Source organism: Microcystis protocystis FBCC-A270, assembly GCF_050500235.1.
Taxonomy (GTDB): Bacteria; Cyanobacteriota; Cyanobacteriia; order Cyanobacteriales; family Microcystaceae; genus Microcystis; species Microcystis ichthyoblabe_A.
On record NZ_CP191407.1, the window covers coordinates 3,979,680 to 4,036,752 of the forward strand.

The following is a 57,073-nucleotide window of genomic DNA, read 5'->3' on the forward strand; positions in this document are numbered from 1 at the left end:
TCCTAAAGAATTTCGCAATATTATCCACCAATATTTTACTGAAGTTACCTCACAGGAATTTCTGGCAAATCAAAAAAAATACTGTCCAGAAATTTTTGAAGGCGATAACTATCCCAATGTCACTGAAAATCTTAATAATTTAGCAAAACTCTACCAATCTCAAGGAAGGTACGCGGAAGCTGAACCCCCTCTATTTACAAGCATTAGCAATTGCCGAGCAAGCTTTAGGGGAGAATCATCCTGCTACTGTTAAGATTCGGGAAAACTTACAAACGCTGCGACAACAGCAACATCCATCGTCTTAACTGTGATTGATGGGATTATGGGATGGACTATAATTGAATTAATCACTGATAACTGATATAGGCTATAGTTGAAGAACTTACAAAGGTAAAATTATGACCATTAAAGAACAACTAATTCATGAAATTGAAACAGTATCCGATGAGGTAATAGAAGAAGTTTTTGACTTTTTATTGTTAGCCAAAATCAAACATCATCGATCGCAAGAACAATCTAAACCTTTCGCGCGATTTATCGAAGAACTCACTGCTGATATTCCTCAAGAAGTTTTAGATACCTTACCAACCGATAGTGCAGAGCAACATGATCATTACATCTACGGTACTCCTAAACATTAACCATGAAGCAAATTTTTGCCGACACCTTTTATTGGATCGCTTTACTCAACCCCAAAGATGACTGGCATCAAATCGCACTCAACTATGCTCATAATTGTATCAATGATCAACTAATAACAACGGATGGCATTATTGATGAGATACTGAACTATGCTTCATGTAGAGGAACTATTATGAGACAGAAAGCACTCTTAATGTGTACGCAAATGCTACGGGAAAAAACAATACAAGTTATTTCCTATACACCAGAATTACGTCAATTAGGTTTTGAATTATATAAACAACGGTCAGACAAAGGTTATAGTATTACAGACTGCATATCAATGATAATTATGCAACAAATGGATATTTTTGAAGTGCTTACCCATGACAAGCACTTTACCCAAGAAGGTTTTATTATTCTTTTTTAAAAAATAGAACTACTATAAAATGGAGTCAACGACTATTAGGAAAAATCACTCTACTATTGTTCAAATTCGGAAAAGTTTACAAATGATGCGACAACAGCAATATCCATCGTCTTAACTGTGATTGATGGGATTATGGGATGGACTATAATTGATCATTGATGAAGGCTTGCTGAATACAACACAATCATAGTATTCATTCAATCATTTCAATCATAGTTTGGACTTATTATGGGATTATGGGATGGACTATAATTGATCATTGATGAAGACTTGCTGAATACAACACAATCATAGTATTCATTCAATCATTTCAATCATAGTTTGGACTTATTATGGGATTATGGGATGGACTATAATTGATCATTGATGAAGACTTGCTGAATACAACACAATCATAGTATTCATTCAATCATTTCAATCATAGTTTAGACTTATTATGGGATTATGGGATGGACTATATTGTTAATATTGTTTTGCAGTACAAAAAGGTCATAAAAAATCATGGACAAACAACTATTACTCAATAAAATTAAACAAGCAGTACAAGCGATCGAACCACAAGCGCAAATATTTCTTTATGGTTCACGGGCGCGAAACGATGCTCAACCAGACTCTGATTGGGATATATTAGTATTAGTTGATGGGATCACTAACCCTACTCGCACATCTCAAATCCGTCGTCAAATTTATGAAATCGAATGGGAAACAGAAGAAGTTATTTGTACCATTGTTCGCAGCAAAAATCAATGGGAACATCCCTTATTACAAACTACTCCTTTCTGGCAATCAGTTAACAAAGAAGCTATTATGCTATGAGTAAAAATTCCCCTCACGATCAACTAATTAGGTATCGTTTAAATCGTGCAGAGGAAGCTTATCAAGATGCTTGTTCTCTTGCTGATGGTGCAAGATGGAATAGTTGTATCAATCGTCTGTACTATAGTTGCTTTTATGCTGTTACGGCTTTACTTGCTTATGATAATCTTTCATCTCCAAAACATACAGGTGTCCGTAGTCTCTTCAACAAAAACTACATCCGTAGCGAAATTATTTCAAAAGACTTTGGTGCAATTTATAACGAATTGTTTGAATACCGTCTCGAAGCAGATTATACAGACTTTGCAGATTTTGATGAATTACAAGTTCTTCCTTTCATTGCAAAAGTGAGAGATTTTTTAAATATAATTTCAGACCTACTTCCTACTGATTAAATGACAAAAGTATTGTATGTCAATACATTAAGTAAAGAGCATCTCAATACACAAATGATTCGTAATAATTTACAAATGATGCGACAGTCACAGCCATCGTCTTAACTGTGATTGATGGGATTATGGGATGGACTATAACTGATCATTGATGAAGACTTGCTGAATACAACACAATCATAGTATTCATTCAATCAAATAACAGTTTAGACTTATTGTGGGATTACCGTAGGTGCTTCTCATCGATGCCTCTTAGATTACCAGATTTCGTCCCCCCCGAACGGTTACAATTTATCAGCGTTTTCTCCTTGTTTGTCGCCGGTGATACCGTTGATGAACTAGGCGATAGCTAACAAAATAGGTTATAGTAGCAAATACCGTCGCTGATAGTAAGCAACCAAAAAACAGGGTCAAAAGAAATTGGCCGCCAGAACTAGCTAACTTTTCGATGAAGCTTTGATTAGTTTGAAAAATGTCACCCACATTCGATCGCCCGCTTTGACCAAGAATAAACTCTCCCAATCTATAATTAAACAGGAAAATCGGCAGATCGGTCACGGGATTGCTGATATAAGTACCAGCAGCAGCGGCAATTTTGTTGGCACGAAATAGGGTAGCTAAAAAGATAGCGATGATGATTTGAAGGCCGATCCACGGGAAAAATCCCGAAAAAACTCCCAAGGCAAAACCCCTGGCAATTTCCCTAGGATGTCCTTGTAATCGCATTAAGCGAATATACCAATAGCGCAAAAATCGCAGTAAGCGATTACTTGAATATTTGCGGCTTTTTCTCGCTTTTAATGACCTTGAGCGCATATTTTCGGGATAAATGCTGACAAAATTGATCCTGACTTCAATTTTAGCAAGGAGTGATTAAGAGATGTTAAACACAGGGGATACGATCGCCGCCATCGCTACGGCGATCGTTCCGGAACAGGGTAGTATCGGTATTGTCCGTTTATCCGGTAGTCAGGCAGTGGCGATCGCTCGTCGGCTTTTCCATACCCGCAATCGTCAAAAATGGCAAAGTCATCGTCTTCTCTACGGTTATATCCGGCATCCCCAAAGTCAGGCAATTATCGATGAAGCTTTGCTGTTGCTCATGTTAGCGCCCCGCTCTTTCACCCGCGAGGATGTGGTGGAATTTCACTGTCATGGCGGCATTATTCCCGTACAACAGGTGTTACAGTTATGTCTAGAAAATGGGGCGCGTTTGGCACAAGCGGGGGAATTTAGCCTGCGTGCCTTTCTTAACGGCAGAATTGACCTAACTCAAGCCGAAAGCGTCGTCGATCTCGTTGGGGCGCGTTCTCCCCAAGCGGCACAATTTGCCCTCGCTGGGTTGCAGGGGAAACTCGCGCAACCGATCCGCCATTTGCGGGCCACCTGTCTCGATATTTTGGCTGAAATTGAGGCCCGTATTGACTTTGAAGAGGATTTACCGCCCTTGGATTGCGAGGCGGTTCTCCATAGCATAGAACAGGTTTTTTGTCAAGTAAATTTAATTTTAGCCACCGCCGAGCGCGGGGAATTGCTGCGTAGTGGTCTGAAAGTGGCGATCGTGGGGCGGCCGAATGTGGGTAAATCCAGTTTGTTAAATGCTTGGAGTCGGAGCGATCGAGCGATTGTCACCGATTTACCCGGCACTACCCGCGATATCGTCGAATCTCAGCTAGTTGTGGCGGGAATTCCCGTACAAGTCCTCGATACGGCAGGAATTCGCTCGGCCAGCGATCGAGTTGAACAAATTGGGGTGGAACGTTCCCGTCAAACGGCCCGGTCTGCTGATTTAGTTCTCTTAACCGTCTCCGCAGAGTCCGGATGGACAGAGGAAGATGAGGAAATTTATCGCTCTGTCAGCGATCGCCGATTAATTTTAGTGATTAATAAAATTGATTTAGCTCATCCCGAAACGGTAATTTATCCAGCAGAAATTGAGCGAGTTGTCAAGCTTTCCGCCGCCCAAAATCAGGGTATTGAAGAGTTAGAAAAAACTATTATTAATGCTGTCCAAAATCAAGAAATACAGGCGGCTAATTTGGATTTAGCCATTAATCAACGACAGGCGGCCGCTTTAACTAGGGCGAAAATTGCTTTGCAACAGGTCAAAAACACAATTGACCAAAATTTGCCTTTTGATTTTTGGTCGATCGATCTGCGTACTGCCATTCAAGCTTTAGGAGAAATTACCGGCGAAGAAGTGACTGAATCGGTACTTGATCGCATTTTTAGCCGTTTTTGTATTGGTAAATAAGCAATGAGGAAATCTGGTCAACTGTGTTGGGTTAACTGTAGTCTTGTTGAGGATTGTATAACTCAGATATTACTGGAAAAAAAGACTTTCCAAGCGGCCGTAATAATGGCACTTCCCAAAAGGATAATCAATGTCCAGACCTGATTTTTTTGGGTTCCTTCCACTGATTTTAGCCGATTGTCGATGCCTTCAATTTTCCCGTCTAAAACTTTAATATCCCCTTTGATATCTGCTTGTCCTATCTCAAGTTTTGTTAAGCGATTATCTAATCGATCAAACCGTTCATCAATCTTATCGAATTTCTGGCTAACTTCCTTGATACTGTCTTTAATTTCTTTAAGGACGACATCCAGGGAATAAGTAACAGTTTCGTTAGACATTGGGTCAACTCCTATACTGCATCTGGTTGGATATAATTTTATCTTAGTCTAGGCTTTAAAAAAATTTTCTTTCAGGAGCGGTTAACTGTAGTTTTGTTGAGGATTGGAGAACTCAGATATTGCCGGAAAAAAATACTTTCCAAGCGGCCGTAATAATGGCACTTCCCAAAAGGATAATCAATGTCCAGACCTGATTTTTTTGGGTTCCCTCTACCGATATTAGCCGATTGTCGATGCCTTCGATTTTCCCGTCTAAAACTTTAATATCCCCTTTGAGATCGGCTATTCCTATTTCTACTTTGGTCAAGCGCTCATCAATCTTATCGAATTTTTGACTAACTTCCTTGATACTGTCTTTAATTTCTTTAAGGACGACATCCAGGGAATAAGTGACAGTTTCGTTAGACATTGGCTAAACTCCTATACTGCATCTGGTTGGATATAATTTTATCTTAGTCTAGGCTTTAAGAAAATTTTCTTTCAGGAGCGATTAACTGTAGTCTTGTTGAGAATTAGAGAACTCAGATATTACTGGAAAAAAATACTTTCCAAGCAGCCGTAATAATGGCACTTCCCAAAAGGATAATCAATGTCCAGACCTGATTTTTTTGGGTTCCCTCTACCGATATTAGCCGATTGTCGATGCCTTCGATTTTCTCGTCTAACACTTTAATATCCCCTTTAAGATCAGTTACTCCTATTTCTAGTTTGGTTAACCGATCTTCTACCTTGTCAAATCTTTCGTTAACCCGCTTCTCAAGCGAGTCGATCTTTCCCTCAATCCTTGTGAGGACAGCTTCTAGGGAATAAGTAACAGTTTCGTTAGACATTTGGTAAACTCCTATACTGCATCTGGTTGGATATAATTTTATCTTAAGTCTAGGCTTTAAGAAAATTTTCTTTCAGGAGCGGTTAACTGTAGTCTTGTTGAGAATTAGAGAACTCAGATATTACTGGAAAAAAATACTTTCCAAGCGGCAGTAATAATGGCACTTCCCAAAAGGATAATCAATGTCCAGACCTGATTTTTTTGGGTTCCCTCTACCGATATTAGCCGATTTTCCATGCCTTCGATTTTCTCGTCTAACACTTTAATATCTCCTTTGATATCGGTTAATCCTATTTCTACTTTTGTCAAGCGCTCATCAATCTTATCGATCTTCCCCTCAATCCTTGTGAGGACAGCTTCTAGGGAATAAGTAACAGTTTCGTTAGACATTGGCTAAACTCCTGTACTGCATCTGGTTGGATATAATAATTTTATCTTAGTCTAGGCTTTTTGGCATTCCTTACCCTATAGTTAACTTCACTTCTGTCCAACCACTGAGATAGTGTTAGGTGAAAATTTCCCTACTTTCTTGTCACTGATTAGCGGTTACTGTTCATTCTCTGCGAAAAAACCCTAACCCCTAACACCGATAACCCTAACTGCCAATTTTTTCGGGAACTTCCTAACATCCCATTCATCTTAAAGCCTAGATTCCGCCTGGAAAAAGGAGGAAATCCAGAGGAGTTTCCGGCTTTTTTCCTAGCCCTCTCGGTTTTCTTTTGGTATAAATTGGGTTATGCGTGCAAAGGAGTGAGCGAGTGACGTTTAGCATCGAACCAAAAATTATCAATCCGCCCAAAAACCGTCATGATTATCAATTGTCGGAAGTAATTCGCTATCGTGCTTGGGTAGAGATCGATCGCTCGGCATTACAACAAAACGTGCGAAAAGTCAAGGACTTATTAGCCCCAAAAACGGAATTAATGGCGGTAATTAAAGCCGATGCTTACGGACACGGGGCAGTTAAGGTGGCTAACAGCGTTTTAGAAGCCGGAGCGCAGTCTTTAGCCATCGCGACTATCGGGGAAGGTATCGAACTACGCGAAGCAGGAATCGTTGCCCCAATTATGATTTTAGGGGCAGTCAATACCCTGGAAGAAGTGGCAGCCTTGGCCCATTGGCAATTGCAACCCACCCTGGTACAAATCGAACAGGTGCAAATTTTTGCCAGCGTTATGAGACGCTTAGAGCAGCGGCTGCCAGTTCATATCAAACTAGATACGGGGATGTCTCGCTTAGGTACACAATGGCACAACGGCACCAAATTCGTCGAACAGGTTTTAGAGGCTCCTAACCTGAAAATTGCCAGTATATACTCCCATTTTGCCACAGCTGACGATCCTAATCCCGAGATCATGCAGTTACAACGGCAAAGATTCCAACAAGCGATCGCCGAGTTAAGATCAAAAGGTTATCATCCCCCCTGTCTGCATTTAGCCAACTCTGCCGCTACCCTAAGCGATCGATCTCTGCACTACGATCGAGTTAGAGTCGGATTAGCTCTCTACGGTCTTTATCCTGCCGATCATCTCACCGATAAAGTCCCTTTGCAACCCGTCCTGCAAGTAAAAGCGCGCATTGCCCAAGTCAAAACCATTGCCGCTGGCTCCGGAGTGAGTTATGGTCATCAGTACATAGCGGCAAAAGACACCCGTATTGCTGTGGTCGGTATCGGTTACGCCGATGGAATTCCCCGCAATCTCTCCAATCGTTTAAAAGTATCCCTGAGAGGACGTTTAGTACCCCAAATCGGCGCGATAACCATGGATCAGTTAATGATTGACGTGAGCGAGATTCCAGAGGTAAAAACAGGGGAAATCGTCACACTTATCGGTAAAGATGGCCCGCAGTGCATCACCGCCGACGATTGGGCGCGGGATTTAGGTACGATATCCTGGGAAATTCTCTGCGGGTTTAAGCATCGTTTGCCGCGAATTACTATTAGCAATGGGTGATTATGGCGGTGATCTTAAAAAATGTCAATTGGCGGCAATTCTTGTTGTTGACTGACTGGTGAGATGTGTAATTAATTTTGCCTAGATACTTGCCTTGGTCAAGTGCGATCGCTGGGGGATGAATTCCCCAGTGCTTTAGGTTAGAATAAACAGGGTTAATCGACGGCAAATGATTAGTTTTACCCTAGAGGCAGCGATGACTACAAGCAACGATTTACCCCTACCCCCCGGCAGTTTCGGATTACCCCTATTAGGAGAAACAATCGCTTTTTTAACCGATGGGGATTTTGCCAGCAAACGTCATAATAAATATGGTCAACTTTTCCGTACTCATATTTTTGGCAGTCCCACGATAATTTTATCCGGTGCCGAAGCTAACCGGTTTCTCCTCAGCAACGAGAATAAATACTTTGCGGCAACTTGGCCTAAAAGCACCAAAACTCTCCTAGGCAGCGCATCTTTAGCGGTGCATACAGGAGATGTCCACGCTTCCCGTCGTCGCTTAATCTATCAAGCTTTTCAACCCCGGTCCCTAGCAAGTTATATCCCTACGGTAGAAACAATTACCGCTCACTATTTAGAGCGTTGGCAAACCGCAAAAACCCTGTCATGGTATCCTGAATTAAGAAACTATACCCTCGATATCGCCTGTAAATTATTTGTCGGTCTTGACCAGGGTTCTGCTACCAAATTAGGAGAAGCTTTTGATACTTTTTCTGCGGGACTATTTACCCTTCCCCTTCCCCTTCCTTGGACAGCTTTCGGCAAAGCATTACGCTGTCGAGAAGAATTACTGCAAGCGCTCGAAACTATCATTTTAGAAAGACAAAAAAATGATAACCCTGGCCAGGATGCTCTTGCTATCCTTTTACAAGCTAAAGACGAAAACGGTCAAAGTTTATCCCTAGCGGAATTAAAGGATCAAGTGCTATTATTACTCTTTGCTGGTCATGAAACTTTAACCTCTGCTATCGCCACTTTCTGCCTACAAATGGCACTGCATCCCGATATTTTTCAGCTTGTCCTTGAGGAAATAACTAATTTTGATCTATCCACTCCTTTAAGCGTTGATACCCTCAAACAGATGACCTATTTAGATCGCGTTTTAAAGGAAGTTTTACGTTTTACTCCCCCCGTGGGAGGAGGATTCCGTCGGGTAATAGAAGACTGTCAATTTAACGGTTATCATTTGCCGAAAGGATGGATAGTGCAGTATCAAATCAGCAATACCCATAAAGATAATAATATTTATTCCCATCCTGAAACCTTTGATCCCGATCGCTTTTTAGCCGAAGAAAAACCCTACGGATATATCCCCTTTGGTGCGGGATTGCGCGAATGTATCGGCAAGGAATTCGCTCGTTTAGAGATGAAAATTTTAGCCGTCCGTTTAGTACAAAAGTATGATTGGCAATTACTCCCTAATCAAGATCTCACCCTCACCACTATCCCCACTCCCCACCCCCGGGACGGTTTACAAGTCACCTTTAAACCCCGTTAACCAGTTAGGATAAAAAAACTTTAAAAACAGTTTAGCGTTTTTCTCGTAGCCGTGAAATTTATTTCACGGCCTTTATTGTCGGAAATGCTCAGATTTTGAGCAGTCGGTGGAACTGACAGAGGTTAATCGGCAGCGGGTAAAGCTTTCGATAATTCTCCATTTTGCCGATGATTTGGTCTATCAAATTCGAGAACTAGGTAACGAATTAAACGCGCTAGGGATTTTTGTAGCAAACCTTCAGCAATTTTTTGTCCCATCTGTTGGGTTTCCGGTTTAGCGATTAGTTTCGTCATCACTGGCACCATAGCCATGGCATCGAATCCTTTTGTTTCCTGTAAAATAATAAAGATGTTGCGAAGATGCTCAAAACTCTTAGCATCACCCAACAATTCTGGGGGAGTTTCTTGTACCGTTAAACCGACCTGTTGCCGGAAATTAACCGTGAGATTAAACCAAGTGCGACGGCCGAAATTATCGAGGGTATTTACTAACTCATTCACTAATTTTTCGCGGATAAATATACCCCTATCTGACAGAAGAAAATCTAATGCTTGTTCGCTGACTTTCTCGAAGTTAAAATCATTAGAATCTTTAGCATTACGCAAGAGATTTTCTAAACGATTCCAGCGAAAAGTACCGTCTTTAAACAATAAATCCCGCAGGGAATCTCGCAACTCCGTGGAAGGATCGGTTAGCAGACGTTTGGCAATATAAGGATAGGCTTTACTCAGTACCTTAAAATTAGGATCGATGCCAATCGCTATTCCCTCTAAAGTCACCATCGAGCGAATAATCAGGGCATAATAGGCAGGAACTCGAAAGGGAAACTCGTACATCATCGCCGACATTTTATCGGTGATACTTTTAAAGTTTAATTCTGCCACACTCGCCCCCAAAGCATTACCGAAAACTTCCGAAAAAGCGGGAATAATTGGCTCTAAATTGGTAGTTGGTGATAGGAAGTCTAGTTTAACATAATCCTTGGCCAGAGACTCAAAATCCCGGTTGACTAAATGCACCACCGCTTCGATTAAACCGTAGCGTTGATAGGGTTCAATATTGCTCATCATGCCGAAATCAAGATAAGCTAATTTACCATCGGGAGTCGCTAATAAATTACCCGGATGGGGATCTGCATGGAAAAATCCGTGTTCAAGTAATTGACGCAAAGAACACTGCACCCCCACATTAACTAAGTAGGTGGCATCAATACCTTGCGCTTGAATTTCTTTGATATTAGTTAATTTTGTGCCGTCCACCCACTCCATGGTTAAAACCCGTCGCCCGGTATATTTCCAGTAGATTTTGGGGATGTAAATTTCGGCAATGTGACCATAAAGTTGAGCGAATTTTTCGGCGTTTTGTCCTTCGTGCAGATAATTAATTTCTTCAAAAATACGACCAGCTAATTCGTCGGTAATTGCCACTAAATCGGAGCGAAGTCTTTTAACATTAATTTTCGCCCAACTCGCCAAACTACGCATGATATACACATCTAAAGTTATACAGCGAATCAAATCGGGACGCTGTACTTTAACGGCGACTCTCTCTCCGGTTTTTAATTTACCTTTATAAACTTGTCCTAGGGAAGCGGCCGCTATGGGATTGGGGGATAATTCTGCATAAATTTCTTCAGGAGAATAACCTAATTCTTCTTCGATAAAACGATAGGCGATTTCGTTAGGAAAAGAGGGAATTTGATCCTGGAGAGTGGTTAATTCTTCTAAATATAAAGGCGGTACTAAATCAGGACGGGTAGAGAGAGCTTGACCGATTTTAATATAGGTCGGTCCCAATTTGGTCAACATTTCCCGCAATTGTACAGCCCGTCTAATTTCATTTTTCGGCGATTTTCCCCGCAGTTTATCCCACCAGATACCGATGAGAAAAGATAAAACTGGTAGAGTAATTTCGATTAATCTCCCCACAACGTCTAGAGGTCGCCCACGGTAATAGTCGTTAATAACTTGGGGATTGTAGCGCCAACTCTCGGCCACGTTGTCATCCATGGGGCCGATATCTTCCCGATGCTCTTCGGGAATATGGACGGGCTGCACTTCAACAGTAATCGCTTCTTCGGGTTGCGTCTCTGGGGAGATCATCTGTTCGGACATAGTTCGGTGACGGGGCAGGGTGATTTGTAAACTATTGTAACAAGTATCGGCTTTCTGCCCGATCTTGTTTTTGTCTCCCTAGTTCTAGGTTCAGGTTGGCCGTCAACTTTCCCCGGATGGTTATCGGTGTTTTTGACGATTTCGAGGCTGATACTGCCCTGATTATCCTTAATTGTAGGTGTCAAAAAATAGGGCGGTAATTTGGCTGATTTCTAGGACTTTGTTCAATAATTAGAAGGGTAAGTAGTCGTGCAAAATTAATTTCTTGGTTAGGATAGGCACTCATGCAATAGGCAATAGGCAAAAGCTTTAGGCTCTACCGAAACTGTCATGCAAAACTATCAACAACTCATGCTTGTAAAGCTTGTACAATAGGGCTTTGAGTTTTTATTAGATTGATATTTATCAACTTTAGAGCATTGCTGGACAGAGAGGAAGCTTGGGGAATTTTCTACAGTGTAAGTTCGGAAGAACCAAGCTTTATCGAAATGTGTAATTAATTTTGCTTAGGTACTTAATAATGGGAATTAAATGTCAGAGTTTGTTAAAAATGTTTAATGAATGGGTATTAGAAGAATATGGACAAAGATATGATATAAATTGGCTAGACATAGATAGAAAAAGTCTCAAAAACACCCTAAAGAATCCTAACAATGAACAACAAAATTTTATCATGCTTGTCTCATTGTTTAGTCAAGAAAGTGTCACTGACCCTTTACATTGAGCTTGTCAAAATGTGTCGAAATGTGTCGAAGTGTGGATTAGTATTACACTTAAAAAGAGTCGAAAACAAAAAAGGGTCTGAAATCGACGAAGGTTAAGCTATAATTGAGGATTGCTCTTTCCAAAATAAAGTTTTTACTGGGGATGCTTGACACTGTCAGAAAAAAACAATCAGCTTAATAGCCAAGAGTAAAAATGATTATGTTATCACCGTCAAAATAATAGTCATGGACGAAAAATATCAAGAAAAATAGAAGTTTTTAAAGTGAGGAAAAATGAAAGACAAGGGTTTGAAAATCTGCGAAGAATTATTAAAGTAGAAAGAAGGGGTAGTCGCGGGGATAAAACTTATGAAGAAACAGCTTACTATATCAGCGGTCACTGAGCCTGTCGAAGTGTAGCCTAACCGAATCCGCTCAAGTATTTGCTAAAATTATTCGAGGATATTGGAAAATAGAAAATCAGTTACATTGGGTAAAAGATGTAATTTTTGAGGAAGATAAAAGCGAGATCAGTGATTTTCAAGCGGCAAGCAATTGGTCAATTCTCACAACTATAGGATTGAATCTTTTCAGAGGTTTGGGTTTTCTCTCAATCACGGAGGGACAGAAGTGGTTAGCTGAACGTTGGGAAAAATTGATAGTTTTATCGACGTAAGAAGCAGAAAAATTAGCTAAATTAACAGGATGTACTCTCAGACAACTTCAAGAGAGATAGGCTTTTAGTGCCTTGAGAACAAGTTTTATCAATTTATTCATAATAAATATTGGCAGAGGATTAAAGATTAGTTATTGTAACTAACTCTTTTGATTAGAAAAAGATAAACTTGAGAATCTTAAGTCAAATTTATTGACTCAAAATCAGCTGTACTTAATTTAAATGAATCAACCCTACCTTAATCCCCCCTTGATAAGGGGGGTGTCTGACAACTTTTAACAACTACCTACTTAACTGCTCGATTAATCTGATAACTTTAGCCTTAATTTCATCGCGAACTCGGCGAAAAGTTTCCATAGGTTGACCATCGGGATCATCAATTAACCAATCCTCGAAAATTTCCTGTAAAACCCATCCTTCCGGCAGATTGACACCGCAACCACATAGGGAGATAACGGCATCGTAATCTTCAGGATTAAAATCCCTAATTGATTTAGAAGTTTGGTCAGTAATATCGATACCAATTTCCCCCATAACTTCGATTGCTCCGGGGTGAACTTTGGCCGCTTCTAATCCAGAACTGGTGACAGCAATTTTACCCGCACCTAAAGTTTTAGCGAAACCTTCGGCGATTTGGGAACGACAGGAATTTTTTCTACAGGCAAACATGACTTTTTTCATGATTTTAACTCCTAGAAATTGATTTAATTAATAGCTTTATGGGCAATTGTGGCTATTTCTTGGGCGGCTTTTTCCTTTCTTTCACTATAGCGATCGGTCAGATAATCTACCTGATCTCGCAGGAGAATGGTAAACTTATAAAGTTCCTCCATCACATCAATAACTCGATCTCGATAGGGGGAATCTTTCATCGTGCCATCCTCGTTAAACTCCTGATAAGCTTTAGCCACCGAAGATTGATTAGGAATAGTAAACATTCGCATCCAACGACCAAGAATTCGCAGAGTATTAACCGCATTAAAAGATTGGGAACCTCCGCTTACTTGCATAACTGCTAAAGTGCGGCCTTGGGTAGGTCTAACCGCACCAATACTTAAGGGAATCCAATCAATTTGGTTTTTGATAATGCCGCTAATATTGCCGTGAAGTTCGGGAGATGACCAGACTTGACCCTCAGACCATTGACTTAATTCTCGTAATTCTTGCACCTTGGCATGAGTATCGGGAACACTGCCATAAATCGGCAATTCACGGGGATCAAAAAAGCGCACTTCTGCCCCATATTCAGTGATAATTCTGGCCGCTTCTTCTGCTAATAAACGACTGTAGGAACGTGGCCGCAAAGAGCCATATAGAAAAAGAATTCTTGGTTTGTGAGTCGATTGGATCATGGTGAATAATTATTTGTAAGGACTCAAGCAACGAGGATCGAGAAGGGTGGCTTTTTCTGGATCTCTGGGAAACCAAAAGGCGGTTTTTTTACAGAATTCTACCAACATTAACATCACAGGTACTTCAATCAATACCCCCACTACTGTCGCTAAAGCAGCCCCCGAATTCAATCCGAATAACATCACCGCAGTGGCGATCGCGACCTCAAAATGATTACTAGCACCAATTAAAGCAGCGGGAGCCGCATCTTCGTAAACTAAATTGAGTTTGAGAGCGGCCACATAACTAAGTAAAAAAATCAGATTAGTTTGAATAAACAGGGGAATAGCAATCAGGAAAATATGCAGGGGATTACTAACAATTAAATCGCCTTTGAAAGCAAAGAGGAGGATTAAGGTTAACAATAAGGCAGTGATTGCCACAGGACTGAGATAGTGAAGAAAACGCGATTCAAACCAGGCGCGTCCTTTATGTTTAAAAATCCAGTGACGGCTATAGATACCAGCAATAAGCGGTAAACCAACGTAGATTAACACAGAAAAAACAATGGTCTGCCAGGGGACTACAAAATTATTAGCTGCCAGTAACCATTTACCTAGAGGAGCGTAGAGAAAAAGCATCGCTAGGGAATTGACTGCTACCATAATTAGGGTATGACCCTGGTTACTGTAGGAAAGATAGCCCCACATCAAAACCATGGCCGTACAGGGAGCAATTCCTAGTAAAATAGCTCCAGCAGTGTAGGAACTAGCTAAACTTACCGTCTGTCCTCGGATAATCTCCGTTTGACTCAACCAAGGCAGAAACAGCCAGCCGAGAAAAAATTGAGCCAGCGCCACCATGGTAAAGGGTTTGATCAGCCAATTAACCACTAAAGTTAAAATAACTGGTTTGGGAGTACGGGCAGCCCGAAGAGCTTGAGAAAAGTCGATCTTAACCATGATCGGATACATCATGAAGAAAAGACAGATGGCGATCGGAATAGAAACGTTATAGATACTCATGGCATCTAAAGTCCGCGCTACGTCCGGAAATGACCGACCGAGGGCAATTCCCGCCAAAATACAGAAAATAACCCAAAGGGTAAGGTATTTTTCAAAAATACTAAGGCTACCGCCAGCTTTGGCGGCTTTAGGATTGATTTGATTAGTCATCGCACAAAGGTGGAAAGAGAATAATGGGAGATTGGGTAATCCACCTTTATTATTTCAAAAAAAGTTGATATGTCAAGGGTAAAAGCTAGTTATAAAGCTTTAATATTTCTAAAAATCTTGATTGGTTACTGATTTTCCTCGCAGAAACGAGCGGGGACGAGGGCAGCAAAACGACGATATTCGGATAGATATTCTTCTAGGAGAAGAAATTGAGATAGATTCAGGCTGTAGTAGATCCAACGACCCTCTTGACGACTGCGGACTAAATTAGCTTCTTTTAGCGTTTTTAGGTGAAAAGATAATTTAGATTGGGCGATATCGAGATGGTCGCGCAATTCACAGACGCATAATTCCTGATGTCGCAACAGTTGCAAAATTTGCAGCCGTAGGGGATCCGAGAGTGCCTGAAAACCAGTGTAAATTTGGGTTAACGAGTCGGGAGATGTGGTCAGAGAGTTGAACATTGAGATGGTCCCTCGGTGGGAAGGAAATAGGAAAGCGGGAAAATTCAGAATTGCAACAAAACTTTATGTATTTTTGTATCGAATCAGGAAAACCAGCGAATCATCCCCTGTATGATAGACAATGGTTTTGACCAGAGACAATGGTTTTGACCAGATTAGCCTTTTAAATCATTGTAAACAGGTTAGGAGACATCATGGAATTATTTGCGGCTCTCAATTTAGAACCCATTTTTCAACTCACCTTCGTGGCGCTAATCATGTTAGCTGGCCCCTTTGTCATTTTCCTACTAGCTTTTCGTGGTGGCGACCTATAAAAATCGCCTCCCACCCATTGTTATTCGTGCTTTTTTTGACTTCTCTCCTCTTTAGGGAGAGATTTTTTGTCTAAAAGTCAGGAGTCAGTTATCAGTTATCAGTTATCAGATGTGAGTTTTCAGTTATCATACTAAATCTGGTTATTAAAAACTGATTATTTATTCCCCCTCGTGCATGAGTGCCTCTCCTTATATGTAGCCTATACTGTATAAATCAGTTTTATATTGGTAGCCAGGATGTGGGAAAAAGGCAAAGAAACGGTACAGACAATGAAGTTTATTCACTGGAAAAAGCAGCAGTTATTGATGATTTTTGTCCTAGCGCTGGCAATTTCAGTCGCGTGGGGGACAATTTTGCCTGTTTTTACTCAAAAGCTTCCTGCACCTAATCCCTGTAACCAACTTAGGGGAGATATTCAAAATCGGGCAAAACAAGATGCAAAAGCTGACCAGTGGAATTTTTTCAATACTGATAAAAAGAAAAAGACAATTGGTGATATTTTAAATTTGTATAAAGAGGTAAATTCTCAAGCTTCTTGTTTTCCACAGGATGAATTATGGGATATCTATGAACAACAATATGATAGTAATAAATATCCTGCCTGGATACCTGTGATTGTTATTCTTGTTTTGGGTGGTATTTTGGGGACTGTTATTAGTGATACCTTAAAAAAATGGCTCAATCAGTCTTTAGAAGCGATTAGTAAATGGATTTATAAAACCTTTGCTGGAACACCCTTATTTGAAAATATTGCTCTTAAAAAGTATCGACAAGCATTAATTGATAAATATCAAAAACTTAATATACCTTTTCGTCCTCATCGTCCCCTAGAAATGCGGGAGATTTATGTTTCTTTAAAAGCTTTTAAAGCGAGCGATCGCTCTTTGATTGAAGCAGAAAATGCGGTGCAAAAATACCGCCGCTTAGTGGTTAAAGGTGCGCCTGGTTCGGGGAAGTCGATGTTATTAAAATATCTAGCACTTTCCTATTCAGAAGGACGATTCAAAAATTTATCGGATCGTCCCGTGCCAATTTTACTAGAATTGAACCGCCTCAATGAGGCTAATTTGACAGTAGAAAAGTTAGAACAACATTTAGTAGAAGCTTGCGATCGCCATAATTTTCCTAAAGCTAATCGTTTCATCTCTCAAGGTTTAAAAGACGGACGTTTGCTGCTGCTTTTAGATGGGTTAGATGAGGTTAGTAGTGGCGTTCGCTCTTCTGTTGTTCGGTGTCTTAAGGACTTTTTAGAATTAGAAAATTATAAAAAATGTCGAGTAATTATTACCTGTCGGACGGCTGTTTATCATGATGAGTTTGTCGATAATACCGAGGAAACTTTAGAGATTGACGAATTTAGTGACCAACAAATGCGCCGCTTTTTGCAAGCGTGGAAGTCGGAAATGCCGCCAGAGAAATCAGTAGAACAATTGATTCAAAACTTGCGAGCTAAACCGAAAATTATGGCACTGGCGCGGAATCCCCTACTGTTAACAATCATCGCTTATCTTTATACTGATACTCCCTTCGTTTTACCTCATTCGCGAGCCGAATTTTACACTAAAGCTACTGATGTTTTATTAGAATTGCGCGATCAAGAAAGAAATATTGATAATCAATATAGGGGTGTCAACAAGCGGCGAGTTCTGCAACATTTAGCACTCTATGCTCAGAATAGCACTAATCGACAACAGCAAGATCGCCGCAGTCTTCTTGATTCTGAAGTATGGGAACAAGTTAAACAAGTCTTACCTTCATTAAATCTAGAGCCTAAAGATGCTAATTCTATCGTTGATGAAATCGTCAAACGCAGTGGATTATTGCTTCGCATTGATGGCGGACAGCGTTATTATTTTCCTCATCTCACTCTACAAGAATATTTCGTAGCAGCAGCTTTAACAAACAGACAAGATGAATTAATTCAAAAATGGCAAAATGCTCCTAGCGACTGGCTAGAAATTGTTAAGTTATGGTGTGGATTGCCAAACAACAGTAGTACGGATTTAATTGCGGCGGTATATCAACAAGATACACTGACAGCATTTGAATGTTTAGCAGATGCTCAAGAAGTAACACCAGAAGTTGCTCAGGAGATTATAGATTATTTTAAGACACAATTGAAAACTGATGAATCAATTTGTAGTGCTTTCGGCTCAGTCGCGGCTGATTTTCGTCCTAGAGGGAAAGCATTATTTGATTTTTTAGTTGCTAGTTTAGATAATTCAGCCAGCCAAAAAGCAGCGGCTCAAGCCTTATCCGCCACTAATTTGCCTCAAGCAGTAGAAAAATTAGTTATTTACTATGATCCCAATCAACCCCATTTTATAGAAGTGCGAGAAGCGTTGATCAGAATGGGAGGTTTAGCAGTTAATCAACTAGAATCTTTAGCTCGAAAAGGCTCTATAGAAGCAATGGATGATCTAGTTAAAATTGCCATACCAGAAGCGGCTGAGGCACTTGAAAGATTGCAGGAAGATCCGAACTTAAGCGGAAAAGTAAGTTTTCGACTTGCAGCACTGTTGAAGGAGTTAGAAGATAGTCAAGCTGAACGCGATCGCACTCTATCATAAAGGAAAACTAATGCTATTCAGATTCATTCGCCGACTAAAAAATCGAGCCGTCAAACAAAAGCTCCAGCCACAAGAGGTAATCGAAACGGACTTAAATTGGATTTGGCAACCTTTTGAAAATTCAAGCAATTTTCAGTTCTCTGCTACTGTCAAGAAAGTTGCTGCTGCAATTATTGAAAGCTCTGCTGATGATATTCCCACAATCACTCTTGAAGTCGATCCTCGGTTAGTCATTCCTTTATGTGCGATTCAGTTACAAGATGAAATTAATCTGACTCAGTTGAGTTCTTTTAAAAATGAATTGGAATCGGTTTCACTTGAAAATTTAGACAATAAAATAGAGTTTGTTGATCGAGTTTTAAGTAAAATCACTCCAAACCAGCGTTGGTTATATTTATTTAATAGTCTGACACCTGAATTAAAATTTGCCTTACTGTTTCGCTTAATCAACTACCGCCGCCCCACAAGAAACGACTGGCGCAATCTTTTTAAAAAAATAGAATATGAGTTTAAAAAAGGCCGAGAATATCTAATTGTTTTAACTGTTGTCTTCTTGCTTTCTCTTGCATCTGTATTTGAAATATTCGCTATCATGTACAGTCAGCCAAAAAGTTGGGTTAATGGCTTGATGGCAATCACAATTGTTGTTGTCTTGTCTTTTTTAATAGTTTTATGGCAAAAATTTAAGGCCAAAGAAGAAAAATCAGAGCTATCAGAGCCAACTTTATTGATGCAATTGAGCTTACTGGGACCCTGGACGTTTTGCCGAGAATGGTATCGACTACTCAGAAAAAACCTAGTTTGGGAAGGAATAACAGCTTTGTATGAGGCTGTGGTTGGGGCTGGGGCTGTGGCTTGGGTTGTGGCTCGGAATGGGGGTTGGGCTTTGACTTTGGCTGGGGTTGGGGCTGTGGCTGTGGCTTGGGCTGTGACTGTGACTGTGACTGTGGCTGTGGCTTGGGCTGTGACTGTGACTGGGGCTGTGGCTGGGGTTGTGGCTGTGGCTTGGGCTGTGACTGTGACTGTGGCTGTGGCTGTGGCTGCGGCTGGGGCTGGGGATGTGGGTGTGCCTGTGGGTGTGCCTGTGGCTGCGGCTGTGAGTGTGCCTGTGATTGTGGCTGTGACTGGGGATGTGGCTGTGGCTGTGGCTTGCGCTGTGGCTGGGGCTGGGGTTGCGGCTATTGGCTTTGGTTTGGGAATTTGGTATCGGGCTAAAGAAAAAACAGATTGGCTATGGGTGCGATTCTTGTCGATATTAGCTTTTCCCTGGTTTTGTTGGTTTCCCATTGTATTTGGGTTTACCTCTTTTGCTCTGTATCATCGCCTATCTTGGGAATGGCAATCAATATCCCTATTTTGGCTAGTTATCTTCGGATTTTGTGCTGTCCTTTGGGTGCGAGGTAAAAAATTAGAAGAAAAAGCCCGCAACCCCCTCAGAGGCATTTTAGATGGGCAGTAATAGTCGCCCAAACAGTAATAAACTTGACGATGTTATAGAAATTCTTCTACTGTTGAGATACAGTGAACAGTAAACAATGAAATGACAACTGATAAGGGACTTGCGCTTTGATAATGTACCTTTTGGGCGAACGCAGTTCGCCCCTACATTGTGGGCAAAATCCGTTACTGTAGGGGCGCAAAGCTTGCGCCCTCCGATCGATTGGGATATTATTCCCACGCAAGTCCCTAAGCTGTTCGTAATTTAAATTGCTTGTTGAGACGAGGCAAAAGGCAAGAGGCAAAAGGCAACAGTAAAGGGATTGGGGGAGGTTCGGCTAATCTAAGAATAAGCGGTTTAAATGCGTCTTAGCTTAACTGTTTACTGATTACTGTTTACTGAAAAGCCCCCATTGCCACTTCCCCACTTCCCCACTTCCCCACTTCCCAATTCATAATTTATAATTCATAATTCACAATTCCCACTCCCCCTCTCCTAACAATCGACTGCTAAGATCGAACAGAGCGATCGATCTCTCGCTCCCACGACACCTGATAAAACTATCTATGATCATTAAAAATAACCCCTATTATCGGGCTGTAATCGGCTTTTGGGTCGCTTTCCTTGTGTTTTGGGGTTTTGGGAGTTTCTCACCCCTTCTTGCCCAAGCGAAAGAGGAACCAGCCGATGTACAATCGATTACCCCCTACCTTAAGCAATTTCAACAAAAAATTACCGAATTTCGCCTCGATAACGGACTAAAATTTATTATCCTAGAAAATCGCGATGCCCCGGTTATTTCCTTTGTCACCTACGCGGATGTGGGAGGTGCCGATGAACCAGACGGTAAAACAGGAGTTGCCCACTTTTTGGAACATTTAGCCTTTAAAGGCACAAAAACCATCGGTACTAGCGATTATCTTAGCGAGAAAAAAGTCCTCGATCGCCTTGAAGCTATAGACAAAGAACTGCAAGCGGCCAAAAAAGCAGGTAAAAGCGCAGAAGTGGCTAAATTAACGGAAGAATTTCAAAAAACTAAGGCAGAGTCCGAGAAATTCGTCCAACGCAACGAATACGGGCAAATTGTCGAAACTCAGGGGGGAGTCGGTTTAAATGCCACCACTTCCAGCGATGCAACTAGCTATTTTTACAGCTTCCCGTCGAATAAATTGGAATTGTGGATGTCTTTGGAATCGGAACGATTTTTAGAACCGGTGTTCCAACGGGAATTTTACAAAGAAAAAGACGTAATTCTAGAAGAAAGACGGATGCGGACGGATAATAGCCCCTTGGGTCTATTAATCGAAGCTTTTCTCGATCAAGCTTATACTGTCCATCCCTACAAACGTCCCGTTATCGGCTACGATCGAGATATTCGCAATCTGGAACCCTCAGATATCCAAAACTTTTTCGATAAATTTTATCCTGCCAGTAATTTAACCATAGCTATCGCCGGGGATGTGGACCCAGAACAGGTCAAACAGTTAGCTAAAGTTTATTTTGGTCGTTTTCCCGCTAAACCGAAACCCCCACAGGTGACGGTAGTGGAACCGAACCAAACCAAAACCAAGGAAATTACCCTAAAATTAGCCTCGCAGCCTTGGTATTTAGAAGGATACCATCGTCCCGCCCTCAATCATCCCGATCATGCGGTTTACGAGGTTATTGCCACTTTAATGAGTGAAGGAAGAACTTCGCGACTGTATAAAGCTTTAGTGGAGGACAAACAACTTGCCCTCGCTGCCCAGGGATTTAACGGCTTTCCGGGGGATAAATACCCGAATTTGCTGTTATTCTATGCTCTCAGCGCTCCTAATGTCAGCCTGGAGGAAGTAGCGCAGGGTTTAAATTTGGAGTTGGAAAGATTGAAAAATGAACCGGTTTCGGAACAGGAATTAGAACGGGTTAAAAATCAACTACGGGCAGCCCTATTAAGAGGTCTTGATTCTAACATGGGCATGGCGCGATCCTTGATTGAATACGAGGTAAAAACCGGCGATTGGCGTAATTTATTCGCCCAATTAGATGCTTATAATGCTGTCACGGCAGCTGATATTCAACGGGTGGCTAAAGAGACTTTTACCCCGGAAAATCGCACTATTGGCCGAATTTTACCGAAATAGAGAGATGGGGAGATAGGCGATTTTTCAGTGAGCGGTATTAAGTGAGCATGATTAAATGGCAGTTTTCTCCTGTCTTTTCACTGATTACTGTTTACCGATCCTTGAAAAAACCTACCTTCTCTCCTCCCCAGTGCAGTCTTAACAAGTAATTTAGATACCAGTTCATCACCCACTGCAGGATCGCAGAATCCAACCCAGTAAGACTCCAATACCACCAAAGCGGACAATTTGCCAAAAAACTTCCCCCAGCAGTCCGCGACGGATTCCTTCCCAGAATAGGCGCTTTAATTCCCCTTCTTTAAGCAAATTGCTTTCTAAAATTACCTCTAATTCTTGAATCTGTTCGCGAATTTGTACTAATTCCTTTTCTAGTTCAGGTAGGGGATTTTCGCGCCATTGGGGTTCTATTTGGCTAAATTGTGCTTCTAGGTCTTTTTTTTGCTGTTCTGCTTCACTGATCTGTCGATAACGGTCTTTTAGTGATGCGATCGCCGCTTCGACTTCTTCAATCGCTTCGGTAAATTCTGCCGATTCATCGTTAGGGTAGGGGTTTTCTTCTAAGGACATGGACTCGATCCGATTGCCTGCGTCTAAACTATAGTTATAGACGATTTTACGGTTTTACGAAACCTTTTGATTATGATTCCATCCCCTGTCTCTTCCTCCTCTCAGACTGTTGATGATCTATCTACCCTGGAATTGGCGCGGATTTTGGCGGAACGTTTGGCGATCGCACCAATTGACTGGCATCGTCTGAAGGCCAATCGTAATGCTCGGGCTGCTGAACAATTGGGGACGGCTTTGGTGTTTTTATTAGATAATCAGCCAGAAGAAGCACTTCCTCGGCTACAACAGGCTACAGGCTGGCTTGATCGCTCGATTTCTGCTCCTCCCTGTCCTTCTCACGGTCATGGTCATTAATTCAACCAGCGTTCCTGTTTAATTTGTTTAGAAAGTTTCAGTTGGGTTCCTGTTTGATTCCAGTGAACTTGGTCGAAGATTTGATATAACATACACAGTCCTCGGCCATTTTCCGCTTCTTCAGGGGGAAAATTGGGGCAATCGCAACTACAGCCATGATGGTGACAACCTGGCGTAAATCCACCACCTTCGTCGGTAATTACCCAAGAATACTCGTCTTTACTGCTAGAAAATTGAACAACGACGGTTTTGCTGGGATCGAGATGATTACCGTGTTTAGCGGCATTAACTAAAGCTTCCTGCAATCCTAATCTAATTTCTGGTTCTAATTCTTCGGGAATACTAGCGGTCAATAAATCTAAAATCGGACAAAGATACAAGGTGGAAGCGAAACTCATGGTGTTCCAGCTTCGTTTGCTTGTTGGCAGTGAAATAGCAATCACGCGCTTTACCTCTAGCTTTTATTCAATGACTGTTCTCTTGCAGAAAGATTAAGGTCTCTTAACCGTCGATCTAGATGATTGCCATACCTAATGAGTCATATTTTGTCCCTTTTCTGTCTCTGAGATTGATTAGATATTTTTATGATTGATCTACACACCAATCGAAAATCAAGGCAGCTTTGAGCGAGTAGTTAATCAAAAAAGTAGTTAACTGGAACGGGGCTTAATATGCTATTATCCTTAACCGTTGACTTTTCAGCTATAAACGGCTAAAGGGTCGGGTTTTTCCCCTTATTTCATCATACCATATTTGTGTTTTTTTGTCTAAGAAAAGCAGCGCATTCGACGTGGGGAGTTTGGGGAAAGAAATCGGCGGTTTGCACTTCTAGCAGTTGATAATCGCCTGTTTGACAGAGATATTGCAAGTCTCTGGCTAAAGTTGCACTTTGACAACTGATATAAACAATGCGTTGACTTTGCAGCTGTAACAGGCTATCAAGGACAGAGCGATCGCAACCTTTGCGGGGCGGATCGAGTAGAATAATGTCGGGTTTAACTGTCAGTTGCGGTAAAGTTTTTTCTACAGCCCCTAAAATAAAGGTTGTGTTGGTAATATTATTTAATTGGGCGTTAATCTTGGCTCGATCGAGGGAAAAGCTATAGGATTCTAGTCCAATCACCTCTTTAACCCGTTTAGCGAGGGGTAAAGTAAAAGTACCGATACCACAGTAAGCATCAATAAGAATTTCTTCACCTTTAAGCTCTAATTTCTGGCAAATAAGCGCCAATAAAGCTTCAGCAGCCTCTGTATTAATCTGAAAAAAGGTATCGGCAGCCAATTGATAGGTTAATCCGGCGAACTTTTCGTTAATATAGTCCCTTCCGGCGATAGTTGTGGTCTGAGTGCCAAAAATAGCATTACCTCGATCGGGGTTATAATTCAGGGTTACACCGACTAAATTGCCGTATTTTGCCAGCCATTGCCGCGCTTGGGTCTCAATTCCCTGTAAATTATTATCGGTACTAATCAGGGTTAATAAAATTTCTCCCGTGTGGCGGCCAATTCTTAGGGATAAATGGCGTAATTGTCCTTGATGGGTCTTTTCATCGTAAATTGACCAGCCTTGCTCCTGAATATCCTGTTTTATCTCTGCTAGAAACGGATTTAAAGCCTGATCTTGAATTGGACATTGATTGAGATTAATCAGATGATGGCTGCCGCGACGATAATAACCCGCTTGCACATTGCCGGTGGGGGAAAATCCGAGAGGATAGGTAGCTTTATTGCGATAAGCGAGGGGAGAAGTACCGGTGAGGGGAGGATAAACCAAAGGATCGGTAAAACCGCCAATTCTGGTTAATACCTCTTGTACTTGCTCTTTTTTGACCTGCAGCTGAAATTGATCCTCGATGTGTTGCCATTGACAGCCACCACATTTATCGGCGACGATGCAGCGAGGCCGGATACGATGGGGAGATGCTTGTAGAATAGTTTGTAGTTTGCCGATCGCATGACTTTTTTTGATATAGGTGATGCGAGTTTGAATGCGATCGCCAATAACCGTATCTGGCACAAAAATCACCTGTCCTCGGTATTTTCCCACACCTTCGCCCGTATGGTTGAGGTCGGTAATCTCGATCTCGATTAAATCACCTTGTTGCATAGTTAGGGAAACCAGTTTTCATCTAGGGTTTCTTCTCAGTAAAAATAACCCAACTCTATTCTACAATCAAAAATTAATTTTTCTAAAATCCTAGATCAGCTTTGGCAATTTTGGCCGCCGCTAAAACTTCCTCGTCGGGTAATTCTCGCCAGTCGGTCGCACCTATTTCAGTATAGAATTTTTGATCGTAGGCGCGAGTACGAATTACTACCGGCATAGGGACCGCATGACCTAAAACTAAAGCTTGTTGTTTTGAGTCTAATTTTGCTAAAACTGATCGCAAACTTCCCCCTCCAGAAACCCCAGTAAATATGGCTTCGATGTCCTTTTCATCGTTTAATAAACAGGTGATTCTCGTCCCTACCTGAGACATAACTTCGTTATCAATTCCTGAAGGTCTTTGATCGACAATTAAGAGAGTAACAAAGTATTTTCGCATCTCCCTGGCGATGGTTCCAAAGATAGTTTGATGTACCACAGCAGAATCGAGAAATCGATGAGCTTCTTCAATGGTAATCACTAACTGTTGCGGCCGATCAACGGGGTTTTTAGTTTGTAAAAAATATTCAGCTTTTTTAACATAATTAGCATGAATCCGACGGGTGATCATATTGGTGGCTAACATATAGGAAAGCATATTACTTTGGGAGCCAAATTCAATGACAACGTGCTTACCCGCATCTAAAGCTTGTAAAACCTGATCGATATAATTGTGAGGACAAACACTTCTTAAATATTTCAAACTATCTAGACGCATTAATTTTCTCTGGAGGGACATGATTGATCCCGCATGGCCTTGTTTTTCCGTACAGAAGATTTTAATATCCTCGTTACTCATATTTAATAACTGAGTAATCCAAGATTCTCCATACTCGTTATAGAGAATATTGGCATTATCTAAACTAGCTTCCGAGATACCTAATTCCCGACCGATTAAACGAATATCTTCGATTTCAATCTGATTATAACTTAAGAATAATTCCTGCGCTCCTCGTACTCCCCGGCGTTTGGTAGAATCGGGATCGAGGGTATAAATTTCCACCTGTCCGGGGAATAATTGACATAATCCTTTCACCGTAGAAACCTCCTTCCCCTCTTTCATCGCTTCCCAACCGTATTCCGAGTGCATATCAAACATGAGGTTAACCCCTGCTTGTTTGCGAATAATGCCCGAAATTAGTAATCTGGTTAAAAAGGATTTTCCCGTCCCGGATTTGCCAAAAACACCGTTACTACGTTCCACAAAGCGATCGAGATTAATACATATTGGCACGTCCATGTCAAGGGGTTGACCAATAGCAAAATTCTTTCTGGTGGGATCATCTTCCCAACCGAAAACCATGCGAAAATCCTGCTCACAAGCTTCATAAACTTGGCTAAAATGCGCGGGAATAGTTTTAACTGGCAGTAATTCTAAATCGGCGCTAGTTTGGGGTTGAAAAGAGCCTAAGGAAGTGTCGGAAACTGCCGGGGAATTACCTCCAGTCGGAGTAAACATGAGCATAGGCGATAGTTCAATAGTACCATAAGTACCGCTACCCGCTAAAACATCGCGCATAAAACTATCATCGGGATGGGGAGGATTCGCGATAATCCGGGGACTAGAGTTACCCAGGGAGACATCGGTGAGGAGACAGAAAAAACGCGAGCGAGTGCCTTGCACAACCAAAAACTTACCGACGCGCATATCCTCCACGGAAATATCCGGATAAAGACGGATTTCTAAACCTTCACTCAGGGAACCTTGAATAACCGATCCGAGGGGCTGTTCACTCATGCTAACCTTGATTTGTGGCGATCTATCTCCCTATTCTGTCACTTTTCCGTTAATCGGTGCAAACTCGATCGGGGACAGTCATCAGTGATCAGTAAACAGTAATCAGTGAACTTAAAACTCAAAACTAATAACTGATAACTGATAAAGGGGTTTAAGAAAAAAAATCGGGTTGATCAACGGGAAGCAAGGAAATAGCCAAGGGAGAAGAGAATGCCACTAAAAAAGTGAAGATTAACCGCTATAAACTTGCAGTTACTGACTAGCTGAGGTTGATCGTGATTTTGGTTAACGTGGTGGACTAATTGCCAAGCGAAAGGGAGACTAAGGAAGATTAAAAGGGTGAGAGGGGGATAAACTTGCAGCAGCACAAAAACCACCGTTAAAACGTAAACGAGAACCGTCACTACGGTTAAAACTCTAGAACCTTTTAAAGTACCTAAACGAGCAATGGGTGATTTTTTACCCGCTTTGAGATCATCGGCAACTTGATGGAAATGGGAACAAAAAAGGATGATAGAAGTGGTAATCCCGATAATAATTGAAGCTGCTAGACTAGAGACAGAAAAAGCACCTGCTTGGGAATAGTAGGCAGCAGCAATCGCCAAGGGTCCAAAAGTAAAGAAACAGATAATTTCCCCTAATCCTTGATAACCGAGACGGAAGGGAGGTCCTTGATAGGTATAGCCCAAAAAACAACAGAGGGCGATTAATTCTAGGATAATCCAATCGCCTCGCCAATAACTAATGGCAAAAATGCCAGCAATACCGACTAATAGAAAAAGATTACTGAGCCAGAAAATTAAAGATTTATTGCCAGTTAAATTAACGATCGAATGAGCTTTATTAACATCGATCCCAGTATCGGCATCAAAAACATCATTACTGAGATTTAACCAAGCGAGAATTAAAATAGCTGAGAGGATAAAAGTGGCAAAAATCGGCAGGGAAAATTGACCTGTTTCCTGATAAGCGATCGCTGTTCCCAAAATAATCGGTATAATCGCCACACTATACATTGGTGGTTTCAGGGCTGCTAACCAGAGTTTTTTGGGTGAGGGAGTGGTGATAGTATCGGTGGTCATAGCTGAATAATAATCAGGAAAACTCGATCGCTCTAGGGATAAAAAACGAGGGTTTAAGGTAGAATTATAGCTTTTTGTGCCTCCACTAGAAAAGCGGCATTTCCTATTTGTGATGATAAACAGAAGTTATTAAAAATGGTAGGAGTGCAGGGGATGCGCCCAAAATTTCCTATAGGGTGTTATTCTCTAGACGGTAAACTGAAAATTCCTATAACTTTCCTAGCCACCGATGAGAGCGACCGCTAAAGATGATATTCTTTATATTCACCATGAGGATGTGCCAGTTTATAAAAAAGGCGGTTCGGTGGTGAGAAATAGTTATTTTTGGGCGCTAAAATCGATCGCCTGTGGAGCGCGTCGGGGACAGGATTGGGAGTTCGATGCACAGGTGTGGGTGGCGCTGGTGCGGATGTTGCTCTGTTTTGCCAATTCTGGCTATTTGGGGGATGGTGAGACAATTTTAGAGTTTACTGTCGATTGTCCCATTCCCGAACCTTTACGGGGGATATCTACTTACTTATAGCCTCGCTGAGATAGTTAGCGGTGGATTCCACTAGGGGAATAGTATTTTCGTATAACATTCGCGTCGGTCCGATAATGCCGACACTACCGACGGGAGTATCTCCCTGTTTATAAAAAGCGGAGATAAGAGTACAAGGGCGCATGGATTCCAGAGGATTTTCGGAACCAATGGTGATTTTGACTTTTTTAGCTGATTTTTCTAGTTCTGGTCTTTGTAAAATCAGGGGTAAAAGGCGATCCTGTTCTGCTTCCAATAGATGCAGTAACATTTGTACTTGTTGCCATTGGGCGAATTCTGGCTGTCGAATGACTTCAGCGACACCATGGACGATAATCTCTGGGATGGCAGTGGATTGGAGACTAGCGCTGATTTCTTGGCTTAATTGTCGGAGAAAATGGGTATAACGGGTAAATTCTCGCTCGATTTGCTGCCAATCGAGGTTAATTAAATCTGCCAAGCAATAACCTTTTAATTTTTCCCCGAGAAAATTAGAGAGGATTTGTAATTCTTCTGCTAATCCATCCTCCTTGTCCGTTGCCATAGACTCAGGAATCTCTATCATAACCGAGCGTGTTTGTAAACTATCTGTAACAATAATTAACATGATCTGCCAGTTCGAGACAGGGATTAATTGCAGATGACGCAGGGTATTGGTGAGGGTGTGGGGAAGAGTAACGATAGCGATATAACCGCTTAAACCGGCTAAAAGTTGGGTGGCCCGTTGCAGCAGACTTTCGAGACTCCAAGCGGGAGATTTAGCATTTTGATGCAGATAATAGCCGATTTTTTCGCCGATACGGTCATCGGGAGTCATCAACTCATCGACGTAGAGACGATAACCCCAATCGGAGGGAATGCGTCCGGAGGAAGTGTGGGGTTGATAGAGTAAACCTTCTTTTTCCAGTTTACCCAGAGCATTGCGAATCGTGGCGGAACTAACAGTAAACTTGTACTCATCGAGTAGAGTTTTCGAGCCAACCGGTTCGGCCGTGGCGATATAATGTTGGATTGTCGCCTTTAAGATATGTTGATAGCGATCGCTGAGATGGGTTCTAGCGGACATAGGGGAATAATCTTAAGATAAAGATTTATAACATTTTTTTAGACAGTATAACGCTTAATCAGTTATCAGTTATCAGTAATCCATGGTGAGAAAGGGGATAGTTTGCCTCTCTCTTTTCCCGATGGTGGCCATGAAAATTAGTAACGGGGAATATTAGGGTCGACGAGGAGGGAATAAGCATCGATGCCACCGTTAATATTCTTAACATTAGTAAAACCCTGACTTTGTAGCCATTGGCACATTTGCAGGGATCTCATGCCATGGTGACAGATAACGAGGGTTTCTGCTTGGGGGTTGAATTGGCTGGCAATAGTGGGCGACCATTCTTGGTATTGACTCAAGGGTAAAATGGTAAAATTGGCTACAGATGCCATGGCAACTTCCTCTGGTTCGCGCACATCAATAAGTTGTAAATTAGGATCATGATCGGCTAAACGGAGAGCGAGTTCATGGACGCTAATTTCGGTAATGCTCATAGATTTGGTTTTAAGAATCGGTTATCTTTCCTTTAGAGTAGCAAATCGGGGGACCCTGAGCGGTTAGGGACTTGCGTAGGAATAATATCCCAGCCAAGTGGGGGGATTTGGTCAGTGCCAGAGCGGGGGGGGGTGATATGATGGGGAAAGGGCAGGTATTGAAGAGATTGATGCTTTTTAGTACGCCGATTAATCGACCAGCTGAATTTTGATGAATATTGAACAAGCCGTTATCGAAAACTTGCGAAAACTTCCTTTAGAAAAACAACAAGAAGTCTTAAACTTCAGCCAATTTCTAACTCAGATAACTTCGCCAAAAATTGAAGAGATGACCTCCCAAGAAAAAGCAGAAGATTGGCTAAAATTTCTGGAAAGTCAACCCAAGGATACCCCCGGATTACCCGATGAAGCATTAGGGCGTGAAACTATCTATGACTAATGGCTAAATATCTATTTGATACTAATATTTTACTGAGGCTGAGTGACCGAATTTCCGCTAATTATGCCTTGTACTGCATTCTCCCCATCTCCCCATCTCCCCACTTCCCCACTTCCCCACTTCCCCACTCCCTAGCTTATGATTCCCCTACAATTAACCCTAAAAAATTTTCTCAGTTATCGCGAGGCAGTGCTAGATTTTCGCGGATTACATACTGCCTGTATTTGTGGTGCCAATGGTGCGGGAAAATCCTCTTTACTCGAAGCAATTACTTGGGCAATTTGGGGAGAAAGTCGCGTCTCGATTGGTGATGATGTGATTCATGCGGGCAGCGATTATGCGCGGGTAGATTTCGAGTTTAGTTATGGGGGAGAAATCTATAAAATTATCCGTAGTCGTCACCGGGGAGGGAAAGCTTCTGGTTTAGATTTTCAGGTGATTAATGATCAGAGTTTTCGTCCTTTATCGGGTAAAAGTATTAAAGATACTCAAGCACAGATTAATACTTATCTGAAAATAGACCATAAAACTTTCATTAATTCTGCTTATTTACGACAGGGACAAGCGGACGAGTTTATGAAACAGCCTCCCAGTGGTCGTAAACAGATTTTAGCAGAATTATTACAACTCGATCGCTATGAAATTTTAGCGAATAAAGCCAAGGATATATCGAAACAATTTGATGGACAATCCCTCCAGATCGAGCAGCAAGTAGAAACTATCAAACTCCGTCTTCAGGAGAAAAATTCTTATCAGGAACACCTGCAAGAGTTAAGCACCCAAATTAACCAAATTAATCAAGAACAAGAGGTAAATAATCGGCGTTTACAGCAACTGCAAGGGGAAGAAAATCAGCGTCAGAATTGGGAAAAACAGCTGCAGTGGCAACGAGAACAGGAGCGAGCTTTATTAGCAGAAATCGAGAGATTAGACCGGGAAAAAGTTAGTCTAGACAATCAATTAAATCAAATAAGGACTATTCTTCATCGCAAAAATGACATTATTACTGCACACGAGCGCCTAATCAATTTAGACCAGAAAGAGGCAAGTTTGTCAAGTCAATTGCAAGCTTGGCAACAGGCCCAGTATGATAAACAACAATTAGAACAGAAATTACAGCAAAAAATTAACGAATTTACCCTTCCCATCCAACAAACGAGCGCTCGTTTAGAAGAATTGCGAAGACAGGAACAAGAAACTCAAAAAATTATCGAGCAAGCGGGGGATATTCAAGCAGGATTAGAGAAATTAAATTATCATCGTCAACGTCTTCAGGAATTGGATAGATTAGCTTTAAAATATGCTCCTTTAAATAGCCGAAAAGCTGATCTAAATATGCAGTTGGAACGGGAAAAAGCCAGGATTAATGCTCGTCGGGAACAACTGCAAAGAAATCGGCAACAATTAGAGACAGAAATCGCTCGTATTCCGCTTCTAAGAGAGGAAGCTCTCAATTTAGCCAAGCGAATTAAGGAACTAGATAAAAAACAAACCTATTGTGAACGAGTGGAAGAAAAGGAAACTGTTAAACAAGTGGATAAAAAAAGTTTATTGGATCAACAGAAAAGATATGAAGAACAACTTTTAGAGTTAACTGATAAATTGGAAAAATTAAATATTCCTGATTCGGTTTGTCCTCTGTGTGAACAGAATTTAGACAGTCATCACCGTCATCAGGTAATCAGAAAAACCCATCAACATCAAGAACAAATTCAAGAGCAAATTTGGTCCCTACAGGAACAGATGGCAGACTGCGATCGAGATTTAAAACGTTTACGCGAGGAATTAGCCCAAATTAAACAAGAATTGCCAGCAAGATCGAATCTACAACAAAAATATGTGCAGTTGGAAGTCAAGTTAGAAACTATTGAAGAAAAGGAAATAGAACTAGAGAAAACCGAGGAGATACTTGTGGAGTTAGAAGCACTTTTACGCAGTGGCAATTATGCCCTAGAATTACAGCAAGAATTGCAAATTGTCAATCAAGAAATCGCCTTATTAAATTATGATGAACAAAGTCATGCTTTAGTCAGAGGAGAAGAAAAAAGATGGCGTTGGGCAGAAATTCAAGAATCAGAACTTAAGCAAGCAAACCGTCGTTTATCTAATATCAAGGCTGAGAAACCTAATTTAATTAACCAATTAGCTAAACTAGAACAAGAGAAGCAAGAACTAGGTCAAAATTCCCCACTTAAACAGGAAATTGAACGCTTAGAAAAGCTTATTCAAAACTTAAATTATGATCGCAGTGAACATCAGAATATTCAAAATCTGATTCGACAATTACAGGGGGTAAGATTACAGTATCAAGACTGGCAACAAGCGGAAAAAATTTATCCAGAAATAGCCGCTAAAATCGCTGACATTGAGCAAAGATTACAGCTGCGAAATGAGGATCGCCAGAAGCTGAATCAGGAGTTAGCAAATATTATTCAAAAGATTGGTACTTTGACCGACTATCGCCAAGAAATAGCCGCATTATCGACTAATATTCAACAGCGGAGACAGATAATTGATGGATTGCTCTCCCAAAAAGGTCGGGTTGAGGAGAAGTTACATCAACTGGAAACTTTAGGTAAACAACTGACAGAAAAAGAGAGCGATTTAGCTAAAGTTAAAAAACAATATAGAGTTCATAAAGAGTTAGCCCTAGCTTTCGGCAAAAATGGTTTACAAACTCTAATGATTGAGAATGTTTTACCAGAGTTAGAAGCACAAACTAATCATATCTTAGCTCGCTTAACTGGTAATCAATTTCATGTGCAGTTTTTAACCCAAAAAAGCGGTAAAGGTACGAAGAAACAGCGAGAAAAGTTAATCGATACTTTAGACATTATTATTGGTGATACCCGGGGATCCCGTCCCTACGAAACCTATTCAGGAGGGGAAGCTTTTCGGATTAATTTCTCGATTCGATTAGCTTTAGCGAGATTATTGGCACAAAGAGCCGGAACAGCTCTACAAATGCTCATTGTTGACGAAGGATTCGGAACTCAGGATGCGGAAGGATGCGATCGCTTAATCGCGGCAATTAACGCTATATCCGCCGATTTTGCCTGTATTTTGACTGTAACTCATATGCCCCAATTTAAAGAAGCTTTTCAACATCGCATCGAAGTCCGCAAAACCGAACAGGGTTCCCAATTGATGTTATTATCCTAGGAAAAATATTGATGTAAATATGGAAAAAATTACGGTAACAGTAAAACTATTTGCTATTTATCAAGAAGTCTATCAAACTTCACAATTAAACCTCGAATTTCCTGCCCACACTTCCCTTACAGAAGTGTTAAACTATATTATAGCCCCCTATCCTCAATTAGAAAGATGGCGCAATGTTACTCGTTTTGGAGTTAATCTTCAGTTTGTTTCGGGAGAGAAAGTCCTCGAAAATGGCGATGAGATAGTTCTAATTCCCCCCGTTAGTGGTGGCTAAATGGGGTTTGCTGAAAAAGTACGGGCGAAGCATTCGGATAGAAAATCTACGGTTTCACCGATAGGTTATTGTCCGAATGCTTCGCCCCTACAGGACGCGGGCTGATGAAGACGCAAGGTTTTGAAGCACGATTCTCTCAAAATCTTGCACCTGTTTCGCGAGAAAAGCCACAAAACCCTTACCTTGCCTACATTTCACATTTGTTCAGCAAGCCCTAAATGGAGATAGGGAAAATCACAAAAACTGCCACCTTTTTCCCTTTTTACTTTTTCCTTGATATCCCGTGTCTAACTGGCAAATTCCCCCATCGGTAACTCTTCCCCAAGAGTTTTTAAAAATAGTCCAAGACTACACCCCAGAGTCGGATGGCAGCGTCGTGGCACAAATATTATGGCATCGCGGTGTCCGGGATGGGGCGACTCTGCGGACGTTTCTGGATGAGAAAGCTTATCAGTCAAAAACTCCCTTTGATTTTGGGCAAGAAATGAACTTCGCCGTCAAAAGACTGGAAAAAGCCCTAAATAAAGGCGAAAAAGTGACTATTTGGGGTGATTTCGATGCCGATGGTGTCACCGCTACCAGTGTCCTCTGGGAAGGATTGGGGCAGTTTTTTCCACCCTATCAACAGTTAGATTATTACATACCCGATCGCCAAAAAGAATCCCACGGCCTCAATTGTCCAGGTATCGAGAAACTAGCGCATCAAGGAACCCGTTTAATCGTCACCTGTGACACGGGAAGCACGAATATCGCTGAAATTGACTATGCAAACGGTTTAGGCATCGATATTATCATCACCGATCATCATACCCTACCCGACGAGCGCCCCGAGGTGATTGCCCTGATTAATCCCCGCTACTTTGTGGAAACCCATCCTTTCTATCATCTTTCTGGGGTTGCTGTTGCTTATAAATTAGTGGAAGCGATGTATTTAACCCTAGCAGATATTCCCAGAAAACCCCTAGAAAATTTACTTGATTTAGTTGCGATTGGTTTAATTGCCGATTTAGTCAAATTGACGGGAGAATGTCGTTATTTAGCTCAAAAAGGTATGCAAAAACTGCAAAATACTCAGCGTTTAGGAGTTAAAAAATTACTCGAGTTATGTAACAAAACCGGAGATAGACCGATGGATATATCCTTCGGTATTGGACCGCGAATTAATGCCGTCAGTCGCATTTATGGCGATGCTAAATTTTGTGTGGAATTACTCACCAGTGAAGATGAAAAACGTTGTCACGAATTAGCTGAACAAGCGGAATTAGCCAACATTCGTCGCCAAGAAATCCAACGGGATATTATTAAACAAGTTCAGAAAAAACTAGAGAGAATTGATCTTTCCACCACTAATGTAATTATTTTAGATGATCCCCAATGGCTGGCGGGAATTTTAGGATTAGTTGCGGGACAAATTGCCCAAGAATACCAGCGACCAACAATTTTATTAAGTACCAGTGAACCACCTTTTGCTAAGGGTTCCGCTCGGTCAATTCGTGAGATCGATCTCTATCAATTAGTATCCTCTCAATCCCATCTTTTACATCGTTTTGGTGGTCATCCTTTGGCCGCTGGTTTAAGTTTAACCATAGAAAATTTACCCCTATTTATTGAGGGAATTAATCAACAGTTGCGACGCACAGGAATTGATTTAACTTCCCTTTCTTCTCAGATAGAAGTGGATGCAGTGGTGACGGTTTCCCAATTGGGAAAAAGTCTATTTCGAGAATTAAAATTACTGGAACCCTGTGGGATGGGTAATCCGACACCGAAGCTATTAATTCAAAATTGTTATTTTCACAATCTTTGGCATAAAAATCTTGAGGATTTCAAAGGCAAAAAAATCGCTTATCCCCGGACAACTTTTGATCTCTGGGATAGTTCAATCGAGCAGGGATTCCCCGGTATGTGGTGGGGTCATCAGAGAGACGAAATTGCTGCCGATACCCATTATGATGCCGTAGTTGAATTAGATTTTAATACCTCCAAAAATCGCTATGAAGTGCGATTAATTGCTCTGCAACCCTATCAACAAGAATTCCTAAGCTATGGCAATAAAAAAGATTTTTTAATCGACAATCGTAATCGAGAAATTAATCAAGAAGTTAACCAATTAAATCCCCTTTTTCTCCGGGAATGTCCCCGGGATTGGACAAAACTTTCTAGGGAATATCAACAGGCAATTTTACGCGATAAAAAGTTAGTTCTTGCCTATGCTAGTCCTTTAAAAAAATCCGCTCACACCTCATGGATAAACCTTGTGGGGATTGGGAAATATTTAGCTAGAACTAAAACCAGTATTTCCCGTCAACAATTACAAAACCGTTTAAACCTCAGTTATTATACCCTAGAATTAGGATTAGTTTCCCTAGCAGAAAATGGCTTTAAAGTCAAGGAAAATCAAGAAAATTTATCCTTTGAATTAGTCAATCATGAGGCAAAAATTAATAAGATTGAGCAATTTCTGGAAGCGGTGGCCTTAGAAAACTTTCTCCAGCAATACTTTGCTACTGTTCCCCTAGAAATTCTGCAAACAATTCTTAATCATGAAGACTCGATCGATTTCTAATTATAACTCTTATTTACTGATAACTGATAACTGATAACTGATAACTGATGATTACTGATTACTGATAACTCCTTGACCGAAGAATTTCGGGGGTTTTGCTAGGGTATAAACTTCCGTATTTTGTGCGATTGCTTGACGAATATAGAGAGGAGTTTGTAACATTCCTAGTAAAGTCATGCCATCAATTAAACGTAATCCTCCCGTAGTTGTATCGGTGATTAATTCATCCACCACATCGGGATCGGGACGAGTATTTAAAGGATGATTAGCACAAAGAGTAAAACCCCAAGGAGAACCATAACTAGGAGTGGGAGCGCAATAGGAATGAACGTAGGGAAAAACTGCTTTTAAAGTATTCACCAAACGCGCATGATACATCACTGAAGGAGGAGAAACCGGGCCAGATTGGACAACAACAATGCCATTTTCGGCCAAAACTCTTTGTAGTTTTTCAAAGTATTCTTTCGTGAATAGGGGGAAAGAAGGACCCTCTCCGATGGGATCAACCAGATCAGAAATAATAATATCCCATTGATCGTTAGTAGTGTCTAAAACTTCTAAAGCATCGGCCACAACTAACTCAAAACGAGGATCATCAAAAGTGCCTTGGTGCATTTCGGGAAGATGTTCCTTACAAGCTGCCACCACATCCCCATCGATATCGATCATCATCACTTTTTCGATTGTTTTCCAACGCAATAACTCCCGGGTTGTCGCACCTTCACCACCTCCCAGAATTAAAGCAGTTTTTGGTTCTTGGTGGGCAATCATTGCCGGTTGCACTAATGCTTCATGATAAATAAATTCATCCCCCGTACAAGATTGCCATTTCCCATCCAGTACCAAGGCTTTTCCATAGGCCCCCGACTCTACAATATACATCTCCTGAAAAGCGGTTTTTTTGTAGGCTAAAATCCGCGAAACCCCATGACTATAAATGTCCCAGGGGGTAATATATTCGTTAACCCATAGATCCGCTTTTAGTTCACTTCCTGCCATAACTAATCCTCCTTGGGGTGAAAAAGGCACGATCTATCATTATACAACAATTGACAAAATTCGATCGATAACCTGAAATTATCTCCCAGTCATCCCGAAGCTGCCGATAATCGATCGCTGAAAAACGTTAAGCTAGAAAAGATTAAGTAAGTAGTTATAATTAAATTGAAGATAGATTTTGCCTCTGATCCCCCCTGCCCCCCTTGATAAGGGGGGTGCCGATCCCCCCTTGATCCCCCGTTGATAAGGGGGGTATTTGATAATTTTTAACGCCTACCTACTTAGCGAACAGTAAACTTCTAGCCACTAACCTATGACCAAAAACGAGACTACCGAGAAAAAGATTTTTCTCCTAGATTTTGAAAAACCCCTCTACGAATTAGAATCCCGCATCGAACAGATTAAAGAATTAGCCCAAGAAAATAGCGTAGATGTCTCGGAACAAATTAGTCAACTAGACGAACGAGCTAATCAATTACGTCGTGAAATTTTTAGCAATCTCACCCCTTCCCAACGGCTACAATTAGCCCGTCATCCCCGGCGCCCCAGCACCCTAGATTATATTCAGGCCATCACCGATGAATGGTTCGAGTTGCACGGGGATCGCGGTGGTTACGACGATCCCGCTCTTGTGGGTGGTGTTGCCCGTTTTAACGGTCGTCCCGTGGTGATTATCGGGCATCAAAAAGGCCGGGATACTAAGGATAATGTGGCTAGAAATTTCGGCATGGCTGCCCCCGGTGGTTATCGTAAAGCCATGCGTTTAATGGAACACGCTCATCAGTTTAATCAGCCAATTTTAACCTTTATTGACACCCCCGGCGCCTGGGCGGGGGTAGAAGCGGAAAAATTAGGTCAAGGAGAAGCGATCGCCTATAATCTTCGGGAGATGTTCCGTTTAGATGTGCCGATCATTTGTACTGTTATTGGCGAAGGTGGTTCGGGCGGTGCTTTGGGGATCGGTGTCGGTGATCGCCTGTTAATGTTAGAGCATTCTGTCTATACCGTGGCGACTCCCGAAGCTTGTGCAGCCATTCTCTGGAAAGATGCCAAAAAATCTGATAAAGCGGCAGTGGCCCTCAAAATTACCTCAAAAGATTTAAAAGAGTTAAATATTATCGATCAGATCGTTCCTGAACCCTCCAGAGGGGCTCATGCTGATCCGATTAAAGCGGCAGCCAATTTAAAAGCCGCTATTAGTGAAAATTTAGAGACTTTATCTTTGTTAACTCCCCAACAACGACGCGAATCTCGTTATCAAAAATTCCGCAATTTAGGCGTATTTTTAGAAGCTACCGCTTAATCAGTGAGCAGTGATCAGTTATCAGTTATCAGTTATCAGTTATCAGTTATCAGATGTGAGTTTTCAGTGATTAGTTTGTTTTGTAGATTTGGAAGATTTCAGCTTCAGCTTAAGGGTTGCACCGACAAAGCTATAATATTGATGGCAGGTTCAAAGACACACCAAATGAAACGGGACGAGGTGCTGGCAATTCTAGAGGCACACCGAGAACAGTTACAAAAACTAGGGGTGAAATCTTTGTCTTTATTTGGTTCAGTGGCCAGGGATGAAGCTGATGCCGATAGTGATGTAGATTTGTTAGTAGAATTCGATCGACAAGGTGGTTTTTTTCAACTTCTGCAAGTACAGTATTATTTAGAAGATATTCTGGGATGCTCTGTGGATTTAGGAACTCAGGATGCCTTAAGAGAACATTTACGAGAACCTGTGCTTGAGGAGCTGATCAATGCCTTCTAGAGATTGGCGACTTCGCCTTCAAGACATTTTAGAATCTATCAGTGAAATTGAACAGCGAACAAAGGCAATGACGTTTGAGGAATTTGCCAAGAATCAAACAAATATCAAAGCGGTTCTCTATGATTTTATTATTATCGGAGAAGCAACTAGAAATGTACCGAAGGAAATTCAGTCTCGCTATCCTCTTATTCCTTGGCGTTTAATGGCAGGAATGAGAAATGTTGCAACTCACGAATATTTTCAAGTTAATTTAAGTAGAATTTGGGCAACAATTCGAGAAGATTTGCCGACCTTAGTACCACAACTACAAGAAGTATTAGCAAGGGAAACAGACCCGGAATAGTTGCGGGGCATTTGTCATATTTATCGGGCAATTTAGCCTACTTTTGTGGTTTCTTTTTCGCTGGATTGGGAGGGTTTTAGTTTGCCCTTGATGGTTGAAGCTGCAGGGAGAGTAGCGAGGGTAAGGAGGACTTGAGTCCTACGCCCCCTCATAACAACTAATATGTAGTAATGTCGGGGCGCAATTGACACCATGATGTCGAGAGAGTCGATTAACTAGCGCTAACTTCAGCAGGATAAACGCTAACTTGACGGCGACTTTTATCCTTGTATTCAAATTTGACCACACCATCAATTAAAGCGAATAAAGTATCATCGCCACCACGACCAACATTTTTACCCGGGTGAACTTTAGTACCCCGTTGACGGATGAGAATACTTCCCGCTTTTACCACTTGACCACCGTAGCGCTTAACGCCTAGTCTCTGGGAACGAGAATCGCGTCCGTTGCGGGTACTGCCCGTACCTTTCTTATGAGCCATAATTTCTCTCCAAATGCTTTTTTGATTCTAAAAGTTATTCTTCTTCGTCGCCACTATCTTCTACAACTTCAGCGACGGAGGTGGCAGCAGTGGCGACTAGGGTTTTACCGTTATAATTGATTGAATCAATCATAAAACGGGTAATTTCTTGACGATGACCGCGTTTTTTACGGGTTTTCTTTTTCGGGCGCATTTTATAGACAATAACTTTTTTGCCCCGACGATGTTGCATGACAGTCCCTTCGACGCTGGCCCCTTCGATAAAGGGCTGACCGATGCTAATATCATCCTCATCATGGATTAATAGCACTTTGTCGATGGTATGGGTACTTTGTTCATCAACGGGAAGAAGTTCGATATCGTAATAGCGACCAGGTTCCACCCGAATCTGTTTGCCACCGGTCTCAATAATTGCGTAACTCATGAATTTTCTGCGCTCGTTTTGCCGTACAGGTAGCTGAAAAAAATTCCAGCTTTTGTGCTAATGTCTTCACCTGATCCGAGCAGGAATTGACACGATTTACTATTGTCTAATATCTAGGGGGCAGTTGTCAAGCCTTTAGCCCACCGATTCGCTATATACTAAAAATAATCTTACGAAAAGCTCAATTAAACCGTTATGGAACAGTGGGAAAGCAGAGGACACCTGTTAACCGAACAAATTAACCCAAACAGCCTAAATTTAGACCAATTAAACCCGCTCGAATTGGTGGATCTCTTCAATCGCGAGGATGCCCAAACCCTAAAAGCGATCGCCATAGCCCGGCAAGAATTGGCCCTAGCAATCTCCCTGACCAGTCAAGCTCTGGCTAAGGGTGGTAGGCTCTTTTACATTGGGGCGGGAACCAGTGGCCGGCTGGGGGTTTTGGACGCGGCCGAATGTCCCCCCACCTTCTGCACTCCCCCGGAATTGGTACAGGGAATTATTGCCGGTGGAGCGGCAGCGCTGGTGCGTAGTTCCGAAGATTTGGAGGATAAAGCGGAAGATGGGGCGGCGATTATTGCCCAGCGAGAAATTCACGAATTAGACGTGGTAGTGGGGATTACCGCCGGGGGGACAACCCCCTACGTTCACGGGGCTTTACAGGCGGCAAAACAGCGAGGTGCGACGACGATTGCCATTAGTTGTGTCCCCGCCGAACAGGTGGAGATCGCCGTGGATGTGGATATCCGCTTATTGACCGGACCAGAACTTTTGGCTGGCTCCACCCGCCTGAAAGCGGGAACGGTGACGAAAATGGCTTTAAATATCCTTTCCACAGGGACAATGGTAATGTTAGGCAAGGTTTACGGCAACCAGATGGTCGATGTGGCTGTTACTAATCATAAACTCCATGACCGCGCCCTACGGATTATCTGCCACCTTAGCGATATTAGTCGTGAGGAAGCGGCAATTTTACTGGAAAAAAGTGGCCGCCGGGTTAAACTGGCTTTGTTAATGCAGAAAACGGGACTTTCGGCGGCGGCAGGACAAGAATTGTTACAAAAGCATCGAGGGCAATTACGGGCTGCCCTGCAAGCTTATAATCAAATTGATTGATAAAAACCTATTGATTTTGACTTTCCTATGGTTAATATTTCTTCGGAAATTGCTGCGGTCGCTGTTATTTTCCTCGTCGCTGGTGCTATCTTGACTTGGAGTTTTTATCGAGCTAAACCCTACGGCCAACTGGGAATTTTACCTTGGTTACAATCCTTGGTACTAATAGCTCCTTGGTTAATTTTTTTCGGGCTATTTGCGGCGGGAATTGCTCTCAATCTAGCGGTAATTCTCTTTTTACTGGTTGCTTCCACAATTATCTATATTTATTTAGGCAACCGGTTACGCTTACTGAAAACCAATCAGATAATTGAACCAAAAGTTAACCCAGCAGTTAGCCAGTCCGTTACTCCCCTAGAAACCCCGGCAGCGGTGACAGTAATTGTGCCGGATGTGATGCCAATTTCCGAACAGGATATAAAAGTTATTCAGAGTATTTTTGGGATAGATACTTTTTTTGCCACCGAAACTATCTCTTTTCAGGAAGGGGCAATTTTTAAAGGCAATTTACGGGGAGAACCGGATATAGTTCACTCGCGCTTAACCCAGAAATTAAGTAATCATTTTGGTGATAAATATCGTTTATTTCTGGTGGAAGGAACCGAGGAAAAACCGGTGGTAATTATCCTTCCCAAAACTAATGATCCTAGTCCTGCAACTCTTGCTCAAAAAAATCTCTCTTTAGTTTTGTTAGTCGCTACCATTGTCACCAGCTTAGAAGCGGCGGGAATTTTATTAGGTTTTGATTTGTTTAGTAATTGGCAGAGATATCGAGAAGCAATTCCCCTCAGTTTGGGTTTATGGTCGGTATTAATTGCCCACGAAATTGGTCATCTAATTATCGCTAAACGCCATAATGTTCGTCTCAGTTTACCCTATTTTCTTCCCACTTGGCAGATTGGTTCTTTTGGGGCGATTACTCGTTTTGAATCTTTATTACCTAACCGCAGTGTCCTATTTGATATAGCTTTTGCTGGTCCTGCTTTGGGAGGTTTGGTTTCTTTAATCTTGTTAATTGTTGGACTGACTTTATCTAATTCTGCCAGCCTTTTTCAAATCCCTAGTACCTTTTTCCAAAGTTCAATTTTAGTGAGTTTTTTAGCGCGGATAGTTTTAGGTGACGAGTTACAAAATGCCGTTATCTCCGTGCATCCTTTAACTGTTATTGGTTGGTTAGGATTGGTGATTACTGCCCTTAATTTACTGCCCGCCGGACAGTTAGATGGTGGCAGAATTGTTCAGGCTATTTATGGTCGCAAAATTGCCCGCCGTACCACTGTGGCCACTTTGGTTATTTTGGGCATTATTTCCTTAGTTAATTCTAGCAATCCCATTCCTCTCTATTGGACAATTTTAGTCGCTTTTTTACAAAGAGAGTTGGAAAGACCTAGTTTAAACGAGTTGACCGAACCCGATGACACCCGCGCTGGTTGGGGTTTATTACTGCTCTTTTTAATGTTAGCGACTCTGATTCCTTTAAGCCCTAGTTTAGCGGGACGTTTAGGCATCGGTGGCTAAATACTTCCCCGAAATTCTTGCCATTGATTGCCGTCAAAAAAAAGCTTGACAAAAACTCAAGTCTTGACTTATTATTTTATTATAATGGGAATCCGCGTCCGCCTATAGACCCCTGATTTTTCCGTAAGATATAGCCCCCAGCATTTAGCCCTGGAGATTTGACTTTTGGAGTTGCTCAAAATGTCTAACGAAACTGTCACTTATTCCCTAGAAGCTGTCCTGACAAGAATTGAGGGGAAAATCGACTCTCTGGAAAAACGCCTTGACGAGAAAATCGACTCTCTGGAAAAACGTATTGACGAGAAAATCGACTCTCTGGAAAAACGTATTGATGAGAGATTTGACAAGATAGAAGACCGGTTAACTAAAGTAGAAATAGGACAGGCCGAACTCAAGGGAGAAATCAAAGCTTTGGATGAACGAGTAAGTACAAAAATCGAGGGATTAACTGCAAGGGTTGCCTATCAGGAATTCACCAATCGAGGGATTCTGATAGCATTGGTAGTCGCTATTTTAGGAGGTGCCGCTAAACTTTTTGGTTTTTTCCCTAATCCTTAGAAGTTGCCGGTAGCCGCACCTAGTAGATAGGCTCTTCCCAAAAATTTTTCCCTCATTACCCCGATCATCCGTTAGAATAGATTCAGAATTTAAGGATAAAACCTCATCTATGAATCCCGTTGTTTTGGTGCATGGTTTTCTGGACACTACGGCTGTTTTTAAACCGATGAGCGAGTATTTAAACTATCATGGTTGGCAGGTGCATAGTTTTAATCTAATTCCCAATCATGGTTACGAAAAGTTAGAAGTTTTAGCCGGTCAGGTGGACAATTATATCGAGAAAAACTTTGCTAAAGAGCAGAAAGTAGATCTGATTGGGTTTAGTATGGGAGGATTAATTACCCGCTACTACCTGCAAAGATTAGGAGGGGTGGCAAGAGTGCAACGTTACCTAAATATTTCTGCCCCGAATCGAGGCACTTTAACCGCATATAGTTTACCCTTAGATGGGATTAGACAAATGCAGCCAGGGAGTCAATTTCTAGAGGATTTAAATAAAGATTGTCAACAAATTTTAAATAAAATTAAAACCACAATTATCTGGACTCCCTACGATTTAATGATATTTCCTGCCCATAGTTCCCGTTTATCGGTGGGGAAAGAAATTTCGATTCCCGTATTGCTTCATGCTTGGATGGTCAAAGATAGCAAAGTTTTAACAACAATTAAAGAGACCTTATTAGAATAGAAATACTGGTTGTCTCCAATACCGGAACAAGGTCAAAATATTACCAATAAAAACGTTAATTATCATCAAAAAAGCTTGACTTAAGGTTATAATTGTGTTAGGCGATCAAATTCCCGAAGGTGTCACCATGTCCACTCAAGAACCCACCCTAACCGATGTTCTCAACGAACTGAAAAGCTTCCAAACAGCAGTAAATCAACGTTTTGAGGCGATAGATCTACGTTTTGAGGAAATAGACCAACGTTTTGATGCTATGGGACAACGCTTTCAGGAAATAGACCAAAGATTAGACAAGCTCGACTATAAATTTGACACCTACGAAAAAGCCTCCGAGAAAGTGCTGAGATTGGCCACGACAATTATTATCGCAGCCGCCACCGTAGCGGTTTTACCCTCGGCTTTTCAGGCAATCGGTCCCCTATTAACCCAAATCATCGCCGCCGGCAATAACTAACTTGTGATCGAGACTTGACGATTGCATGGTATGATAAAGGTTTTGGAACTATTGTTTTAGGTCAAGATCATGGCGAAACGAATGCAGGTTATCCTCAATCAAAAAGTCAGCAAATTAGGTGAAAATGGCGATGTGGTGGAAGTGGCACCCGGTTATGCGCGCAATTACCTTATCCCCCAAGGTGTGGCCGTTTTAGCCACCAAAGGCGCGATTAAACAGGCAGAATTTAGGAAAGAAAAAGAGCGTCAACGTCTCCTCGCCGAAAAACAAGAAGCGGAAACCAGAAAAACTGCGATCGAAAAACTCAGTCCCTACACCATCCCTAAACAGGTGGGTGAAAACGAGGCGATTTTCGGTACTGTCACCAGTCAAGATGTGGCTACGGTTATTCTAGAAAATGCCAAATTAGAAATTGATCGCCGTGGTATTACCGTTCCCGATATCGGTCAATTGGGAGTCTATAAAGTACAAGTCAAACTCCATCCCGAAGTTAGTGCCGATATCGAAATTAAAGTAATTGCACAATAAAAATTGTCGGGGCATAGTTATCAGTAATCAGTGAAAATTTATCAGAGCGATTAACTAGCTGATCGCTGATAGCTAATAGCCATTAAAATATCAAAAATTATGACTCATTCTACGGATATAAAAACCCTAGCACGCTGGATGGCGGCCGATTTTAGTAATCAAGAACAAGCTTTTGCTAATCCGCCTTTTTTTGCCCATATTCGCGTGTGTATGCGTCCTTTACCCGATGAATTACTGAAGGGAACCAGTTTATTTTTAGAGCAGGCCTACGATTTTATGCTCAATACTCCCTATCGTTTACGAGTATTTAAATTATCGGTAGTCGATGACCATATTGAACTAGAAAACTTTAAAGTTAAAGAGGAAGCTAACTTTTTTGGTGCTTCTAGAGAACCCCAGCGTCTCAAAAATCTCAGCTTAGAATTATTAGAACCGATGCCGGGTTGTGATATGAATGTAACTTGGACAGGTAAGAGTTTTAAAGGGGTGGTGAAACCGGGGAAACAATGTTTAGTCTTTCGCAAAGATAAAATGACTTATTTGGATAATAGTTTTGAAATTAGTGAACAGGGATTAATTAGCGTTGATCGCGGTTTAGATCCCGAAACCGATCAATTAGTCTGGGGTTCGATCGCCGGTTCCTTTGAGTTTGTGCGTCGCAGTAGTTTTGCTGAGGAAGTGTGAGAAAAATTCTCGGTTTTTAGCTATGAAAATCGCCACATGGAATGTCAACTCGATTCGCAGCCGACAAGATCAGGTAATTAATTGGTTACAACTCAATCCCGTTGAGGTTTTATGCTTGCAAGAAACCAAGGTAATTGATCGAGATTTTCCCAGAGAAGCTTTTGAATCTTTGGGTTATCATCTCTATATTTCTGGACAAAAAGCCTATAATGGTGTAGCGATTTTTAGCCAGAAACCCCTGGACGATATCACTGTGGGATTTAGTCCGATTATCGGCGAAAATTTAACGGGAGAACTAGACGAACAAAAACGTTTAATTACTGGAGTAATCGGCGATATTCGGATTATTAATCTCTACGTTCCTAATGGTTCTTCCCTAGATAGTGATAAATATATTTATAAGCTTAAATGGTTAGAAACTCTTAGGAAATATCTAGATAAAATTATTAATTCTCAACCCCAGGAATTATGTATCTGCGGTGATTTTAATATTGCCTTAGAAGATAAAGATATTTATGATCCCAAAGGCAAAGAAAATCATATTATGTCTTCAGCTAAAGAAAGAGAAGCTTTAGAAAAGGTCTTAGAAATTGGTTTACAAGATGCCTTTAGAAAATTCACCTCAGCAGCAGGACATTATAGTTGGTGGGATTATCGCAGCGGTGGTTTTGCTCGTAACCGAGGTTGGCGAATCGATCATCTTTATTTAACTCCTCAGCTATACGAAAAAGCCGTTAATTGTCTGATCGATCGAGAACCCAGAAAACAAGAAAAACCTAGCGATCATACCCCCGTTATTCTCGAAATATAAGGCAAAAATAGCTAACTTCAAGGAGGGTTTTTTCGGCTGGTGACAGTAAGCAATCAAACCACAGAGAAGATTAACGCAAAAATTAACAGGACTGCGGTGGTGGGAATGTTCAATCCCAGAGATGTTCTTGAGTTGGTCAATAATAGTCTCGACAATAGAACGCTTACGGGATAAAAGCTGGTCATGAAGGCGGATTAAGCGATTTTTCAGGTTCCGTTTGGGTTTAGCAAAAAACTCAATATCCGTCGTCGACAGGACAGAAAAGAGCTTCTCGACTAGACATAGATGGGTTGGGGGTGCTGAGTTTATATATTTTTCAGCTTACTAGCCCCCGCCTTTTCTTTCCACCCTTATCCCGAACTGACGTTAATATAAATTGGGTTAGGGATAGGCCGAAACGCTGCTGCTATCCCAGCCAGTCAACCTGATTTTTTGGTGGAATTGATGGCAAAATCTTCTTAGCCTCAACTAACTTTAATCAAGCCCAACAATTTCTCCCTTACCGGCAATCACTTCGCCGATTTGGTAGGCATTAATCCCAGAGGATTGTAGTTGATTAATAGTCAATTGCGCCAGATCTGATGGGACAATGATCACAAAACCGATACCCATATTAAAAGTATTAAACATGGCTTCGGGATTAACCGAACCCATCTGGGCTAACCAGTGAAAAATTGGCAAAACTGGCCAACTTTCGCGGTAAATCCGCACAGACTGCCCTTTACCCAAGCAGCGGGGCAAATTTTCCGGGATGCCACCCCCAGTAATGTGGGCCATGGCGTGAATATCTAACCCAGAGCGTAGCAGTTCTAGCACAGGTTTAACATAAAGTCTAGTGGGAGTTAACAAAACTTCACCTAAGCTAGAGCCGGCTAAAATTGCGGGGCAATCTTGCCAATTTAAGCCCTGGGTGTCGATAATCTTACGAACAAGACTAAAACCGTTACTGTGAACCCCACTACTGCCTAAACCGATAGCCACATCGCCGATTTGCACCTTACTGCCGTCGAGTAATTGACTTTTTTCGACAATACCGACGCAAAAACCCGCCAAATCGTACTCTCCCGCCGAATAAAACCCCGGCATCTCCGCCGTTTCCCCTCCCAAAAGAGTACAACCACTATCACGACAGGCACTAGCGATTCCCGATACCACCGCCGCTAACTGTGACGCTTCCAGTTTACCAGTGGCGAGATAATCCAAGAAAAATAAAGGTTCGGCCCCGGAGGTTAGGACATCGTTGACGCACATGGCCACCAGGTCAATTCCCACCGTATCATGGCAATTGAGACTATGGGCAATTTTCAGCTTGGTTCCCACACCATCAGTTCCCGATACTAACACCGGTTGCTGATAACCAGAAGGTAACTGAAAATAGCCGCCAAAACCGCCTAAACCGCCGATAACTTCGGGACGGAAGGTACTTTCCACATTTTGGCGAATTTTCTCGACGAAAGCGCGTCCCGCTTCCACATCCACGCCTGCTTCTTTATAATCCATGCCCAATTGACCGATTGTATCTCTCAAATTTTACCCGGATTTCAGTCCTATGGGAATTATGAGTTATAAATTATGAATTATGGTTCTTCGGTTTGTCTTATGCAACGGACAGGGTTATAAGGAATGAAACTCTTACAGAGAAAGGCATTTGGCAATTTAGGCATTAGGCAATAAGCAAAGGAGAATAAATAATCAGTTTTTAATAACCAGATTTAGTAAGTAGTCGTGCAAAATTAATTTCCTAGTGAAGATAGGCAAGAGGCAAGAGGCAAGAGCGGGGTTAGATATGTGTAATTAATTTTGCTTAGGTACTTAGCAGGATTTCCTAGGGATTTTTACTGATCAGAGAAAGGTTAGAACTGGTCGTAAAGTGAAAGAGATAACTATTTTGGTTATCGTCATTTCAGATAAGTCTGATACAATCTAGACTGGTTGAATCCTTATGAACTCTGGCATTGATATTCTCAATCTGAATTGAAATGACTATATCTAGATCACCGACGGTCAAAATTCCCTTGACTGAATCGGGGATGCGCGGAGATTGTAACAAAAATTATCGATTTCTTGACAAAAAACACCGATCATGCTATCAACTGAACCTAAAATCAGCAATTCCGGACAAAAATATTTAGCCTATCAAGATTGTCTATCCCCGAATCAAACCCTGTTACCCCTGACAGCCAAGGTTAATAACCGCGATTGTCTAGAAATCGGTGGTTGCGATGTGACCACCCTAGTGGAACGTTTCGGTTCACCCTTGTATATTATCGATGAAGTCACCCTCCGCACTGCCTGTGGTCAATACCTGCAAGGTTTCCAGACACATTATCCCGGAGAATCTAGGGTAATTTATGCCTCGAAAGCGTGGAATTGCCTGGCCGTATCGGCCGTGGTCGCTAGTGAAGGATTAGGTTTTGATGTGGTGTCGGCCGGAGAAATTCACACGGTGTTAACCGCTTTAGACCAGATCAATAAAACCGCTGTGCCAATATACTTTCATGGTAATAACAAATCGATCGCCGAATTAGAATACGCGATCGAGCATAACTGCATTATTATCGTTGATAACTGGCTAGAGTTAGAAAATCTGGTTAAATTAGGCGAAAATCGTCCTGATACCCCTATTCCGGTTCTATTGCGGTTAACCCCCGGTATCGAGTGCCACACCCACGAATACATTCGCACGGGTCACTTAGACAGTAAATTTGGTTTTGACCCCCATCAAATCGAAGCAGTATTTGACTATGTTTTAGCTCATCCGCAGCTGAATTGTCTGGGTTTACACGCTCACATCGGTTCCCAGATTTTTGAACGTCAACCCCACCAAGACTTAGCCTCTGTCTTGGCAGATTGGTTTAAATTAGGTTTAGAACGGGGTTTACCCCTAGAGCAATTAAACGTCGGTGGTGGTTTAGGGATTCGCTACCTTGAAAGTGATGACCCCCCAAGTATCGAGGAATGGGTACAAGCGGTGTCCTTAGCAGTGGCCAAAGCTTGTCAGGAAAGAGGTATCGCTTATCCGCTGCTTATTGCCGAACCGGGACGCTCTCTGATTGCCACCGCTTGCGTAACAGCCTATACAGTGGGTAATCGCAAAGAAATCCCCGAAATTCGCACCTATATCGCCGTCGATGGCGGAATGTCCGATAATCCCCGACCGATTACCTATCAATCGGTTTACCGGGCCGTGGTCGCCAATAAAATGAGTCAAGAATGTCAGGAAGTGGTGACAATAGCTGGAAAACATTGTGAATCTGGCGATATTCTAATTAAGGATATTGCGCTACCGAAAACCAACCCAGGGGATATTTTAGTGGTTTTAGCCACGGGGGCCTATAACTACAGTATGGCTTCTAATTACAACCGCTTACCCCGTCCAGCGGCGGTAATTGTCCAAAATGGAGAAGCTAATCTGATCCTTGAACGGGAAAATCTGGCGGATCTGCTGCGTCAAGACCGCTTACCCAATCGACTCTCCTTAATATAAACCTCATCGCTATTGTCCCCCCATGTCGGGTTTTTTTCTGGACCCTCGCCGGTTATTGTCCTGGATTCTCAGCCATGGTCTGTCATTCCTAGACTTTGGGTTAGTTCTCCTCCTTACCTATATGCTGCTGCTAATTATCGGCGAGCGGCGTACCTTTTGGATGGTGCGAGGACTAATCTACTTAATGCTGGCCTCGGTGATTAGCGATGCTCTAGGATTGCGCTTGCTGGGGTTAGTCCTAGAAAAATTGATTTTGGGGGCAGCTGTGGCGATCGCTGTGATTTTTCAGTCGGAATTCCGCCGTTTTTTAGAATTATTGGGCAAAGGTCAAGTGTGGGAGTTATTTCAGAAAAGTTCCCCCACTCCCAAGACCGATAATGTCATTGATGAGTTAGTGGACGCGGTGAAGGATCTATCTCAAAATCGCACCGGTGCGCTGATGGTATTAGAAACCAGTGGCAATCTCGACACCAAGGTGTTTGTCAATCCGGGGGTGATGCTAAATGGCCAAGTATCTAAGGAATTAATTCAAACTATTTTTCAAACTAAAACTTTACTGCACGATGGAGCCGTATTTATTCGGGGCGATCGAGTGGTGGCCGCTGGTGTTATTCTACCCCTATCGGAGCGCAGTACCTCTAGGCAATTAGGCACCCGTCATCGGGCAGCCATGGGCATTACCGAAAGGCTAGATAATTGTATCTGTATTGTGGTTTCTGAGGAAACCGGCTCGATTTCCCTCGCGTCCGGAGGTAATTTGGATCGGCCTTTAACCAGTAGTAAACTAAAAGAGCTGCTCGAAGCGAAGTTTTCTCCGTCGGGAGAGGGGGAAGTGGTCGCACCGAGTTGGGGACGTTTAGGGCGTACAATTGGCTTAAAAGGCCGTCTAATCTTAGAAAAATTCTCCCGTTCGCCTAGCGCAACCCCCAAAGATAGAAAATGACTGTTAAACCGAGCTTGTCACCAGAATTACCTACGGATTTAGATAAAAACCGTTTGCCTCAGCACGTCGCAGTGATTATGGATGGGAACGGTCGTTGGGCGAAAAGTCGTGGTTTGCCACGGACTATAGGCCATCAACGGGGAGTAGATGCACTCAGAGACTTGCTGCGCTGTTGTGGTGAGTGGGGGATTCCCGCTTTAACCGCTTACGCTTTTTCTACGGAAAATTGGGGTCGTCCCCTTGAGGAAGTAGAATTTTTAATGACTCTATTCGAGCGGGTTTTGCAGCGGGAATTGCAAGAAATGATGCAGAAAAATGTCAAAATTCGCTTTATTGGTAATTTATCAGCCTTGCCAGAGTCTTTAAGACGGGAAATTGCTAAATCTCAAGCAGAAACTAGCAAAAATTCCGGTATTCAATTTACGGTGGCTGCTAATTATGGTGGCCGAGAGGAGATCGTGCAAGCTTGTCAGGCGATCGCTCGTCAGGTGCAACAGGGTTTAGTCTCCCCAGAAGCGATCGATGAATCTCTCTTTGCACAGTATCTTTATACTGCCGGGATTCCTAACCCAGACCTGTTAATTCGCAGTAGTGGGGAAATGCGAATTAGTAATTTTTTACTCTGGCAAATGGCCTACGCGGAAATCTACGTTACTGACACCCTCTGGCCCGATTTCGATCGAGTGCAATTTCACCACGCTTTAAAAGATTATCAGGGTCGTCATCGTCGTTTTGGCAAATTATAAGGGCTACAGCCCAAATTTAGCGAAATAGCCCCTGTGGGGCAGTTAAAGGACAATTTTTGATTTTTCACTTTTTATCTTAAACTTCCTGGGGCAACGGTTAAACCGCGACGGGGGCCGTTTGTGATCCTCTCCATTTCCCCAATACGGTAATCCGTAAATCGGCCAGAGCTAGACTTTTTCCCCGGCTAAAATAAAATAGGATGGAAAATAACTATCGACGATAAGCAGTTTTAAGATTATGGGATTCTTTGACTCAGAAGTGGTTCAACAGGAAGCTAGACAGCTATTTGAGGATTACCAGTCCCTCACACAACTGGGCAGCGAGTACGGGAAATTCGATCGAGAGGGTAAAATCATCTTTATCGATAGGATGGAGGAGTTAATGGAACGCTACAAGATATTTATGAAGCGTTTCGAGTTATCTGAAGATTTTTCCGCCCAAATGACCGTAGAACAGCTAAAAACCCAATTAGGTCAATTTGGCATGACTCCGCAAATGATGTTCGACCAAATGCAGCAAACCCTTGAGCGGATGAAGGCAGAAATTCGCTAAAATTGCCGATATTTATCGGGTATTGGCTGTCTTTTGCCCGATAATGCTCTCTCCAGTTTACTGCTGAGAAATTTGGGGTTTCTGCGGTTTGCGGTTTTTTGAGAACGATGATCTAATAATTTTAAGTAGGTTAGCTGGTCACTAACCCCGCACTAAAAGCGACGGGGCTTGCCTAGACCAATTTAGGCGACGCAAGTAGAGACTACCGCATCGAGACACAATCTGGCCTAGACCTCCGAATACTTCCCTAGTTCGGATTCTCTCTAAGCTTTATTGGTAAAGCGTTGTTAGACAAGACATCTTGATTGTGTTGCGGGAAGGGACTTTAACTTTACTCTTAAGGATTATCTCCATGGCAAGAGTTCCTGTTATCTCAAAAGACGGAAAGCCGTTAATGCCCACCAAACCCAGTCGGGACAGACGGTGGATTAAGGAAGGAAAAGCTATCGGCAAATTCAACGACTTAGATATTTTCTATGTCCAGCTAACCACTGAATCCTCTAACAATAAAACCCAACCGATTGCTATTGGTATTGACCCGGGTAAATTATTTTCGGGAATTGGTGTTCAATCCTCTCTTTTTACTCTTTGGAAGGCTCACTTAGAACTTCCTTTTAAACGAGTCAAAGAGCGCATAGACAATAGACGGTTAATGCGAAGAGGACGTAGAGTAAGACGGATTAACCGCCAACTTTCTTTTAATCTAAGAGCGCATCGACAAAAACGATTCTCAAATAGAAAACAAGGAAAATTAGCTCCCTCAATCAGAGCTAATCGTCAACTTGAACTTCGAGTCGTTTCTGAACTAACCAAAATCTATCCAATTACTGACATTTACTTTGAGTACATCAAAGCCTATATTGATCTAACTTCTGGTAGAAAAGGAGCTAAGTCTGGAAAAGGTTTCTCGTCGGTTATGGTCGGACAGAAATGGGCTATTGAGCAACTGTCTCGATTGGCAACAGTCCATACTCGCTTTGGTTGGCAAACCTCTAATCTTAGAAAATATTTGCGACTAGAAAAGTCTAAAAATAAAGCAGAACAATCACCCGAAAGTCATGCTAACGATGGCATTGCTCTTGCCTGTTTTCAATTTTTAGATTATTTGCCATTTCACAATTCTAATGGACATGGATATGATTGGAAGGGTTATGTTAAAGTAACAAACGCTCCCTTTGCTGTCATCAAACGTCCTCCTGTTAGTCGTCGTCAACTTCACCTGATGGTTTTTTCTAAGGGTGGTAAACGACGTAAATATGGTGGCTCTACCACAAGACATGGGTTCCGTAAAGGAGATTTAGTTTCTTCTCCCAAAGGAATTGGTTATGTTAGTGGAGATACCGAAAAACAGTTATCTGTAAGCGATGCCAATGGTCAACGATTGGGACAGATGGCTGTTAGCAAGATTCAGTTAATTAGTCGTTCTAACGGTTTAATTGTTTCTCACTAACTTGTATAAAGCCGCCCTCCGTTATCGCTAAAGGGCGGGGTTTCAGACCCAATTTTTCGATGAACTCCAGGCCAGATTCACAGGAAAATATTGAGCCACCTCAGTATAGTGAAAAAACTAACCGTATTCAGGCAATCAGTCAACTGATTAAGGCGATCACCCCGTTAATTTGGGCTATAGTTGTTCTAGTGGTTATCGTGCCTCTTTTAGGGAAAATTTGGCTAGGAACTGCCAGCAATGAACCGTTAAAAACTAAGGTTGCTACCGAAACTAACCTAGAGATTCCCATCACTATACCCCAAAAATCTAACAGTAAAATCGATCGAGAAATTAGCCAAGCTTTACAGACAGCGAGAGCCAATTCTCAAAACTTCGCCCTAGGAGAAATTGAGGGATGGGTGGAGGAGTTGATGACACGAGTAGATCAGGGTTTTTTGCCTTGGTATTTTAACTATTTCAATCAAAAACAATTTGAGGGTAAGGCCTTTTTAAGCGGATTATACTCCTCGATCGCTCACTGGGTCAATACAGATAATCCACCCTCGGAACAGGTGGTGGCAGAAAATTTGACCAAAACTATTCAAACCGAGTTTACTAAACGGGTAATTCGTCCCCAAGAAGCACAATTACGTCTAGAGAGAATTACTAGGGATGCTGTTAATTTATATGTCAATAATTTAAGCAATGAATTAGAGAATATTCAGGCCAGTTATCAAATTCCCCAAGGTAAATGGGATCGTTATCTTAGCGATATAGCCATAACAATTCAAGATACCGAGGGCAATATTTCTAACACATCAATTAAACTTTTAGTCGGTGGTGCCACTGCTTTGGGAGTTAAATCTCTCATCCCAGTGGTGAAAGTGGGCAGCACAGTTTATTTGTCCCTAGCGGGAAAAACCGGGGCGAAAATTGCCACTAAAACGGGTGGAGCAGTAGCGAGTAGTTTTGGCGCAGAATTAATCGATCCAATCGTGGGAATTGGTTTGATAGTTTGGGATTTATGGGACTATCAGCACACGGTAAACATTGAAAAACCGATTCTGCGGGATGCCATTTTTAATTATTTACAAGAAGTCAAATATGATCTAGTCAATAATCATCAAGGTAGCGTCCTTTCATCCATTTATCAAATTGAAACCAGTGTCAATAAATCCCTAGGCAGAACCTAAATAAAATCATCTAAGTAGGTAGGCGTTAAAAATTATCATATATCCCCCTTATCAAGGGGGGATTAAGGGGGGATCGAACCTAAAATCCATTTTTAATTTAATTATAACCAGCTACTTAATTCTAACTGCGCCACCGTAAAATTTGTGCTTTAATGGGGTTGACAAAATCCCGTTTTTCTGCTTGAGATTTTTCGTATTCCTGCTTGAGGCGATAATACCATTTGGCCTGGGTATCGGCATCATCAATTAACATCAAAGCTGGATGATAACTAAGTCCTTCCTGTTGTTTAATCACCACATCGCGATCCTGTTTGAGGAATTGTAGAGTTAAATAACGCAAAAGAGGGGTTAAAAATGCCAACCAAGGAATCGTATAGTATAAACTTTGATGGACTTCGCAGTGATTTTCATCGATGGGAGTAATTGCCGTAAAAGCACAGGCCAAATAGCGATCGCCTCGTAGTATTTCTGTACGCACCGAGGGCAATTCAAAAACGATTTCAATCGATACCTTATTACCCAAAATTTTATAGGGTTTCGCACTTACAGGCATATCATAGGGAGCAAGACGAAAACCGAGGGGAACAGGTTCGTATTGTTTTTCCTTGACCCGAAATTTGCGCGGACCGCTGCGCCACCACCAAGAAGTATGAACGTAGGGACCGTGGGCCGGATCCATCAATCCCACCACTGCATGGTCAATATTGCAGTCAAAAGTGATAGTTTCGGCTATTTTGGGGGTAAGTTTGCCAAAATCGGCAATAGTCGGCACAGGAGGCAGATTTTCTCGATTAATTTCTCTTTTTGAGTCTGCCGGAATAAACACCCAGATATGACCTTGTATTTCACGACAGGGATAACTGGTGACACAAATTCTGCTAATATCAAGGCGATCGTGTTCCGTTAATGAGGGGATCTCAGAACAAACGCCATCGCTAGTGTTAAATTTCCAGCCATGATAGCAACAGTACACCCCATCCCCTTCAATCCAGCCATGGTGCAGCGGAATGCCACGATGGGGGCAAATATCCCGCAATGCGAACACTTCTCCATCCTCTCTCCTACCGACAACAATCGGTTCACCTAGCATTTTTTTGGCCATTAGCTGACCGGGTTTAAGTTTATTTGCCGGTGTGGCCACATACCAAAAGTCGCGCAGTAAGCTAGTCATAGGGTTTCTCTGGAGAGCTTCGATCGTTCATCCTATCATTAGAAATGAAGATTATGAGACTGGAAGCATAACTTTGCAGTAATTAGGAGGATGAGATTGCAGTAGGCAAGGCTGAAACCTGACAGGGGGACAAGAAAGCTGAAATCCATATATCGTAAACTTTTCATGATTTTAGCTCGAAAAAGTTCGCCGCACCATCTCTCACTTATTAATAATGATTCCTAGTAAGCTCGCTCCTATCCCTAATTCTTTCGTTAGCTTTTTGCCTAGAATCGCTCGATCTATTTCTAGCGAGAGAAGCCAGAAGCCTTTGTTGGCAAATTTTCTAGCTCGCTTGTCCCCCTGTCAGGGCTGAAACCCCTATTCTCTCGTTGACGAAACTCTACTCCTCATCAATGGAAACATAACGCTTCAGTGAGTCCAGAAAATTTGATGACCTTTCCTGCTGGAATTTTACAAAAGTTTACTTAAAATGATTCAGTTCTGTCTAATTATAGCGTTGCCTGTTCGCAAGAGGTACATTATCGATATTGAAAAGCTTAATCAGCAAAGGTTTAACTGTGCCACACAGGTATGATAAACGCTATATAATCTGTTTGATTAATCTAAACTTTTCGTTTTCCTTAGATTTTCCTCTAATTTATCTAAACGTGGGATAATCCATTGATTTTTCCAGTATTTAATCAGTTGATTACGATCTAAAATCTTC

Annotated in this window: 58 protein-coding genes and 3 pseudogenes (2 of these 61 only partly in view); 36 read left to right on the plus strand and 25 right to left on the minus strand. The window is 41.9% G+C overall.

Annotated features, from left to right (window positions below; all coding sequences use genetic code 11):
• The 5 genes from ACQY1X_RS19375 to ACQY1X_RS19395 all read left to right on the plus strand — a co-directional run.
• Positions 1-253, plus strand: partial view of a tetratricopeptide repeat protein gene (locus ACQY1X_RS19375; RefSeq protein ID WP_430015023.1) — the 3' portion only. The gene continues 8 nt to the left of window position 1, outside the view; the window shows 253 of its 261 coding nt (coding positions 9-261); its start codon lies off the left edge, out of view; it ends in the stop codon at positions 251-253.
• A gap of 145 nt (positions 254-398) precedes the next feature.
• Entirely contained in the window at positions 399-641 is a 243-nt protein-coding gene (locus ACQY1X_RS19380; RefSeq protein ID WP_002735297.1) for a hypothetical protein, read from the plus strand.
• 2 nt (positions 642-643) lie between these two features.
• Complete coding sequence (locus ACQY1X_RS19385; protein ID WP_008197333.1) at positions 644-1,051, plus strand: type II toxin-antitoxin system VapC family toxin; 408 nt, start codon at positions 644-646, stop codon at positions 1,049-1,051.
• 501 nt (positions 1,052-1,552) lie between these two features.
• The gene (locus tag ACQY1X_RS19390; protein WP_002737075.1) at positions 1,553-1,867 is read left to right on the plus strand and encodes a nucleotidyltransferase domain-containing protein; all 315 of its coding nucleotides are present in this window, start codon (positions 1,553-1,555) and stop codon (positions 1,865-1,867) included.
• On the plus strand, positions 1,864-2,262 hold the full coding sequence (locus tag ACQY1X_RS19395; protein WP_002750396.1) for a HEPN domain-containing protein: 399 nt from the start codon (positions 1,864-1,866) through the stop codon (positions 2,260-2,262). The genes ACQY1X_RS19390 and ACQY1X_RS19395 overlap by 4 nt, the downstream gene beginning before the upstream one ends.
• A gap of 291 nt (positions 2,263-2,553) precedes the next feature.
• Here ACQY1X_RS19395 and ACQY1X_RS19400 read toward each other — a convergent pair whose 3' ends face one another.
• Positions 2,554-3,075, minus strand: a complete 522-nt coding sequence (locus tag ACQY1X_RS19400; RefSeq protein ID WP_123230562.1) for a DUF2062 domain-containing protein — start codon at positions 3,073-3,075, stop codon at positions 2,554-2,556.
• Positions 3,076-3,139: 64 nt separating this feature from the next.
• On the opposite strand from ACQY1X_RS19400, the gene mnmE reads away from it, so the two are divergent.
• A complete protein-coding gene (gene mnmE, locus ACQY1X_RS19405; protein ID WP_430013372.1) occupies positions 3,140-4,513 on the plus strand; it encodes a tRNA uridine-5-carboxymethylaminomethyl(34) synthesis GTPase MnmE in 1,374 nt (457 codons plus the stop codon).
• Between the two features lie 62 nt (positions 4,514-4,575).
• Here the strand turns inward: mnmE and ACQY1X_RS19410 are convergent, their stop codons facing one another.
• The 4 genes from ACQY1X_RS19410 to ACQY1X_RS19425 all read right to left on the minus strand — a co-directional run bounded on the left by ACQY1X_RS19410 (position 4,576) and on the right by ACQY1X_RS19425 (position 6,112).
• The gene (locus ACQY1X_RS19410; RefSeq protein WP_104396203.1) at positions 4,576-4,893 is read right to left on the minus strand and encodes a polyhydroxyalkanoate biosynthesis repressor PhaR; all 318 of its coding nucleotides are present in this window, start codon (positions 4,891-4,893) and stop codon (positions 4,576-4,578) included.
• 112 nt (positions 4,894-5,005) lie between these two features.
• On the minus strand, positions 5,006-5,302 hold the full coding sequence (locus ACQY1X_RS19415; protein ID WP_287743092.1) for a polyhydroxyalkanoate biosynthesis repressor PhaR: 297 nt from the start codon (positions 5,300-5,302) through the stop codon (positions 5,006-5,008).
• Positions 5,303-5,414: 112 nt separating this feature from the next.
• Positions 5,415-5,723 carry a DUF4164 family protein gene (locus tag ACQY1X_RS19420; RefSeq protein WP_002760170.1) on the minus strand — a complete coding sequence of 103 codons (309 nt, stop codon included), beginning with the start codon at positions 5,721-5,723 and terminating at the stop codon, positions 5,415-5,417.
• Between the two features lie 113 nt (positions 5,724-5,836).
• Entirely contained in the window at positions 5,837-6,112 is a 276-nt protein-coding gene (locus tag ACQY1X_RS19425) for a polyhydroxyalkanoate biosynthesis repressor PhaR (protein WP_430013373.1), read from the minus strand.
• A 368-nt stretch (positions 6,113-6,480) separates the two neighbouring features.
• On the opposite strand from ACQY1X_RS19425, the gene alr reads away from it, so the two are divergent.
• A complete protein-coding gene (alr, locus tag ACQY1X_RS19430; RefSeq protein ID WP_430015024.1) occupies positions 6,481-7,677 on the plus strand; it encodes an alanine racemase in 1,197 nt (398 codons plus the stop codon).
• Positions 7,678-7,873: 196 nt separating this feature from the next.
• The gene (locus ACQY1X_RS19435; protein WP_430015748.1) at positions 7,874-9,178 is read left to right on the plus strand and encodes a cytochrome P450; all 1,305 of its coding nucleotides are present in this window, start codon (positions 7,874-7,876) and stop codon (positions 9,176-9,178) included.
• Between the two features lie 122 nt (positions 9,179-9,300).
• Here ACQY1X_RS19435 and ACQY1X_RS19440 read toward each other — a convergent pair whose 3' ends face one another.
• Entirely contained in the window at positions 9,301-11,292 is a 1,992-nt protein-coding gene (locus ACQY1X_RS19440) for an ABC1 kinase family protein (RefSeq protein WP_430013375.1), read from the minus strand.
• A 505-nt stretch (positions 11,293-11,797) separates the two neighbouring features.
• Between ACQY1X_RS19440 and ACQY1X_RS19445 the strand changes: the two are divergent.
• A pseudogene (locus tag ACQY1X_RS19445) lies at positions 11,798-12,672 on the plus strand (ISAs1 family transposase); the annotation flags it as partial.
• Between the two features lie 282 nt (positions 12,673-12,954).
• On the opposite strand, the gene arsC reads toward ACQY1X_RS19445, so the two are convergent.
• The 4 genes from arsC to ACQY1X_RS19465 all read right to left on the minus strand — a co-directional run bounded on the left by arsC (position 12,955) and on the right by ACQY1X_RS19465 (position 15,643).
• Complete coding sequence (gene arsC, locus ACQY1X_RS19450) at positions 12,955-13,353, minus strand: arsenate reductase, glutathione/glutaredoxin type (RefSeq protein WP_069475695.1); 399 nt, start codon at positions 13,351-13,353, stop codon at positions 12,955-12,957.
• 23 nt (positions 13,354-13,376) lie between these two features.
• Complete coding sequence (gene arsH / locus ACQY1X_RS19455) at positions 13,377-14,024, minus strand: arsenical resistance protein ArsH (RefSeq protein WP_002750383.1); 648 nt, start codon at positions 14,022-14,024, stop codon at positions 13,377-13,379.
• A 9-nt stretch (positions 14,025-14,033) separates the two neighbouring features.
• Positions 14,034-15,179: an ACR3 family arsenite efflux transporter gene (gene arsB, locus ACQY1X_RS19460; protein WP_103112036.1), complete on the minus strand. Its 1,146-nt coding sequence runs from the start codon at positions 15,177-15,179 to the stop codon at positions 14,034-14,036.
• A 125-nt stretch (positions 15,180-15,304) separates the two neighbouring features.
• On the minus strand, positions 15,305-15,643 hold the full coding sequence (locus ACQY1X_RS19465) for an ArsR/SmtB family transcription factor (RefSeq protein ID WP_002737698.1): 339 nt from the start codon (positions 15,641-15,643) through the stop codon (positions 15,305-15,307).
• A gap of 194 nt (positions 15,644-15,837) precedes the next feature.
• Here ACQY1X_RS19465 and psb30 point away from each other — a divergent pair, with 194 nt between their 5' ends.
• From psb30 to ACQY1X_RS19485, 4 genes are all read left to right on the plus strand, one after another.
• Positions 15,838-15,957, plus strand: a complete 120-nt coding sequence (gene psb30, locus ACQY1X_RS19470; protein WP_002736367.1) for a photosystem II reaction center protein Ycf12/Psb30 — start codon at positions 15,838-15,840, stop codon at positions 15,955-15,957.
• Positions 15,958-16,194: 237 nt separating this feature from the next.
• Positions 16,195-18,528: an NACHT domain-containing protein gene (locus ACQY1X_RS19475; protein WP_430015025.1), complete on the plus strand. Its 2,334-nt coding sequence runs from the start codon at positions 16,195-16,197 to the stop codon at positions 18,526-18,528.
• Between the two features lie 10 nt (positions 18,529-18,538).
• Positions 18,539-19,987: a hypothetical protein gene (locus ACQY1X_RS19480; protein ID WP_430015026.1), complete on the plus strand. Its 1,449-nt coding sequence runs from the start codon at positions 18,539-18,541 to the stop codon at positions 19,985-19,987.
• A 545-nt stretch (positions 19,988-20,532) separates the two neighbouring features.
• Positions 20,533-22,089 carry a M16 family metallopeptidase gene (locus ACQY1X_RS19485; protein WP_190537706.1) on the plus strand — a complete coding sequence of 519 codons (1,557 nt, stop codon included), beginning with the start codon at positions 20,533-20,535 and terminating at the stop codon, positions 22,087-22,089.
• A gap of 165 nt (positions 22,090-22,254) precedes the next feature.
• On the opposite strand, the gene ACQY1X_RS19490 is transcribed toward ACQY1X_RS19485, so the two are convergent.
• The gene (locus ACQY1X_RS19490; protein ID WP_430015027.1) at positions 22,255-22,656 is read right to left on the minus strand and encodes a DUF2203 domain-containing protein; all 402 of its coding nucleotides are present in this window, start codon (positions 22,654-22,656) and stop codon (positions 22,255-22,257) included.
• Between the two features lie 72 nt (positions 22,657-22,728).
• Between ACQY1X_RS19490 and ACQY1X_RS19495 the strand changes: the two genes are divergently transcribed.
• Positions 22,729-23,010 (plus strand): DUF6439 family protein, encoded by a 282-nt coding sequence (locus ACQY1X_RS19495; RefSeq protein ID WP_002735085.1) that lies wholly within the window; start codon positions 22,729-22,731, stop codon positions 23,008-23,010.
• Here the strand turns inward: ACQY1X_RS19495 and ACQY1X_RS19500 are convergent.
• From ACQY1X_RS19500 to menA, 4 genes are all read right to left on the minus strand, one after another.
• Positions 23,007-23,408, minus strand: coding sequence for an ATP-binding protein (locus ACQY1X_RS19500; protein ID WP_002735716.1), 402 nt, complete (start codon positions 23,406-23,408; stop codon positions 23,007-23,009). The two genes, ACQY1X_RS19495 and ACQY1X_RS19500, sit on opposite strands and share 4 nt — an antisense overlap.
• A 344-nt stretch (positions 23,409-23,752) precedes the next feature.
• Positions 23,753-25,117 carry a 23S rRNA (uracil(1939)-C(5))-methyltransferase RlmD gene (rlmD, locus tag ACQY1X_RS19505; RefSeq protein WP_002737565.1) on the minus strand — a complete coding sequence of 455 codons (1,365 nt, stop codon included), beginning with the start codon at positions 25,115-25,117 and terminating at the stop codon, positions 23,753-23,755.
• A gap of 82 nt (positions 25,118-25,199) precedes the next feature.
• Positions 25,200-26,894: a helicase HerA domain-containing protein gene (locus ACQY1X_RS19510; protein WP_002750369.1), complete on the minus strand. Its 1,695-nt coding sequence runs from the start codon at positions 26,892-26,894 to the stop codon at positions 25,200-25,202.
• A gap of 173 nt (positions 26,895-27,067) precedes the next feature.
• Positions 27,068-27,976 (minus strand): 2-carboxy-1,4-naphthoquinone phytyltransferase, encoded by a 909-nt coding sequence (menA, locus tag ACQY1X_RS19515; protein ID WP_430015028.1) that lies wholly within the window; start codon positions 27,974-27,976, stop codon positions 27,068-27,070.
• 229 nt (positions 27,977-28,205) lie between these two features.
• Here menA and ACQY1X_RS19520 point away from each other — a divergent pair, with 229 nt between their 5' ends.
• Positions 28,206-28,499, plus strand: a complete 294-nt coding sequence (locus ACQY1X_RS19520) for a hypothetical protein (protein ID WP_430013382.1) — start codon at positions 28,206-28,208, stop codon at positions 28,497-28,499.
• On the opposite strand, the gene hrcA is transcribed toward ACQY1X_RS19520, so the two are convergent.
• Together hrcA and ACQY1X_RS19530 are read right to left on the minus strand one after the other, a co-directional pair.
• Positions 28,486-29,562, minus strand: coding sequence for a heat-inducible transcriptional repressor HrcA (gene hrcA, locus ACQY1X_RS19525; protein WP_430015029.1), 1,077 nt, complete (start codon positions 29,560-29,562; stop codon positions 28,486-28,488). The two genes, ACQY1X_RS19520 and hrcA, sit on opposite strands and share 14 nt — an antisense overlap.
• 137 nt (positions 29,563-29,699) lie before the next feature.
• Positions 29,700-30,038, minus strand: coding sequence for a rhodanese-like domain-containing protein (locus ACQY1X_RS19530; protein ID WP_190722022.1), 339 nt, complete (start codon positions 30,036-30,038; stop codon positions 29,700-29,702).
• A gap of 211 nt (positions 30,039-30,249) precedes the next feature.
• Between ACQY1X_RS19530 and ACQY1X_RS19535 the strand changes: the two genes are divergently transcribed.
• The 4 genes from ACQY1X_RS19535 to recJ all read left to right on the plus strand — a co-directional run bounded on the left by ACQY1X_RS19535 (position 30,250) and on the right by recJ (position 36,479).
• Positions 30,250-30,477: a hypothetical protein gene (locus tag ACQY1X_RS19535; protein WP_004163204.1), complete on the plus strand. Its 228-nt coding sequence runs from the start codon at positions 30,250-30,252 to the stop codon at positions 30,475-30,477.
• 138 nt (positions 30,478-30,615) lie between these two features.
• Positions 30,616-33,639, plus strand: coding sequence for an exonuclease subunit SbcC (gene sbcC / locus ACQY1X_RS19540; RefSeq protein WP_430015030.1), 3,024 nt, complete (start codon positions 30,616-30,618; stop codon positions 33,637-33,639).
• A 19-nt stretch (positions 33,640-33,658) separates the two neighbouring features.
• On the plus strand, positions 33,659-33,913 hold the full coding sequence (locus tag ACQY1X_RS19545) for a MoaD/ThiS family protein (protein ID WP_016516797.1): 255 nt from the start codon (positions 33,659-33,661) through the stop codon (positions 33,911-33,913).
• A gap of 283 nt (positions 33,914-34,196) precedes the next feature.
• Positions 34,197-36,479, plus strand: coding sequence for a single-stranded-DNA-specific exonuclease RecJ (gene recJ / locus ACQY1X_RS19550; protein WP_430013387.1), 2,283 nt, complete (start codon positions 34,197-34,199; stop codon positions 36,477-36,479).
• A gap of 51 nt (positions 36,480-36,530) precedes the next feature.
• Here recJ and ACQY1X_RS19555 read toward each other — a convergent pair whose 3' ends face one another.
• Complete coding sequence (locus ACQY1X_RS19555; RefSeq protein WP_002790803.1) at positions 36,531-37,478, minus strand: fused MFS/spermidine synthase; 948 nt, start codon at positions 37,476-37,478, stop codon at positions 36,531-36,533.
• A 313-nt stretch (positions 37,479-37,791) separates the two neighbouring features.
• Between ACQY1X_RS19555 and accA the strand changes: the two genes are divergently transcribed.
• From accA to ACQY1X_RS19570, 3 genes are all read left to right on the plus strand, one after another.
• Positions 37,792-38,781 (plus strand): acetyl-CoA carboxylase carboxyl transferase subunit alpha, encoded by a 990-nt coding sequence (gene accA, locus ACQY1X_RS19560; RefSeq protein WP_002737858.1) that lies wholly within the window; start codon positions 37,792-37,794, stop codon positions 38,779-38,781.
• Between the two features lie 165 nt (positions 38,782-38,946).
• Positions 38,947-39,237, plus strand: coding sequence for a nucleotidyltransferase family protein (locus ACQY1X_RS19565; protein ID WP_016516799.1), 291 nt, complete (start codon positions 38,947-38,949; stop codon positions 39,235-39,237).
• Positions 39,227-39,580 (plus strand): HepT-like ribonuclease domain-containing protein, encoded by a 354-nt coding sequence (locus tag ACQY1X_RS19570; RefSeq protein ID WP_002744095.1) that lies wholly within the window; start codon positions 39,227-39,229, stop codon positions 39,578-39,580. The genes ACQY1X_RS19565 and ACQY1X_RS19570 overlap by 11 nt, the downstream gene beginning before the upstream one ends.
• A gap of 32 nt (positions 39,581-39,612) precedes the next feature.
• Here ACQY1X_RS19570 and ACQY1X_RS19575 read toward each other — a convergent pair.
• The 3 genes and pseudogenes from ACQY1X_RS19575 to rplU form a co-directional block, all read right to left on the minus strand.
• Positions 39,613-39,705 (minus strand): annotated as a pseudogene (locus tag ACQY1X_RS19575) (PEP-CTERM sorting domain-containing protein); the annotation flags it as partial.
• Between the two features lie 86 nt (positions 39,706-39,791).
• Positions 39,792-40,061: a 50S ribosomal protein L27 gene (gene rpmA / locus ACQY1X_RS19580; protein WP_002738127.1), complete on the minus strand. Its 270-nt coding sequence runs from the start codon at positions 40,059-40,061 to the stop codon at positions 39,792-39,794.
• Positions 40,062-40,095: 34 nt separating this feature from the next.
• The gene (gene rplU / locus ACQY1X_RS19585; RefSeq protein ID WP_430015031.1) at positions 40,096-40,485 is read right to left on the minus strand and encodes a 50S ribosomal protein L21; all 390 of its coding nucleotides are present in this window, start codon (positions 40,483-40,485) and stop codon (positions 40,096-40,098) included.
• 195 nt (positions 40,486-40,680) lie between these two features.
• On the opposite strand from rplU, the gene murQ reads away from it, so the two are divergent.
• The 8 genes from murQ to xth all read left to right on the plus strand — a co-directional run bounded on the left by murQ (position 40,681) and on the right by xth (position 46,842).
• Positions 40,681-41,601 (plus strand): N-acetylmuramic acid 6-phosphate etherase, encoded by a 921-nt coding sequence (murQ, locus tag ACQY1X_RS19590; protein WP_002736540.1) that lies wholly within the window; start codon positions 40,681-40,683, stop codon positions 41,599-41,601.
• Between the two features lie 27 nt (positions 41,602-41,628).
• Entirely contained in the window at positions 41,629-43,119 is a 1,491-nt protein-coding gene (locus ACQY1X_RS19595; protein WP_430015032.1) for a site-2 protease family protein, read from the plus strand.
• Positions 43,120-43,299: 180 nt separating this feature from the next.
• Positions 43,300-43,677, plus strand: a complete 378-nt coding sequence (locus ACQY1X_RS19600) for a DUF4164 domain-containing protein (protein ID WP_002744089.1) — start codon at positions 43,300-43,302, stop codon at positions 43,675-43,677.
• Positions 43,678-43,786: 109 nt separating this feature from the next.
• Complete coding sequence (locus ACQY1X_RS19605; RefSeq protein ID WP_002750357.1) at positions 43,787-44,365, plus strand: esterase/lipase family protein; 579 nt, start codon at positions 43,787-43,789, stop codon at positions 44,363-44,365.
• A gap of 94 nt (positions 44,366-44,459) precedes the next feature.
• Positions 44,460-44,819: a hypothetical protein gene (locus ACQY1X_RS19610; RefSeq protein ID WP_002737039.1), complete on the plus strand. Its 360-nt coding sequence runs from the start codon at positions 44,460-44,462 to the stop codon at positions 44,817-44,819.
• Positions 44,820-44,888: 69 nt separating this feature from the next.
• Positions 44,889-45,347 carry a 50S ribosomal protein L9 gene (gene rplI, locus ACQY1X_RS19615; RefSeq protein ID WP_002737358.1) on the plus strand — a complete coding sequence of 153 codons (459 nt, stop codon included), beginning with the start codon at positions 44,889-44,891 and terminating at the stop codon, positions 45,345-45,347.
• A gap of 99 nt (positions 45,348-45,446) precedes the next feature.
• Positions 45,447-46,031, plus strand: coding sequence for a chromophore lyase CpcT/CpeT (locus ACQY1X_RS19620; protein WP_430015033.1), 585 nt, complete (start codon positions 45,447-45,449; stop codon positions 46,029-46,031).
• Between the two features lie 22 nt (positions 46,032-46,053).
• A complete protein-coding gene (xth, locus tag ACQY1X_RS19625; RefSeq protein WP_002744083.1) occupies positions 46,054-46,842 on the plus strand; it encodes an exodeoxyribonuclease III in 789 nt (262 codons plus the stop codon).
• An 18-nt stretch (positions 46,843-46,860) separates the two neighbouring features.
• Here the strand turns inward: xth and ACQY1X_RS19630 are convergent.
• A pseudogene (locus ACQY1X_RS19630) lies at positions 46,861-47,073 on the minus strand (transposase); the annotation flags it as partial.
• 243 nt (positions 47,074-47,316) lie between these two features.
• A complete protein-coding gene (gene purM / locus ACQY1X_RS19635; protein ID WP_069475095.1) occupies positions 47,317-48,342 on the minus strand; it encodes a phosphoribosylformylglycinamidine cyclo-ligase in 1,026 nt (341 codons plus the stop codon).
• A gap of 583 nt (positions 48,343-48,925) precedes the next feature.
• On the opposite strand from purM, the gene lysA reads away from it, so the two are divergent.
• The 6 genes from lysA (at position 48,926) to ACQY1X_RS19665 (ending at position 55,193) form a co-directional block, all read left to right on the plus strand.
• Entirely contained in the window at positions 48,926-50,329 is a 1,404-nt protein-coding gene (gene lysA / locus ACQY1X_RS19640; protein ID WP_123230298.1) for a diaminopimelate decarboxylase, read from the plus strand.
• A gap of 22 nt (positions 50,330-50,351) precedes the next feature.
• Positions 50,352-51,272 carry a diadenylate cyclase CdaA gene (gene cdaA, locus ACQY1X_RS19645; RefSeq protein WP_002790821.1) on the plus strand — a complete coding sequence of 307 codons (921 nt, stop codon included), beginning with the start codon at positions 50,352-50,354 and terminating at the stop codon, positions 51,270-51,272.
• A complete protein-coding gene (uppS, locus tag ACQY1X_RS19650; RefSeq protein ID WP_430013390.1) occupies positions 51,269-52,018 on the plus strand; it encodes a polyprenyl diphosphate synthase in 750 nt (249 codons plus the stop codon). Before cdaA ends, uppS begins: the two co-directional genes overlap by 4 nt.
• A gap of 238 nt (positions 52,019-52,256) precedes the next feature.
• Positions 52,257-52,571: a DUF1825 family protein gene (locus ACQY1X_RS19655; protein WP_002738222.1), complete on the plus strand. Its 315-nt coding sequence runs from the start codon at positions 52,257-52,259 to the stop codon at positions 52,569-52,571.
• Positions 52,572-52,923: 352 nt separating this feature from the next.
• Complete coding sequence (locus ACQY1X_RS19660; protein WP_430013391.1) at positions 52,924-54,021, plus strand: RRXRR domain-containing protein; 1,098 nt, start codon at positions 52,924-52,926, stop codon at positions 54,019-54,021.
• Positions 54,022-54,080: 59 nt separating this feature from the next.
• A complete protein-coding gene (locus ACQY1X_RS19665) occupies positions 54,081-55,193 on the plus strand; it encodes a hypothetical protein (protein WP_002776369.1) in 1,113 nt (370 codons plus the stop codon).
• 121 nt (positions 55,194-55,314) lie between these two features.
• On the opposite strand, the gene ACQY1X_RS19670 is transcribed toward ACQY1X_RS19665, so the two are convergent.
• Together ACQY1X_RS19670 and ACQY1X_RS19675 are read right to left on the minus strand one after the other, a co-directional pair.
• Positions 55,315-56,364, minus strand: a complete 1,050-nt coding sequence (locus ACQY1X_RS19670) for a Rieske 2Fe-2S domain-containing protein (RefSeq protein WP_002735996.1) — start codon at positions 56,362-56,364, stop codon at positions 55,315-55,317.
• 600 nt (positions 56,365-56,964) lie between these two features.
• Positions 56,965-57,073, minus strand: the final stretch of a protein-coding gene (locus ACQY1X_RS19675; RefSeq protein WP_002736881.1) for a Druantia anti-phage system protein DruA. Its footprint extends 962 nt past the window's final position; 109 of the gene's 1,071 nt are visible here — the last part of the coding sequence; its start codon lies off the right edge, out of view; it ends in the stop codon at positions 56,965-56,967.

Coding starts and splice junctions, on each gene's coding strand:
- ACQY1X_RS19380 (WP_002735297.1), top strand. CDS start 399: ATGACCATTAAAGAACAACTAATTCATGAAATTGAAACAGTATCCGAT.
- ACQY1X_RS19385 (WP_008197333.1), top strand. CDS start 644: ATGAAGCAAATTTTTGCCGACACCTTTTATTGGATCGCTTTACTCAAC.
- ACQY1X_RS19390 (WP_002737075.1), top strand. CDS start 1,553: ATGGACAAACAACTATTACTCAATAAAATTAAACAAGCAGTACAAGCG.
- ACQY1X_RS19395 (WP_002750396.1), top strand. CDS start 1,864: ATGAGTAAAAATTCCCCTCACGATCAACTAATTAGGTATCGTTTAAAT.
- ACQY1X_RS19400 (WP_123230562.1), bottom strand. CDS start 3,075: ATGCGCTCAAGGTCATTAAAAGCGAGAAAAAGCCGCAAATATTCAAGT.
- mnmE (WP_430013372.1), top strand. CDS start 3,140: ATGTTAAACACAGGGGATACGATCGCCGCCATCGCTACGGCGATCGTT.
- ACQY1X_RS19410 (WP_104396203.1), bottom strand. CDS start 4,893: ATGTCTAACGAAACTGTTACTTATTCCCTGGATGTCGTCCTTAAAGAA.
- ACQY1X_RS19415 (WP_287743092.1), bottom strand. CDS start 5,302: ATGTCTAACGAAACTGTCACTTATTCCCTGGATGTCGTCCTTAAAGAA.
- ACQY1X_RS19420 (WP_002760170.1), bottom strand. CDS start 5,723: ATGTCTAACGAAACTGTTACTTATTCCCTAGAAGCTGTCCTCACAAGG.
- ACQY1X_RS19425 (WP_430013373.1), bottom strand. CDS start 6,112: ATGTCTAACGAAACTGTTACTTATTCCCTAGAAGCTGTCCTCACAAGG.
- ACQY1X_RS19435 (WP_430015748.1), top strand. CDS start 7,874: ATGACTACAAGCAACGATTTACCCCTACCCCCCGGCAGTTTCGGATTA.
- ACQY1X_RS19440 (WP_430013375.1), bottom strand. CDS start 11,292: ATGTCCGAACAGATGATCTCCCCAGAGACGCAACCCGAAGAAGCGATT.
- arsC (WP_069475695.1), bottom strand. CDS start 13,353: ATGAAAAAAGTCATGTTTGCCTGTAGAAAAAATTCCTGTCGTTCCCAA.
- arsH (WP_002750383.1), bottom strand. CDS start 14,024: ATGATCCAATCGACTCACAAACCAAGAATTCTTTTTCTATATGGCTCT.
- arsB (WP_103112036.1), bottom strand. CDS start 15,179: ATGACTAATCAAATCAATCCTAAAGCCGCCAAAGCTGGCGGTAGCCTT.
- ACQY1X_RS19465 (WP_002737698.1), bottom strand. CDS start 15,643: ATGTTCAACTCTCTGACCACATCTCCCGACTCGTTAACCCAAATTTAC.
- psb30 (WP_002736367.1), top strand. CDS start 15,838: ATGGAATTATTTGCGGCTCTCAATTTAGAACCCATTTTTCAACTCACC.
- ACQY1X_RS19475 (WP_430015025.1), top strand. CDS start 16,195: ATGTGGGAAAAAGGCAAAGAAACGGTACAGACAATGAAGTTTATTCAC.
- ACQY1X_RS19480 (WP_430015026.1), top strand. CDS start 18,539: ATGCTATTCAGATTCATTCGCCGACTAAAAAATCGAGCCGTCAAACAA.
- ACQY1X_RS19485 (WP_190537706.1), top strand. CDS start 20,533: ATGATCATTAAAAATAACCCCTATTATCGGGCTGTAATCGGCTTTTGG.
- ACQY1X_RS19490 (WP_430015027.1), bottom strand. CDS start 22,656: ATGTCCTTAGAAGAAAACCCCTACCCTAACGATGAATCGGCAGAATTT.
- ACQY1X_RS19495 (WP_002735085.1), top strand. CDS start 22,729: ATGATTCCATCCCCTGTCTCTTCCTCCTCTCAGACTGTTGATGATCTA.
- ACQY1X_RS19500 (WP_002735716.1), bottom strand. CDS start 23,408: ATGAGTTTCGCTTCCACCTTGTATCTTTGTCCGATTTTAGATTTATTG.
- rlmD (WP_002737565.1), bottom strand. CDS start 25,117: ATGCAACAAGGTGATTTAATCGAGATCGAGATTACCGACCTCAACCAT.
- ACQY1X_RS19510 (WP_002750369.1), bottom strand. CDS start 26,894: ATGAGTGAACAGCCCCTCGGATCGGTTATTCAAGGTTCCCTGAGTGAA.
- menA (WP_430015028.1), bottom strand. CDS start 27,976: ATGACCACCGATACTATCACCACTCCCTCACCCAAAAAACTCTGGTTA.
- ACQY1X_RS19520 (WP_430013382.1), top strand. CDS start 28,206: ATGAGAGCGACCGCTAAAGATGATATTCTTTATATTCACCATGAGGAT.
- hrcA (WP_430015029.1), bottom strand. CDS start 29,562: ATGTCCGCTAGAACCCATCTCAGCGATCGCTATCAACATATCTTAAAG.
- ACQY1X_RS19530 (WP_190722022.1), bottom strand. CDS start 30,038: ATGAGCATTACCGAAATTAGCGTCCATGAACTCGCTCTCCGTTTAGCC.
- ACQY1X_RS19535 (WP_004163204.1), top strand. CDS start 30,250: ATGAATATTGAACAAGCCGTTATCGAAAACTTGCGAAAACTTCCTTTA.
- sbcC (WP_430015030.1), top strand. CDS start 30,616: ATGATTCCCCTACAATTAACCCTAAAAAATTTTCTCAGTTATCGCGAG.
- ACQY1X_RS19545 (WP_016516797.1), top strand. CDS start 33,659: ATGGAAAAAATTACGGTAACAGTAAAACTATTTGCTATTTATCAAGAA.
- ACQY1X_RS19555 (WP_002790803.1), bottom strand. CDS start 37,478: ATGGCAGGAAGTGAACTAAAAGCGGATCTATGGGTTAACGAATATATT.
- accA (WP_002737858.1), top strand. CDS start 37,792: ATGACCAAAAACGAGACTACCGAGAAAAAGATTTTTCTCCTAGATTTT.
- ACQY1X_RS19565 (WP_016516799.1), top strand. CDS start 38,947: ATGAAACGGGACGAGGTGCTGGCAATTCTAGAGGCACACCGAGAACAG.
- ACQY1X_RS19570 (WP_002744095.1), top strand. CDS start 39,227: ATGCCTTCTAGAGATTGGCGACTTCGCCTTCAAGACATTTTAGAATCT.
- rpmA (WP_002738127.1), bottom strand. CDS start 40,061: ATGGCTCATAAGAAAGGTACGGGCAGTACCCGCAACGGACGCGATTCT.
- rplU (WP_430015031.1), bottom strand. CDS start 40,485: ATGAGTTACGCAATTATTGAGACCGGTGGCAAACAGATTCGGGTGGAA.
- murQ (WP_002736540.1), top strand. CDS start 40,681: ATGGAACAGTGGGAAAGCAGAGGACACCTGTTAACCGAACAAATTAAC.
- ACQY1X_RS19595 (WP_430015032.1), top strand. CDS start 41,629: ATGGTTAATATTTCTTCGGAAATTGCTGCGGTCGCTGTTATTTTCCTC.
- ACQY1X_RS19600 (WP_002744089.1), top strand. CDS start 43,300: ATGTCTAACGAAACTGTCACTTATTCCCTAGAAGCTGTCCTGACAAGA.
- ACQY1X_RS19605 (WP_002750357.1), top strand. CDS start 43,787: ATGAATCCCGTTGTTTTGGTGCATGGTTTTCTGGACACTACGGCTGTT.
- rplI (WP_002737358.1), top strand. CDS start 44,889: ATGGCGAAACGAATGCAGGTTATCCTCAATCAAAAAGTCAGCAAATTA.
- ACQY1X_RS19620 (WP_430015033.1), top strand. CDS start 45,447: ATGACTCATTCTACGGATATAAAAACCCTAGCACGCTGGATGGCGGCC.
- xth (WP_002744083.1), top strand. CDS start 46,054: ATGAAAATCGCCACATGGAATGTCAACTCGATTCGCAGCCGACAAGAT.
- purM (WP_069475095.1), bottom strand. CDS start 48,342: ATGGATTATAAAGAAGCAGGCGTGGATGTGGAAGCGGGACGCGCTTTC.
- lysA (WP_123230298.1), top strand. CDS start 48,926: ATGCTATCAACTGAACCTAAAATCAGCAATTCCGGACAAAAATATTTA.
- cdaA (WP_002790821.1), top strand. CDS start 50,352: ATGTCGGGTTTTTTTCTGGACCCTCGCCGGTTATTGTCCTGGATTCTC.
- uppS (WP_430013390.1), top strand. CDS start 51,269: ATGACTGTTAAACCGAGCTTGTCACCAGAATTACCTACGGATTTAGAT.
- ACQY1X_RS19655 (WP_002738222.1), top strand. CDS start 52,257: ATGGGATTCTTTGACTCAGAAGTGGTTCAACAGGAAGCTAGACAGCTA.
- ACQY1X_RS19660 (WP_430013391.1), top strand. CDS start 52,924: ATGGCAAGAGTTCCTGTTATCTCAAAAGACGGAAAGCCGTTAATGCCC.
- ACQY1X_RS19665 (WP_002776369.1), top strand. CDS start 54,081: ATGAACTCCAGGCCAGATTCACAGGAAAATATTGAGCCACCTCAGTAT.
- ACQY1X_RS19670 (WP_002735996.1), bottom strand. CDS start 56,364: ATGACTAGCTTACTGCGCGACTTTTGGTATGTGGCCACACCGGCAAAT.